Here is a 56,990-nt window from a genome sequence, read left to right as displayed (position 1 = left end):
TTCCAGGAAATCGACGGATCGAAGTTGGCGCCCAGCCAGCCGATGTAGTCTTCCAGGCTGGTAGGTTTGCCGCGGTAGGCCGAGACGTTGCCCAGATCGTGCGGCTTGCCGAGCAGGCCGACATCCCAGGCCCACTGCGGATGGGTAAACGCCTGCAGCACGCGGCGCAGGGCGGCGTTAGGGCCGCTCATCCCCGAGTGGGCATCGCGATAACGGGCGCCCGGTACCGGCATGTCGACGGTAAACACCAGCGTTTTCACGCCGGCGGCCTTGGCGCGCTCCAGCGCATTGCGCATAAAGCCGCGATCTTTCAGCACGTAGAGCTGGAACCACATCGGCCGATCGATCGCCGGCGCCACCTCTTCGATCGGGCAGACCGACACGGTGGACAGCGTGAACGGAATGCCTTTTTTAGCCGCGGCGCGCGCGGCCTGCACTTCGCCGCGGCGGGCGTACATGCCGGTCAACCCCACCGGCCCCAGCGCCACCGGCATCGCCAGCTGCTCGCCGAACAGCGTGGTCTCCAGGCTGAGTTCGGACATATTGCGCAGCACGCGCTGGCGCAAGGCAATATCGGCCAGGTCTGCGGTATTGCGCTTCAGCGTATGCTCCGCGTAGGCCCCGCCGTCGATATAGTGAAACAGAAACGGCGGCAGTTTGGCCTGGGCGGCGGCCCGGTAGTCGGTTGACGCGGAGATGATCATAGTATTTACCTTCTTGTCTTGCTTGCGATAACGAGTGGTCAGTCAGAGCGTGAGGAGCGCCGCCATACCGGCCGCAATCCCGCCGTACGCCAGCATCGGCAGCACGGTCTTTCTGATGATTTTGCCTTCGGCGTTGCCGATCCCGAGGATCGAACACACCGCGATAATGTTGTTCAGGCACACCATGTTGCCCATGGCGCCGCCGACGGACTGCAAGGCCAGCGTCAGATTGACGTTAAGGCCGCTGCTTTGGGCGATCGACTGCTGAATGCCGCCGAAGGTCAGGTTCGAGACGGTATTGGAGCCGGAGAAGAACGAGCCCAGCGCGCCGAGGAACGAAGAGAACAGCAGCCAGCTCTCGCCGGTCAGCGCCGCCAGCGCTTTACCGATCAGGATCACCGGCGCGTTGTCGCCGCCCTGCATCATCAGATTGACCATCACCAGCGCGCCGAACAGGGCGATAAAGGGCCGCGCGATGCGCCCGCCGGCTTCGCTGAACATTTGCCGCACCTGGCCGCCATTCAGACGGAACAGCGGAATACACAGCAGCACCACCAGCAGGAACGGGATCAGCGCCGGGACATACAGCGTTTTGTAGCCGGCGGCGGCGGAGGTGCCCAGCACCTGCTGCAGTTCGACGATCAGCGCCCGGCTGATGCGCAGCTCCCCGAGCCAGCCGAGGCTTTCCTGCCACAGCGGCGCGGTGTTGTTGAGCAGCGCCTTCAGACCCAGCTGGTGGACGCGCGTCACTATCAGAATAGCAATCAGCAGCAGGGTCGGGGTCATGGCCTTGACCACCTGCGAGAACGGCACCGCCTGCCCAGTGCTTTGCGGGTTATCGCTGCGGGCGAGGCCGATGCCGCCGCGCGCCAGCAGCACCGACAGCGCCAGGCCGATCGCGCCGCCGACCAGCGCCGGGAATTCATAGTTCACCTGGGCCAGCAGCAGATAAGGCACGGTGCAGCTCAGCACGCTGAGCAGGATAAACGGCAGATTGCGGCGGATATCCTGCCAGGAAACGATAAAGCGCAGCGCCAGCAGCGGGATGACGAAGCCGGCGACAAAGTGGATCAGCGCGGTTTGTCGGCCGATCTCCAGCAGGCTGGCGTCCGACAGGCCGAGATTGGCGAAACCGAACCAGGTGGGAGTGCCCACGGCGCCGAAGGAGACCGGCACCGAGTTCATCACCAGCGTCAGCAGGGCGACGCGCAGCGGGTTGAAGCCCAGCCCGACCAGAATCGGCGCGGCGATGGCGGCCGGTGTGCCGAAGCCGCTTGCGCCCTCAATCATAAAGGCGAACGCCCAGCCGATAATCATCAACTGGGCCACGGGATTGGGGCTGATGGTTTCCAGCCAGCGGCGCACCACGTTTTCCGCGCCGCTTACCTGCATCAGTTTGTTGAGCAGGATGGCACCGGCGATGATGGTGATCGGCGTCAGCGCCGACACCAGCGCGGTGATGATATTGGCATGCAGCAGCCGCAACGAGGCATCGAACCACAGGAGCTGTACGGCATACACCACGGCGGCCGTCAGCGGCAGGGCGAGGTAAGAGGGCACGCCGTTCCTTTTGGTCATCATCCAGATCAGCAGGACGATGGGCACAATACTGAAAAACAAGGGCATAAGATCCTCAGGGTTATTATTTTTATCGGCAGAGATATGTAGCTGAAAGGTTAATTACCGCAACATTTTTATTCTAATCACAACGTTGGCGTCGATGCCACGCGGTAATTTTTTAACATTGGCGAACGATGCCGGCCGGGGGAAAATGGTGGGGGGCAGGGACTCAATTAACTGCTTTAAAATCAGATTGATAGGAATGTTTATTGTGTGATGAATGCGCAAGCTCACATTAATTAGGCGGAAATGTTCAATAGATTATGTCCAAAAATGCGGTAATCCCCGCGGCTTTTTACGGCCGAAGGGAAATAATCAGAGCGGAGAGCTCAAAAATAATGGCTGATATTTTGGTAGGAACCGATGATATGTTCGATCAGCAGACGGGTTTTTAACGGCAGATTGCGGGTGTAAGGGTAGACGGCGTAAATGCCCAATACCTTGCCGCAGTGGCCGGCCAGGATCTCCGTCAGTCTGCCGTCCTGCAAATCTTCATACACCATGCAGCGCGGCACCATGGCGATGCCGTGGCCGCCGATCACCGCTTTGCGGATCGCTCGCGCATTGTTGGCCGACAGGTTGCCGTTAACCTGCAGCTCGTAGATTTCGCTGTGCCCCGGCCGCTTCATCAGCCAGTTGGCGGTGCCGCTTTCCTGATAGGTGTAGGTCAAACAGTTGTGGCCGAGCAGGTCTTCGGCGCTGCGCGGTGCCGGGTGATTCTCCAGATACCCCGGCGAGCAGACGATCACCCAGCGGGAATCGAAAATCGGCCGGGCAATCAGGCTCGAATCCGGCATGGTGCCGGTACGGATCGCCAGATCGATACCTTCTTCCACCAGATCGACAAAGCGGTTTTCCAGCCGCATCTCGACCTTCAGGCTGGGGTGCAGAGCGCAAAATTCCGCCACGCTCTCGCTCAGCAGCAGCTCGCCTGAAATGGTCGGCACCGACATGCGAATGGTGCCGGTCAGCTCTTCGCTCTTTTCGCTGACGGCGTACAGCGCCTCCTGCACTTTGGCACCGATCTCCTTGGCCTGCTGATAGAGTGCCTGGCCGCTTTCGGTCAGCGTCAGGCTGCGGGTAGTGCGGTACAGCAGCCTGGCCCCCAGCGATTTTTCCAGCCGCCCGATGCGTTTACTGACCACCGAACTGGTGATGCCGGCGCTCTCCGCGGCCTTGCTGAATGAGCCGCAGTCGACAATCAGGGCAAACAGAATCAGGTCGTTGGCGTATTCGTGGGTGGCGAGCATGGGCATCCTGTAGAGTGAGGGTCCTTTTGCACCAGTGTAAATCCGGCACGGCAGGAAGCAATCTTTTCAGCGTGTTGCACGTCGCCGCTATCTGGTCGGATCTGTATTTTTCTTGGTTAACTATCCATTTTATTGAGAATTATCCTTTCTTGTTTTTCTTGCTACAACAGGTATTGGTCTAATTTTCTGGTTTTTAGTTTAAATTAAATTGGAATATTCCATGATTAGGCGATTACTTATTCCGCTAATTTCGTGGTGCAATGTCAATAATTGTATTGATCTGCTTGTTTGAGATGGCTATGCTTTTTCCAGAAACGTTCTCGTTGTTATTAATTAAATGGTTTTCAAATGTATTGAAGAATTGCTCTGTCTGCCGACAGAGTAATGGGTAGTGTGTTTATATTTTAATGTATAAGGATATTGTAATGAAAAAAATTAATCTGTCAGAAGCGGAAAACATCGTCGGCGGTACTTTTGTTTGTACCAAAGAGTTTGCCTGGGTAGGCAGCGGCAGCAACAGAACCTGCCAGTTGGTGAAGACCTGTGCGAATAAATTCGGCGGCGTACAGAAATTCTATTACCCTGCGCCGGTGGCGAGCTGCCCTTCTAACCCAACCACGCCAAGCTGATGCGGGTTGACCCCCTGCGTTTAGATTAGCGGTGGGCAGGCGGGCTGCGTTCGCGTTGTCCCGCCTGATACCGGGCAAAAAAGTCGTCTTTAAACTCTCATAGTTTACGGTGTTAACTCTTTTTCGCGTATTCACTCTGTTGGGTGAGTATTTTTTTTTGCAGGATGCGTCCGTTATGTATAAACGTCCCTTGCTTTTTATCAGCTACACGCTTGTTATTATTTTCGCCTCTTCTTTTGCGACCGCATTTTATTTTCAGCACTACGTCATGAGAGCGCCGGAAGCGGAAAGCCTGAGCGTTATTTCCCCGGAAAAAGTCGAACAAAGCCCGTTGCAAGACGACAATACCATTGTCGAAATCTTCTCTTACGCCTGCCACTATTGCGAAGTCAATGAAGGCGGCGTAGCCGAGCTGGAAAAAAAACTACCGGCCGGCGCTAAATTGGTGCGCTTGCATCTCAGCGACGACGAACAGACCGGCATGGCGGCCTTTGCGCCCCTGTTCGCCACGCTGACGGTCATGGGGATCGAGGCGCAGCAACGTCCCGCCGCCTACCGTGCCATTATCAAAGAAAACCTCAACCTGGCGGACGAAAAGCAACTCAGTGCCTGGCTGACCGCTAACGGCATCGACGAAGCCGCCTACCAGCTGGCCAGAAATTCAGAGCGAGTCAAGGCGCTGTTGGCGTATATGACGGCAGTGAGCCGCTATTACCAGGTCAACGCAACCCCCAGTTTTATCGTCAATCGCAAATGGCTGGCGCTGCAAGACCGCGAGTTCTCCGCTTTCAGTCAGCAACTGCTGTCGCTGTTGCAGCACGATAAGCCGCTGGCTCCCTGATGCGCCTGCTCGCGGTCCGGGGATATTTGGCCTGGCGTAATGGCCTGGACACCATGGCGCGTTTCTCGGCTGCCGGTGCCGGGATGGGGAATCGTCTGGCATGCGTTCTTCTGCGGCGTGTGGATTATCGGCTGTGGCTGGAGGCGTGCCGGTTATTGAGGGGGCGCCGGCCGCAACGCCGTTTTCGCCACCGACATGCGGTCGCAGTGGCGAATCGCCAAAGCCTGTTGGGCGAAGGCCGCCTGGATTTCACCTGGCTGATGCAGCGGCGGCGGTGGCTGGATATCGCGGCGGTCTACGCCCGCAATACGGCGCTAATGAACCATTTGGCACGCTGCTCCGCACAGCTCGACCGGGTCGTGGAACCACTGCATCGCGCAGGCGTGCCGGTACTGTTGGCGCCGATGCATACGGTCTCCGACGTGTTGGCGACGCTGGTCGGTGCGGGCGTTTATCCAGGGCGGGCGACGGTGATCGTTTCCGGCGATGCGCAGGAGTTCGTGCAGCGGGCGCCGGCGGGAGAATGGCGGCAGCGGCTCGACTATTGCTCGATTCACGACGATCCGCGCCACATCGCCGGCACTTTGGCGCAGGCGATGCTGGAGGCGGCGGAGCATCGGCGCAACATCATTCTCTTCCCGGACATCACGCCGGATTACACCCTGAACAGCAAGCAGGATGCTACGGCCAAGCTGGCTTGCCGCCTGTTCGACAGGCCGGCGCATCTGCACAGTGGCATCGTTAGGCTGGCCCGGGCGTTGCAGGCGCAGGTGGTGTTCTATTCGCTTTATTTCGATCGCGGCATCCGCATTCACATCGAAGAACCGGTCACGGCAGATCGGGTCAGCCGCGCCATGCCGGCGATCGTCGAGCGCACCCTCAGGCGGCATGCCGATGACTGGCTGCTATGGCATTCGCACTCTTTATTTTTTATCAACGAATAAGTCAGGGATATCACTACGTATGGAAAACACCCTTCCTACGCCGGTTTTGCAGAGCGAAATCAATGAGTGCGGGCTGGCCTGTATCGCCATGCTGGCGGAAACCCAGGGTGTTTGCGCACCGTTGACGGAACTGCGGGAGCGTTATCCCGCTTCGCAGCACGGCACTTCGTTGGCGACGCTGTGCGCTATTTTGGGGGAGCTGGCGCTACCTGCCTATCCGGTGGCATTCGAGCATCAGGATCTGGCGGCGCTGCCTTTACCGGCGATTCTGCATTACGGCGCGGGCCACTATGTGTTGCTGGCATATCGCCAGGGGGGGTACGTCTGCGTAATGAATCCGGCATTGGGGCAGCAACTGCTGCCGTACGCAGCCCTGAAAGCGGAAATCAGCGGTTATGCGCTGGTGCTGGATCGCGATGAGATACCGGCGGCCGCACCGGCCAGGCGCAGCGGTCGCCAAAGCGCTTTCGCCAGCTTAAGCCTGAAGGATACCGCCGGCATCGCCGGCATTTATCGCCTGGCGGCGATGACGTTTTTTATCTCGCTGACGCTGTTCATTATGCCGATGATGGTCGCCAGCGCGATCAACCAGGTGTTCGCCATGGCCGGCGAGGTCGCGTTCCCCTATGCCTACTATCTATTGGCGTTCGTGGCGTCCACGGCGTTGGCGTTGGTTGCTCGCATCTTAACCGAACGCTTCATCAAAAATTTCGTGTTGCTGCACGGTGCCGCCGGGTTTTCTCGGCTGCTGGAAAATTCGCTGAACTTCTTCAGCAAGCGCGCGCCCGGCGAGATCTTCAGCCGTTTCACCAGTTGGCAGATGGCCGCCGGTCAGAAAATCGAACTGGACAACGGCCTGCGCACCGACTGGATTATCGGCGCCATCGCGCTGGCGGTGATGTGCTACCTGAGCCCGATGCTGGCGCTGGTGCCGGTTGTCGGCATGCTGCTGATGGGGGCGGTCAGCGTGTGGGCCATCTACCGCGATCGCCACTACACCCAGCAGTTGCAGGTGCGAGGCGCGGTGCAAAATGACTTCATCCTGGAGACCATCCAGGGGTTTTCGACCATCAAATCCGCCGGCCTGGCCGGCCAGCGGCAGGAAGGGTTCGCCGAACATGCCCGTTCGCTGTTCCAGTGCCTGCAACAGCAGAAGATCTACGAGCAGGTAAAGGGCAGCATTTACCAGCTGATCGGCAGCCTGGAAATGGTGTTGTTCATGCTGTTGGCATTGCCGCTGCTCAAAGGGGGCGAGCTCAGCCTGGGGGCATTCTTCGCCTACAGCTTTCTGCGCGAAATCTTCACCTCCTACAGCAGCAAGCTATTTTTTGCCGTCCTGCAGAAAAACCAGCTGCACGTCATCGATGAACGCGCGCGGGATCTGTTTCCTGCGGCATCGGCGCGCACGGCGCCTGACGACGAGAGCGTGAACTTGTTTGCTTCACGCTTGGAGTACCGGGCGGTGAGCTTTGCTTACGACGCCGGCCAGCCGGTTTTACACGGCTTGTCGCTGACGCTTGGGCGGGGTGAGCGCATCGCCATCTGCGGTGGTTCCGGCGCGGGCAAGAGCACCTTGCTGAAAGTGCTCGCCGGGCTGCTGACGCCACAGCAGGGGGAACTGGCGCTGGATGGGCGCGTGCTGTCAAACGCTGCCGTACAACGGCTGTTCTTCCTGCAAAGCCAGGAGGACATCCTGTTTAATGCCTCGGTGTTGCAAAACATCACGCTGTTCGAACCGTCGGCACCGGGCCAGCAGCGGCAAGTGGAACAGGTGCTGCGCAGTTTGGATCTGGCGAGCGCGGTGGCGCAGTTGCCGGGAGGCGTCAACGCTCTGGTTCGGGAGAGCCATGCCGGGCTGTCGCTGGGGCAACGACAGCGTTTGTTGCTGGCGCGCGCCATGTACAGCCGTTGCCCGGTATTGGTGCTGGATGAACCGACGGCGAATTTGGATGAAAAGACTGCGGCGGCGGTGATGTCGGCGCTGATGACGCATTGCAGTGAAAGCGGTAAGACCCTGGTGACGGTTACCCATAATCCGCGGCTGCTGCCGCTGTTCGATCGGGTTTTGCGCATGTCGCAGGGGCGGTTAATGGCTGAAACCGCCGTCGACGCCAGGGTGAACGCTTGTGCTGAGGTGGGGTGACGTGATCAGCCGGAAGCGAATGGCATTGGCGGCGCTGGTGTTGGCGCTGTTGCTCGGCGGGCTGCCTCTGTTGAATCGCGCCCCCGCACCTGAAGCGCCGCAAACGGCGCGCGTCGCGCGCGGTGACATCGAAAAAAGCGTGTTGGCGACCGGCATCCTGAAACCGGCTCGGCAGGTGAACGTTGGCGCGCAGGTCAACGGGCAATTGAAAAAACTGTATGTCAAACAGGGGGACAGAGTGACCCAGGGGCAGCTGTTGGCCGAGATAGATCCGACGCTGCAGCTTAACGAACTGCGCAAGTCGCAGGCCGAATTGCGCAGCGCGCAGGCGCAAAAACTGGCGAGCCAGGCGCAGCTGAAGCAGTACCAGCTGGAGCTGGCGCGGCAAAGGGCGCTGGCGCGAGACCGCGCCGGCGTGGCCAGCGATTTGGAAAAAGCGCAGGCGCAGCGCGACGCACAACTGGCGCAGTTGAAAGTGAACGAGTCGCAGATCGTCCAGGCCGAAGTGGCGCAGGAAACCGCCAGGGCCAATCTGGCTTTTACCCGTATTACCGCCCCTATCGACGGCGAGGTGCTGGGCATTGTCACCCAGGAAGGGCAGACCATCGTCTCGTCGCAAAGCGCGCCGACCATTTTGGTGATGGCCGACGTGGATACCATGATGGTGCACACCCGCATATCGGAAAATGACATCTTGCAGGTGAAGACGGGGCAGCCGCTGTGGTTTTACGTCGCCGCCGATCCCAGCCGCCGATATGAGGGGGCCATGGGTGCGATACAGCAGGCGCCGGCGGAAGCGCTGGAAACCGACCCGCTGGGCAGGAACTCCAGCCAGCAAACGGCGGCGGTGTATTACAACGGCGTGTTTGCCGTCGCCAACGGCGAACGCCGATTGCGCACCTCGATGACGGCGCAGGTATTTATCATTACCGAACGCGCGCAGGGCGTGGTGCGGGTGCCGATGGCGGCGCTGGGCGCGGCGTTGGATGACGGGGGGTATCAGGTCAGGGTGCGGGAAGGCGAGCAGACGGTGGCGCGCCGCGTGCGTATCGGTATCCGCGATCGCCGCTATGCCGAAGTGCTGGAAGGGCTGAGCGCAGGGGAACAGGTGCTGTTGGAACCGCAGCCTGAGGTGGAGGAAGATCATGCGGCTTAACACCGATCCCATCATCGTGTTGCATAACGTCTCACGTGAGTTTCAGGCCGGAGAGCAGAAAATCGCGGTCCTCAGGCGTATTTCTCTGAACATTCAGCGGGGGGAAATGGTCGCCATCGTCGGCGCCTCCGGCTCCGGAAAATCGACGTTGATGAACATCATCGGTTGCCTGGACAAACCGTCTCAGGGGGACGTGCACATCAACGGGGTGGCCGTTGGGCACGCCGACGGCGAGCGCCTGGCGCAGCTTCGCAGCCGGCATATCGGCTTTATTTTCCAGCGTTATCATCTGATGCCCTATCTCACCGCCGGCGAGAATGTGGCGATCCCGGCGCTGTATACCGCCATGCCGGCCGCAGAGCGCCGCCTGCGGGCAGCGCATCTGTTGGCCCGGCTCGGGTTGGCGCAGCGCGGCGGTTATCGTCCGGCGCAGCTTTCCGGTGGGCAACAGCAGCGGGTCAGTATTGCCCGTGCGCTGATGAACGGCGCGGAAATCATTTTGGCCGATGAACCGACCGGCGCGCTGGACAGTGCCAGCGGTCAGGCGCTGATGGCCATTCTGCATGAACTTAACGCCATCGGGCATACCGTCGTCATCGTGACGCACGATCGGCGGATCGCCGAACAGGCGCAGCGGATCATTGAGATTGGCGACGGCGAGATCGTGGCGGATTGTCGCCAGGACGCTCCCCGGTGCAGTTCTACGCCCGAACGCCCGTTGGCGCCGGTGGTGCCGCTGAAACGCATGGGGGCATGGGCGGCGCTGAAAGAGGCCGTCGGTATGGCCTGGCGGGCATTGTTAGGGCATCGGATCCGCGCATTGCTATCGATGCTCGGCATTATCATCGGCATTGCGGCGGTGGTTTCCGCCATCGCCATCGGGGAAGGCACGCGGCGTAATATCCTTAAGGAAATCAGCCAGCTTGGCAGCAGCGCGTTGGAGATTCGCCCTGGATTGGGCTGGGAAAAGACGCGCCCCGATTTTGCGCGCTCGCTGAGCGAGCGGGATGTCGCGCTGTTGGCGACGTTGCCTTACGTCGATAGCGTTTCGCCGGTGATCGGCACTCAGTTGCCGGCCGTGCGCGAAGGTAAACAGGTGCCGCTCGCCGTGATGGGGGTCGGCGCAGGTTACTTCCGCACGCAGGGCATTCGGCTGCTTTCCGGCGGCATGTTTACCGCTCAGGATCTGAGTGAACGTGCATCGGTAGCGGTGATTGATCCCTTGCTGAAACAGGCGCTGTTCCCTGCCCGGCAAGATCCGCTGGGTGCGCTCTTGTCGATCGCGGGCGTACCTTATCGGATCATTGGCGTCGCTCAGCGCCGCGGCGCCCAATATGCCGGTTCCCAACCGCTTGTCTGGTTGCCCTACACCTCCCTGATCGGCCGTATTGCCGGCGATGTGCCGCTGGAGTCGATCGTAATGCGAGTGAATGAAAACGTGGCGCTGGAGTCGGCCAAACGCGATGCAACGCAGCGTTTGATTCTGGAGCATGGCCGGCGGGATTTCTTCATGCTGACCGACGATCAACTGACGCAGTCCATTCAGCGCGCTTCAGATTCCATGCAACTGCTGATTACCGCAATCGCGGCGATTTCGCTGCTGGTGGGCGGGGTAGGGGTGATGAACATCATGTTGGTGTCGGTGACGGAACGAACCCACGAGATCGGTATTCGAATGGCGGTGGGCGCCGGTGAAACAGACATTATGCGGCAGTTCTTGATTGAGGCGGTGGTGATCTGCAGCCTGGGGGGCGTATTGGGGATCGCCTGCGCCGCGCTGATTAAAGGGGTGTTGAGCGGATTGGCGCCGCAGGTGACGATGATCTTCACCTGGCCACCGCTGCTGCTGGCCTGCGGATTCTCGGCGTTGATCGGCGTGGGGTTCGGATTCTTTCCGGCCCGCACCGCCGCGCGCCTGCAGCCGGTAGAGGCGCTGGCGCGAGAATGAGCCGATTCCTCTTTGCCGGGCTGGTGATGCTGTCGCTGAGCGCTTGCGGATGGCGGCCGATCGACGCCACATCGCCATCGCCGTTGCCGCAGCAGTGGCGCGTGGTGGAAGAGCGCTCCGGTTTGTTGCGGGCGGGCGTCGCCTGGTGGGAAAACTTTAATGACCCACAGCTTTCCGCGCTGATCGATGGCGTACTGATCGCGAATCAGGATCTGGCATTGGCCGGATTGCAGTGGCGTGAGGCTCTGTTGGACGCCGGATTGGCGGAAGGCAATGTGACGCCGGATCTGGCCGCCAGCCTGAGCGGCCGCAATACCGGGGCGCTGCGCGGTGCCGCCCGGCCGCAAGAAAGCTACCGTGCGGGGCTATCCCTGAGCTATGAACTGGATTTATGGGGCAAATTGGCGCGCATTCGCGAACAGGCCGAGTGGCTGGCCGCCGCCTCGGAGTTGGACCGGCGCAATACTGCGTTGACCTTGATCGGGGCTACCGCTCGCGGGTATTGGCAGATCGCTGATTTGAATCAGCAGATCACCCATCAGCAACAGGCGGTGACGATCGCGCGTGAGACCTTGCGGCTGCTGGCGGCCCGCCACACCGCAGGCGACGTGGGCCGATTCGAGCTGTTGCAGGCCGAGCAAAGTCTGTTGGCGCGGGAAAACCAATTGCATGAGCTCGCGCGACTGCGGGAAGACGCACGTAATTCGCTGGCGCTGTTGTTCGGACAATCGCCGCTGTTGCGTTATAGCGAACGGCGCACGTTGCCGCTTGAAGAGGTCGCCGTTGTACAGCGCCAGCCGGCGGCGGTGATTGCGCGGCGGCCGGATATTCAGGCCGCAGAGCGCCGACTGAGAGCGGCGTTGGCCGGTGGGGAGGTCACCAGATTGAGCTTCTATCCGACGCTGAGCCTGGAGGCCGGGCTGGAGGCCGGCAGCGGGCTTTTTCGTCAGTGGTTCAGTGAACCTTCGCGCTCGCTGGGGGCAATGTTGACGCTGCCGTTCATCGAATGGCGCAAGATGCGCTTGTCCAGCGACAAAGCGGCAGTGCAGGCACAGCGTGCGGAGATTCAGTTTCGCGACGCGGTTCACCGTGCGTTGGCCGATGTGGACAACGCCATGCGGCAACGGCTGGAGGCGCAGCGGCAAATTGATAACCAACGCAGGCATCTGGCGATGAGCCGACAGGCGGTGGTGCTGGCGCAACGTCAATATCTGGCCGGTTCCGTTGCGCTGCAAACGCTACTGGATGCGCAAGACGCGGTGTTGACCGGCGAGAATTCGCTGTCCGCACTGCAATACCGCTACCTGAACGCCACGATGCAGCTCTGGCTGGCGCTGGGCGGCAACGAGGCTTTCGCATCGGGGCAAGGAGAATAAGTATGGAGAAAAGAAGACGAGTAGTGGTTACCGGCTACGGTGCCGTGACCGCATTGGGAACCAATGCCCAGCAAAACTGGCAGGCTATCATGGCCAACCGTCTGGCGTATCGCTATCACGATAAATCGGCGGCAGGGATCCACGCGCGCTTTTTTGCTTTGTTGGATGCCGAGCCGCCGCTGGAGGGCATTGCCGCTCGGATGCGACGCCGGCTGCCCAGATTTGCCAGACTGGCGCTTGCTGCCGCCACGGAAGCGATAGCCATGGCGTTTTCTTCATCCTCCGTGGGGCCGGCACACTTTTATACGTCGCTGGAGTGCGGGGCGATTATCGGCAGTGGTTGGGGCGGCCAGGATGAAATCATGCAAAACAATGCCGACTATCTGCAATCCGGATTGGGGCAGCTGTTTGGTTGTTTCCACGCGATGCCCAATATCGCGACCGCCATATGCAGCCAGCAGTGGTTGCTGCGGGGGTATCAAGGTTCGCCGGCGGCGGCCTGCGCGACCGGCGGCATCGCTATCGGCGATGCGTTTGAGGCGATTCGCTGCGGTCGTGCTTCCATGATGTTGGCCGGCGCGTCGGAATCGTTGAGCGGTAACGGTGCAATCTGGAATATCGATGCGTTGCGTTTGCTGAGCCGGGAACAAAAGGATATCGCCAAAGCCAGTTGCCCGTTCAGCCGGGAGCGCAGCGGCTTCGTCCTGGCGGAAGGGGCCGCCGTGTTATGTCTGGAAGAGCGAGAGGCGGCGTTGGCGCGAGGTGCGAAGATACTGGGGGAGATCAAAGGATACGGCAATTTTTCAGACGCTTTTGATCTTACCTCCCCGGCGGAGGATCAGCAGGCGAAAGTGAAAACCATACGACGGGCTTTAGAGCAGGCGGGGCTCGACAGTCACAACATCGACTATATCAACGCACATGGCACGTCTACGCCGCAAAATGATGTGAACGAAACCGAGGCGATCAAGGCAGCGCTGGGGCGAGATGCTTATCGCACGCCGATTTCCAGCACGAAATCCTATACCGGGCACCTGCTCGGCGCTTCGGGCAGCTTTGAGGCGATCGTCTGCCTGCAGGCATTACAGCAGCAAATTATGCCGGCAACCTGCCATTTGCACACGGCCGACCCCGAATGCGACCTTGATTATATTCGCGAAGGGCATCGGCACGGTCGTCTGCGCAATATCATGAGCCTGAGCTTCGGTTTCGGCGGTGCCAATGCGGCACTGGTATTTGGCGGTCACCATGAATAACGGCAGGCGTATGGAAAAGTATCATCGGATATATGAGACGATTTGCGGCATGTTGTGTGAAGCCCGAGGGATGGAGAGCACGCGGCTGTCGGCAGATATGCCACTGCAGCAACTTGGGCTGGATAGCCTGGACTATATGGAGCTGATGCTGGGGGTTCGGCGTGAATTCGGCATTACGCTCACGGCGGAAATGCTTATCGAGCACCCTGAGTTGACCCTCGGCGAGTTGTGCCACGTGATAGTCAGCCAATAATTTCATCCCCCCAGCGAGCGTTTGCCAAGATCAAGCTTGGGGGGGGATTGCTCCTATTTTACCTCCTCTCCCCCTCATTTCATCCCATTATCGGTAGCTATAAATATTAAAACTTATTCGTCAGGTTAATACGGATTAATGGTGAGGGTTTTTGTTCGCCTCTTGCCGGTGAGGTTAATCAGATAACGCTAATTTAAGAGTATTCTTTGTTTTGCCGATTAAATTACCACTGCAACCAGACATTGTGCGTAATAGTGACAATGCATGCTAAGGCGAATAGGGAGGGAAACGGTTTCTTTATTTGTAGCCGAATAGGAAGTGGGTCGCACCTATTAACGTTGGCAGAGCACTAGGGTGAGAATAACGTCTATCCGCTGTTTGCGTTCGGTAAATCCGCTATACTCCGCGCTGGATGCAGGAACCTATCCATAAGCCAGGGGCTGCCCTGAGTGTCCATTGTGGTGATGTAAAAGGAAAATGCCAGCCACACTTTTCCGATCAAAGTAATGAGGTTGTATGTCTAATCGTAAACATCTGACGCCTTCCGAAGTGGAGAGACTGCTTGAGGTCACGCTGCATGGAAAGAATCCAGAACGCGATTATTGTTTGATTTATATGTGTTTTATTCATGGGTGCCGCGCCAGTGAAATAGGGGGGTGGCGTTTGTCGGATATCGACCTGGAAGGTGGAAATATCTATGTGCACCGGTTGAAGAATGGTTTTTCCACCGTGCATCCGCTCTATCTGCGCGAAAGGCAGTGTCTGCGGCGCTGGTTGGACAAACGTCGGCGGCACCGTTGGGCCGATCGGGAGTGGTTGTTCCTTTCCAATCGCGGCGGCCGCCTGTCGCGTCAACGTATCTACGGGTTGATTCGTCATTACAGCCAGGCTGCGAAATTGGAGGTCAACGCCCACCCGCATATGCTGCGGCACGGTTGCGGATTTGCATTGGCAGACCGCGGTGTAGACACCCGTTTAATACAGGATTACCTCGGGCACCGAAATATCCAGAATACGGTGATTTATACCGCCAGTAATGCGCAGCGATTTAAGGAAATTTGGTAAGCGTGATTTAAGTTGATAATGTGAAGGAGTCACTTTGAACTAAACTGAAACATACTGTAAGGACGCGTAAAAACAATGTCAATATTCCCATGCCTTCTTTCTTGATTAAAGGTTAATTTGATTTAAAAACAGCTAGTTAGATTCTGTTTTCATGCCGCACGCCGCCTCTGGTTCTAAGTAAAATCCTAATCAAAGATCCGCAATTTTAAATCACATGGCTAGCGCCTAAGTTTTTTAGTCTGATTTGATAATCTCACGGCGTAAAGTTGGTTTTAAATCCTAATAAACTGTCTTCTTTTGGTTTTAAAAACCAAAGGAGTCACTTTAGTTCAAAATGAATCGTTTGGGTGAATAACCCTGAGGCCATTAATCAGCCTGGCTAAGGGCACTTCCCATTCATGGAACTAAATAAAAGGAATGACATTAAGGATATGTCGGAAATAAACCCATGCATACTTTGCATAATTTTAAGGAAAGTAGGATGAAAAAGAATCTGTTGGCTCTTGCTGTATTGACCGCATCTGCATTTACCACTTCTGCGTTCGCGGCTGATGGTGCGCTGAATATCACCGGCACCATTACCGATCAGTCTTGCACCGTCGATCCGGATTCCCAGAACAAACAGGTCGCGCTGGGCAAGATTGCCAAAGACGCCTTCACCCTCTCTAAAACGGCCGGCGCCAAAGCCTTCAACCTGGTGCTGAAAAACTGCCCGGCCACTGTCACTGGCGCCACCGTGCGTTTTGACGGTACGCAGGTTCAGGGGCAGTCCGGCTTGCTGCAACTGACCGGCGCCGGTACCGCTGACGTTGCGAAAGGCATTGGCGTGCAGCTGCTGGACGATGCCAGCAACGTGCTCAATATCGGCAACGATTCCCGCGTGTACACGCTGGAAGAGAACAAAGACAACTCCCTGGGCTTTGTCGCGCGCTATTTCGCTTATGACAACGTGACCGTTGGTAGCGCAAATGCCACGGCCAACTTCACCATCGTTTATCAGTAAGGCCATGCCGTTACGGCGGCGAAATAGTTAAAAAAATGAGCCAGAGGGCGTGTTCTCTGGCTCTTTATTCATCGGTGATGGAAACGGGAAGAGAAGATAATGAAAGCTGGATATTTTGCGCTGACGGCGGCGTTGTTGTTGACGCTTTGGACCCCGGTTGAGGCCGGCGTGGTGGTGGGGGGAACGCGCCTCATCTACGACGGTGGCAAAAAAGAGTCTGCTCTGAATATCAACAATCCGGATGCGGTGCCTTATCTGATCCAATCCTGGGTCGATGCGCAAGAGGGCGATAGCGCCAAAGCGCCTTTTATTATCACGCCGCCGCTATTTCGCCTGGACGGCGGCCAGAATAACCTGCTGCGCGTGGTGCGTGCGGGCGGCAATTTACCGACGGACAGAGAGTCGCTGTATTGGCTGAATGTGAAGGCCATCCCTTCAGTGGAAAAGAAAGAAAACACGCTGCAAATTGCGATCAAGACCCGCATCAAGCTGATTTATCGCCCGCAGGGGCTCGGCGGCAACCTGGAAGAGGCAGCCGGTAAAGTGACGTGGCGGCGCAGCGGCGATCGTTTGCAGGTGACCAACCCTTCTCCCTACTACCTCACCTTTTTCAATTTGAAGCTGAATGGCCGCGCCATTACCGGCAACACCATGGTAGCGCCGCAGGCGAGCGCCAGTTTCCCGTTGCCGACGGCGAGTGGCGCAGGTGGCAGTCTGAGCTGGCAAATCATCAACGACTATGGCGGCACCGGCCAGACCTTTACCAGCACGTTATAAGGTGTTTTTTTGCTCTGGGGCAGCGCTGGAGCGGGTGTTCGGCTTACCTGACGTTTAGTCGGGCCGAGCCAATCGGGACAGGGAGTTAAAAGGATGAATAACCCGAATTGCATTGGTTTACCAGGAGCGCGATCGGTTTTGGCCGGCCTGATATCTTGTCAGGTGGCACTGCTGAGTCCGAGCGGCGTGGTGTACGCGCGCGATTATTTCAACCCGGCGTTGCTGGAGATTGATAACCCGGCGCTGCGCGGCGCCGATCTCTCCGTGTTTGAAGAGAACAGCAGCCAGGCGCCTGGGCGTTACCGAGTCGATCTTTATCTGAACGGCGAACAGATCGACAGCCTTGACGTCGAGTTCCGGCTTTTGCCGGGAGCTGGCGGTAAGCAAACGCTGCAACCCTGTTTCAGCACGGAAAAGTTGGCTGAATTAGGGGTGCGGGTTGCCATGTTCCCGGCGATGGTGCCCGGAGATAGCTGCGTCAACCTGGCGCAGGCTATTCCGCAGGCCTCTGCGGTATTCCTGTTCAATCAGTTGAGGCTGAATTTGAGCATCCCGCAGGCGGCGCTGCGCCTGAATGCGCGCGACTATGTTTCCCCGGATAAATGGGACTCCGGCATACCGGCGCTGTTGGTCAATTACAACTTCAGCGGTGCCAATAGCCAGATGAGCGACAGCGAACGGCAGAACAACAATAACTATTACCTCAATCTGCGTTCGGGCATCAACTGGGGCGCCTGGCGCCTGCGTAACTATTCCATCTGGAACCATTACACCGGTGGTTCTTCTTCCTGGCGCTCAATCAATACCTACCTGCAGCGCGATATCGTGGCGTTGCAAAGCCGCCTGACCCTGGGGGACAGCACAACGCCCAGCGATGTGTTCGATAGCGTGCAGTTCCGCGGCGGGCAGTTGGCCTCTGAGGACGACATCCTGCCTGACAGCATGAAAGGGTACTCGCCGGTGGTACGCGGGATCGCGCGCACGAATGCACAAATCGTCATCAGGCAAAACGGCTACGTGATTTATCAAAGCTATGTGCCGCCGGGGGCATTTGAAATTACCGATCTGTATCCCACGGGCGGCAGCGGCGACTTGAATGTGAACGTGCGCGAGGCTGATGGCCAGGAGCAGCATTTTGTCGTGCCGTACGCCGTGGTGCCGGTATTGCAGCGCGAAGGGCGTTTTAAATACAGCCTTACCAGCGGGAAATACCGTTCATATGGCGGTGGCGTTGACGAGCGCCCGTTCAGCCAGGCGACCGGGATCTACGGTCTGCCGTGGGGGGCCACGTTGTATGGCGGCGTGCAGGCGGCCAGTAAATATCAGTCTCTGGCGCTAGGTTGGGGGCAGAACCTGGGGGCGGTGGGGGCGCTGTCTGCCGATGTCACCCAAGCCTGGACCAAGCAGCAAACTCGGCCGAAGGAGCAGGGGCAATCATGGCGTCTGCGTTACGGCAAGAACTTCATTGAAACCGGCACCAACTTCAGTCTGGCTAGCTACCGTTATTCCACGCGCGGTTTTTATAGCCTGCAAGAGGCGCTGGAGAGCTACGGCGGCAACAGCGCTATCTATAACGATCACAAGAAGAGTCGCGCCGAGCTGACGATGAGCCAAAGCCTGTGGGAGCGGGGGGGAACGCTGTCGCTCAGCCTGTTTAACGAAGACTACTGGGATGACAACCGTCGTTCACAGTCCATCAGCCTCAGTTACAACAACAGCTGGGAAGCCGTCAGTTACGGGCTGAATTACACCTTCAATCAGAACGGCTACGACAGTAACGGCAATCGCAGCAGTATTCGTGACCATATCGTGGCTTTCAACGTCAGCGTGCCGCTCAGCAAATGGCTGCCGGGCAGCTACGCCACCTACAGCATGAACACCAGCCGCAATGGTGCCACCAGCAACAATCTTGGGTTAAGCGGTACCGCCCTGGCGGGCAACAACCTGAACTACAGCATCAGCCAGGGCTATACCGGCAGGGGCGTGGGGGCGAACGGCAATCTTCAGGCGGACTATAAAGGCGCCCTCGCCGAGTGGAACCTCGGTTATGGCTACGATCGTCATCGCCAGCAGGTGAACTACGGCGTGCAGGGCGGCGTTCTGGTGCACCAAAATGGCGTCACGCTGTCGCAGCCGCTGGGCGATACGGTGGCGCTGGTGCAGGCGCCAGGCGCCTCAGGAGTTAATGTTCTGAACCAAACCGGGGTCAGCACCGACTGGCGTGGCTATGCGGTCGTGCCTTACCTGACGCCTTATCGGCGCAACATCGTTGGGCTGGACGGTGAATCTTTCGCCGAGGATGTCGACATGACGCTGAGCAGCCAAACGGTCATCCCAACCCGCGGCGCCGTGGTGCGCGCCAGCTTCAACCCGGATGTCGGGGCCCGCGTCTTGCTGACCTTGCTGACACGCAGTGGCAATCCGGTGCCATTCGGCGCCACCGTCAGCAATCTCAATAGCCCTTCAGACAATGCCGGCATCGTCGGCGACGGTGGCCAGGTTTATCTGGCTGGCCTGGCGGAGAGCGGGCGGCTGCAGGTTAAGTGGGGCAATGACGCGACTCAGCAATGTCAGGCCAACTATCAATTGGCTAATCAGCCCGAGAGCGGTGGGATTCGTCTCGTTAACGGGCAGTGTTTATAAGGTGTATATGATGGCGACAGGAATATCGATTCAACGAGGGATCATCGTCGGCGGGCTATTAGCGTGCGCAGCGTTGAGTACGCAACAGGCACAGGCGGCTTTCGGGCAGTGCGTCCCTATTTCGGGGACTCACGGGTTTTCATTCCTTTTTTCCCCGGTTTTAACCGACCCGTCGCAAAACGTAGTGGGGCGGATTATTAAGAATGCTGACGGTGGTAACTGGAACCTGTCCGGATCTTATCGGGTGAAATGCGAATGTCAGACGCGTACGGCTTCTTATGTTACCGCCAAAATGCTGCTGAGCGAGCCGGTATTCAGCAGCGGGGGATTAACGTATTACGCGTTGAATGAATACCTGGGCGTTGCCAGCGAAGTTTTCGTGGCCGGGTATCGCAATGAGTTTATTGCCGCACCGTTCGCCAATGAGTCTAACTTTAAGACCGATATGGATGGCGATGACGAATCCTGTGCCAGCACGCCATACAACAGCGGCGCTCGCGGGCGAATCCATCTGTATTTCCGCCGCCCTTTCGTTGGTGTGACGACGATCCCCAACACCCGCCTGGTGGACACCTATGTCTCGGTGGCGAGTGGCGTGAAAAGTGATGTACCGGTCTCAACGATATCAATGAGCGGCACCGTCACCGTGCCGCAGAGTTGTGAAATCAGCCCGCAAACGGTCACGGTCAATTTTGGCGATATCTTGACGTCGAATATCCAAACCAAGGGGGCTATGCCGCCCGGTTTTACTCCAGAGGAGAGAACGTTGACGCTGGCCTGCCGCAATATTTCCGCCGGCGTCAAGGTCAGCCTGTCATTCCGCGGCGAGGCCGACGGCAGTATGCCCGAGGCGCTGAAGACCACCAATCGAGATATTGGCGTGATGATTAAGGATATGCAGGGCAATGTTATTCGGCCTCAGAGCGGGCGCTTGCCGATCGATAACTTCCAATATCCCAACCAGAGTGGCAGTTCAAGAATCAGCGTCTATCCGATCAACACCACCGGAAGCCCCCCTGCCGTGGGGCAGTTCAATGCAACGGCGACCATTCAGGCAGAAATCCAATAAACGGATATTTCAACGGTAGCGGACCGAACCGGTCCCTACGCTTAACGAGAAGGAACAGATGATGGGGAAGGTTCTTGGCGATATCGGCTGCAAATTGGCCTTGGCAGGCCTGTTTCTCTTGGCGATTCCATCGGCGCAAGCGGTATCAAAAATAGTCATTACCGGCAATATCAAAGCGGCGCCCTGCGAAATCGACGGAGCGAACGGCACGGTTTCAGTCAATTTGGGGGATGATATTTCTGCCGCTACGTTGGCGACTTCCGGCGCATTCAGCCCCTGGGTGGAGTTTCCTTTAACGTTAAAAAACTGCCCGAGCACCACCACCTCGGCCGTGGCGACCTTCAGCGGCGCGGTGGCTGATGAAAGCGCCAGTTTATACAAAAGCACCGGCAGCTCTCGCCGGGTACAAATTGAATTGCAAAACAGCCAGGGAACAAACCTGGGCAATGGCAAGAGTATGACCCAGCCTGTGAATAGGGCGACGAATGAAGCGAAATTCAATTTGCGAGCGCGGGCATACAGCACCAATGGCGGTTCTGCGCCGGGTTCTATAGAGGGTGTTCTGCAGGTCACTTTTGTTTATCAGTAGGATAAAGAGACCGGCAGCGATGGAATGCTAACGACAGAGTTAAGGTGATGATATGAATATTAATTATCGCTATGGAACGACCTTGGCGGCCGGCAATGAAGCGACGGGGGCCGTAGCCATCATGGAACCCTGCCCCATCACGGCACTGGGGATGAAAAACCGATTGATCGAATCCTGCGGTTTACTGCCCGGCAACGTCAGGCAGGTGGCGAATCTTGCCGAACTGCGGGCATTACTCACTCAGCGTGCGCATCGTTTACTGGTGATGGACTTGTGCGGTCAGTCAGAGTCGGTATTAGAGGGGTTCAGATTGATAGCAGAAGTACGCGAAAGCTCGCCGGACACGGCAATAATCGTTTGTACGGCTTTGGACGAACCCAGGTTGTTACGGCAGCTGATCGCATCCGGCATCCGCGGCCTGATGTTGAAGCAGGAACCGGCCATTGCGCTGACTCACTGTGTCCAACAGGTTTTGACGGGCTGCTGCAGCTTCAGCCACCGAGTACGCCAGCGGCAATTGCACGAGGCTACCGCCGACAAACCCCTGACGGCGAAGGAGCTGGATGTGTTGACCCAGCTGTTTTCCGGTAAAAGCGTGACCAGCGTGGCGCTAACGATGTGTCGTGATATTCGCACCGTCAGCACACATAAGCGCAATGCGATGCTGAAGTTGGGGTTTCACAGCGATGGGGAATTGTACCTTCAGGGGAAATGGATGGCCGCACAAGGCCCATCCTTTGCGCACTAGGCGAACGTACGATGTCTCTCGGGCAGGCAAGCATAGGAGTAGATTATGCATTCATGGCGTCAGCAACCGCTGAACATAGCGTTAATGGACAGGTGTCCCTTGACGCTGGAGGGGCTGGCAAGTTTTTTAAAAACGCTACCCACCCAGGGAAAAATCGTCGTAAAGGAAACCAGCGTACGCGCGGTAGCTGATAGCGTGGTCTATCAGCAGGCCGAGGTGCTGATTACCGAGCTGGGCGGTGAGGGCGAAACGGTTGCTCAGGGCAGAGAAACGTTGCTGGCTCTGTGCACGCAGCGGCCCACATTGCGGGTGATAGTCTATACCCGCTGCCAGAATGCAGAAGAAGTGGGGCGCTTGTTGAACCAGCCCAATATCAGCATCGTCGCCAGAGATGACGCCTTGCCGCTCGTGGCGGAGTTCTTTAATCGCGTATTGCTTGGGGAACGTGTGCTGAGCCCGCAGATAGGGGCTGTACTGGCACCCGGTGCGAACGAAGAGGAGGCGGCTACGCAAAAACTGACTCGCTGTGAGAGCGACGTTTTGGCCTTTTTGTTCAACGGTATGAGCCTGCGGCAAATCGCCGAGTTGCAGCGCCGCAGCATCAAGACGATCAGCGCGCACAAATGCAGCGCCATGCGAAAACTGCAGGTGAAAAATGATAGCGAACTGTTTTCCTTGCACGGCAATATTACGCGGCAATTTGGCGGGAAGTGGTCAAAGGACACCTAACCTTCAATGAAACGGTATGCGCCGCTGAAAACGAAACCTGAGGAAGGGTGTTCCTGCATACGATGCTTGAAAAGCAGCTCGGCGTTGAAATATCGCTGAACCAGGCTGGCGCTGAAGTGCCGGGCTGCATTTTTATATCCGCTATTTTTACTGTACGGGGTGCGCGGTTTAAAAAAGGATGAGTTCCTGCGTTTTATTCTTTCGTGAACTTAAATGATGATTGTGCGGAATCGCTCGACGTTGGTCGCGGTATAGATCACCGTATTCTGGATATTTTTGTGGCCTAAATAATCCTGAATCAAACGGGTATCGACACCGTTGTCGGCCAGGGCGTAACCGCAGGAGTGTCGCAGCATGTGGGGGTGCACCTGGACGCTGATGCCGGCCAGTTCTCCATACATTCTCATAAGCCGATACAGCTGCTGGCGCGAGATTTGCCCGCCGTGGCGCGAAAGGAACAACCATGGGGAATCTGCATCAGGATAGTGCGCACGTTGGGTTAACCAGTTTAACAGGGCCTGCCGTTCTCGTGGTTGAATAGGATGTTGAACGGAAAACCCGTTTTTCAGTCGGGATATATGGATCCGGTTAGAGGTAAGATCAATATCCTGCAGGCATAGTGCACGCAGTTCGCTAACCCGCAAACCATGAATAAAACACATTAATAGTAAACAACGATCTCTGATGCTATTTTTCCCCTCGTGCACAGCGGCGATCAGCTGTTCCATTTCAATCTGGCTAAGAAATTTCCTTTTTTTCATTTTTCCTTCCTGCGATCGTGTTGATGATTTTTATCATGAAGTTTTATTAAAGCATTGGAACATAATGGGCGGCAAAGGAAATAAATAATTTCATTTGTGAATGGATAGGTGTTTTTTATATTTTAAATAATCTTATTTTTTATATGAATGTATTTTGTCTTTTTATCTGTTTATTCGGTTTTTTAGCTGATTATTGAATCAGAGAACATTGAGCGTCATTGACGCATTATGCCGTGAGCTGACCGCAGTCTGACGGCGATGAGCAGAACCTCTCTCTCTGCCCTGTGCTTGATAAACATTGATGATAATTAGTCTTGATATCATTCTTTCTCTGAATACAATGCCTGCTAGATTGCGACTTCAGAGGTTTCTCATGGAACTGTTACGGGTGGTTTATCACCAGTATCGTTGGCCATTTCTGGCGGTCATGGCGTTGACCATGGCCAGTGCCGGCTTAGGCATCGGTATCATTGCTTTTATCAATCAATACCTGATGGATGCCGGCGGCAATGCAGTGGCCGTGCTGCCGATGTTTCTTGCACTGTTGGCATTGTTGATAGCGGTCACGCTGGGATCGCAATTGGCGCTGACCACATTGGGCCATTATTTCGTCTATCGTCTGCGCGGGCAGTTAGTGAAGCGCATTTTGGATACTGACATTGAGCGCCTGGAACAGCTGGGCAGCGCTTCACTGCTGGCGAGTTTGTCCAGCGATATCCGCAATATCACCGTCGCCTTCGTGCGTCTGCCTGAACTGGTGCAAGGGGTGATCTTAACGCTGGGAGCGGCGGCCTATCTGGGGTGGCTGTCGCCGAAAATGCTGGCGGTCACGGCAGTATGGGTCGCGGTGACCGTCGTGGGCAGTGGCTGCCTGGTATCACGGGTTTATCGTCATATGGCCAGTTTGCGAGAGTCGGAAGAACGTCTCTATCATCGTTATGAATCGGTGATTGACGGCCGTAAGGAGCTGACGTTGAACCGCAAGCGTGCGCAGGCGCTGTATGAACAAGCCTATCAGCCCGACGCGCAAGCTTATCGTTATCATATCATTCGCGCCGATACCTTCCATTTGAGTGCGCTCAACTGGTCAAACATCATGATGTTGGGGGCGATCGGGCTGGTGTTCTTTATGGCCAACAGTCTGGGATGGGCAGATTCGACGGTGGCCGCCACCTATTCATTGACGCTGCTGTTCTTGCGCACGCCGTTACTTCAGGCGGTCGGAGCGTTTCCGACGCTGGTCAGCGCTGAAGTCGCCTTTAACAAGCTGAAGACGCTGCGCCTGGCCGAGTATCAACCTGCGTTCCCTGCCGCCGTTGCCCGCACTTGGCAGACGCTGGAATTGCGCGACCTGGTTTTTCATTATGCAGACACGGAACATCAGCCCGGTTTTGCCGTCGGGCCACTCAATCTGACCTTGCGGCGCGGCGAGCTGATCTTTCTGATCGGCGGCAACGGCAGCGGCAAATCAACGCTGGCGATGCTGCTGACCGGTTTATATCGGCCGGTTAGCGGGCAGATCATTCTGGATGGTGTAGTTCAGACCGCAGCGGATATGCCGGACTATCGCCGGCTGTTTTCAGCGATTTTCACCGATTTCCATCAATTCGATCGCTTGCAAGGGCCGGAGGGAGATAAACCCGATGCGCAGCTGGTGGCCGATTGGCTTGAGCGGCTGAATATGAAAAGCAAATTGCAGTTCGACGGCGACAGGGTGACCAATCCCCAATTGTCACAGGGGCAACGTAAACGCCTGGCTTTGTTGCTGGCGGTGGCGGAACAACGCGATATCTTGCTGCTGGATGAATGGGCGGCGGATCAGGATCCGCAATTCCGGCGTATTTTCTATCGCGAACTGCTGCCGGAGCTGCGCGCGCTGGGCAAAACGGTATTTGCCATCAGCCACGACGATCACTATTTCGAACATGCCGATCGGTTGCTTGAGATGCGCTCAGGCCATTTACGGGAGCTGACCGGCAGCGAGCGCGAACATGCCAGCCGGGATTCAGTTAGCAGAATCGGTTAGCTCACGCCGGCCCTGGCGAGATAAAAAGGGGCCGGTGCTTCTTCTCGTATGATTTCAGCATGCCACTTCATTTTCCTTCTCGCCTTCAGCGCTGTCTGTTGCCGATTTGGCTTATGACCAGTCAATTAATTGATTGTTTAATTATTTACCGGTGGTTTAATTTTAACCATTAAAGATATGGCACACTGCTTGCTCGTTTGCCTATCAATACAGGCTGTCGTCTGCCGATAACAGTGATATCCGTGATGCCGTTCTCACGGATACTGCCAAACAGGTATAGAAGTAGCAGCAGTTTTTTAAAATTCCATAGCAACAAACGATTTTATCGATCGTTAAAATAGATCGATAATGTATATTTGAACGGTTTAATCTATTGGTTAGGGGCGTTGTGGTGAGCAAGGATGGAGTAAATATCAAGCGTAAGACATGGCTGTGCGTGTTTATCGGTTGTGGGCTGTTCTGGCTGCTAACCGCCGCCGTGATTTACTGGTTACTGGTGAAGTAGGTTAAGCAGGAAGGCAATTCGTGAACAAGAAGCAGGCTAAAAACCGTGAGGGCGCTCCGCGTCGCGCGCAGTCCAAAATTCCGCCTTCGTGGGTGTTGAGCGATGAGCAGCGCGCCTTTATCGACGACATGTGGCAGGATACCGCCCCCGAGCCGAAACCGCCCCTCGCTCAGCGGCGTTAACTGATCACGCGGCTGCGGCCGGCCAGCGCGCCGAACAGCATTTGCAAGACGGTCAGGCATAACAGAACGATCAGCGGCAAACGCCAGCCACCCGTGATATCGTGCAGCAAACCGAATAACGTGGGCCCCAGCGCCGCCAGCAGATAGCCGACGGATTGCGCCATGCCCGACAGCAGTGTCGCCTGATGATGATGTTGACTGCGCAATCCAAAGAACGACAGCGCCAGCACCAGCGAGCTTCCCGCCCCCAACCCGGCAAGCGTCAGCCACACCAGTGAACTGGCAGGTTGCACCAATAAGCCCCCGACACCGACAAAGATCAGCAGGGAACTGCCCAGCGCTATCGCCCGCTGATCGCGTGCGCGCGGTAAAATCACCACCATGACAAAGTTAGCGACGATAGCCACCACCTGATAAACGAAAAGCTCGAAGCCTGCCTGTTCGGCGGAGGTGCCGTGGCTGGCGGCAAAGGCGCTGAACCAGCCGATGATGGTGTAGAAGGCGATCGATTGCAGCCCCATGAACATTGCCACTTGCCAACCCAGCGCGCTGCCCCAGGGAGAGCGATAGCATTGTGGCTCCGCCGGCTGCGGTTCTTTGGTGGCAGGAGTGGCAGGGCGTCGCAGCTGCGGCAGCCAGACCAGCAGCGCCAGCAGCGCGGGTAATCCCCAGCACAGCAACGAGAACCGCCAGCCGAGGCCGGCCAGGGAAGCCAGTGGCACCGCCAGGCCGGAGGCGACGGCGGCGACCAATGACATCACCGCCGCATAGGCGGCGATCATCGCGGCCGCGCGATGAGGGAAATCTCTTTTCACCAGCGTCGGCAGCACCACGTTGGCGAAGGCGATGGCGGCGCCGATCAGGATGCTGCCGAGCCACAGCATGGCATCTTGCGGCAGGGAACGCAGCGCGATACCGCACACCAGCAGCGCGAGGGCGAGGCCCAGGGTGCGCTCGATGCCGATGCGTTTCGCCAGCGCCGGAGTCAATGGCGAGAGAACGGCGAACAGGATCAGCGGCAACGAGTTGATCAGGCCGGCGGCGGTGGCGGACAACGCCAGCTGTTGCTGGATCTGTTCCAGCAGTGGGCCAACGCTGGTCAGGGCGGCGCGCAGGTTGGCCGCGATCAGCATGATACCGACGATCAGCAGGACAGGGCGGTGTAAACGGCGACGCGGGGTCGCGGTGGACGTTGGGGATGAAGCGGGTTGCGGCATGGGTTCCTCGCACCAGGGCATGCAGTCAATCAGTGCTGCATGGCGTGATGCGTTGATTGACGTTAACGCTTACGTACCGACAAATTGGCGGTATCCGATCGCAAGTGTAGGGAAGATGGCTCACGCTGACAAGGGGACCGGCCGGCAGGATGATGGCGGTTAACCCCTGCCGGCCGCAGGATAATTGCCATTATGTGATCCTGGTCACTGAGTGAACTAAAAGTCATGGCGCGGGGCGCGCCATGCGCCGCTTTCGCTTTCCTCACCGCCGGCTCCGTGGCCCCCCGGCGTTCGCGCCCGTCATGGCATTTCACTTTTCCCCCTTTCCGCTTTTTGGCTTTTCGATCCGTTTCGATTCGAAAGGTTTTTGGGCGGTTTTTTTGCTAAAACGGGGCTGTAAGCCCGATCACAATTTCATTGCTTTCGCTTTGCTGTAATGCCAGCGCAGTAGAGCGAAAGCCATCTTCTCCCCGGCGATGCCGGAAACCTGAGGACCGCAGCTCATGCCAGTGAATACCGCAAAGCGACGTGAACACATCATCGATCTGTTATGCGAGCACGGCAGCGTGCGCGTGGAGCAGCTCAGCAAACAGTTTGCGGTATCCACGGTGACGATCCGCAACGATCTGCGCTTTCTGGAACGAAAAGGGTGTGCGCTGCGCGCTTACGGCGGCGCGATGCTCAACCAGCAATTCGCTTTCGATCGGCCGCTGCGGGACAAGGGGCGGTTGAATCGCGACGTCAAAACGCTGATCGCCAACGCGGCGGCCGGCTATGTGCGCGACGGCGATGCGCTGATCCTCGATTCCGGTTCCACCACCGCGCAGATCGTGCCGTTCCTGAAGGGGCGGCGCGATCTGGTGGTGATGACCAATGCGCTGAACATTGCCTACGAGCTTTCGGGAAACGACGGGGTGGAAGTCATGGTGCTGGGGGGCAGCGTGCGCCGCAACTCTTACTCGCTCTACGGTCCGGCTGCCGAGCAGCAATTGCGCCAGTACCGCTTCGACAAGCTGTTTTTGGGCGTCGACGGGTTCGATCTGAGCGCCGGCATCACCACGCCTCATCCCGGTGAGGCGCACCTCAATCGCGTGATGTGCGAGGTGGCGCGCGAGATTATCGCGGTGGCGGATGCCAGCAAATTCGGTCGCAAGAGCTTTTGCATGATTCGCGAAGCCGGACAAATCCATCGGCTGATCACCGACAGCCGTCTTCCGGACGATTACGAGCGGGCGTTAACCGAGCTGGGCGTGGAGGTCATCATCGCCGATCGGTAGCAGGGCGCCTGCATGGGGGCTTCATGCAGCAGTTGTTACAGCTTGTCGAGCAGCACAAGGCCGGTATGCCGGTCGGGATCTTTTCCGTCTGTTCCGCCCATCCCTGGGTGCTGAAGGCCGCGCTGCGGCAGGCCAAAGCGCGCGGCACGCCGGTATTGGTAGAGGCGACGTCCAACCAGGTCAATCAGTTCGGCGGCTATACCGGCCAAACGGCGGCCCAGTTCCGCGATGCGCTGTGGCGCCTGGCGGATGAGGTTGGCCTGGCGCGCGAGAGAGTGTGGCTGGGCGGCGATCATCTGGGGCCCAACGCCTGGCAAGATCGCCCGGCTCAGGAGGCGATGGCGCTGGCGGAAACCTTGATCGACGATTACGTTCGCGCCGGATTTCGCAAAATTCACCTCGATTGTTCCATGTCGTGCGCCGGCGATCCTACGCCTCTGGGGGATGCTGCGGTCGCCGAGCGTGCGGCGCGCCTGTGCGCGGTGGCGGAGCGGGCCTGGGCGCAGAGCGGCGGGGAAGCGCCGGTTTATGTGATCGGCACCGAAGTGCCGGTGCCGGGCGGCGCGCAGGAGGCGCTGGCGGGTCTGCAGGTCACCACGCCGCAGGCGGTGGCGCAAACGCTGGAAACACACCGTATCGCCTGGCAAAAGGCCGAGCTGAACGATGCCTGGCAGCGAACCATCGCGCTGGTGGTGCAGCCGGGCGTCGAGTTCGATCATCACAGCGTTGAGCATTACCAACCGCAGCGCGCCGACGCATTGAGCCATTTCATCGAACGGCAGCCGGGCATGATCTATGAAGCGCACTCCACGGACTATCAGCCGCCGCAGGCCTATCGCCAGCTGGTGCGCGATCACTTCGCCATTCTGAAAGTGGGGCCGGCGCTGACCTTCGCGCTGCGCGAAGCGCTGTTCGCCCTCGATCGCATCGAGCGTGAATGGCTGGGGGAACGTCAGTCGGCGCAGCTGTGCGCCACGCTGGAACAGGTGATGCGCGAGCAGCCGCAGCAGTGGAGCCGCTATTACCACGGCACGCCGCACCAGCAGTATCTCGATCGCCACTACAGCCTGAGCGATCGGGTGCGTTACTACTGGCCGCAGCCGCAGGTGCAGCAGGCGGTCGACGGCCTGCTGGACAACCTGCGTCGCAGCCCGGCGCCGCTGGCGCTGCTCAGCCAGTACCTGCCGGATCAGGCACGGGCGTTGAACGCCGGCGAATTGAGCGTCGATCCGCTGGAGTGGGTGCTGCATAAAGTGACGCAGGTGCTCGACGATTACCACGCCGCCTGCTACCCGGAGGGCCGCTAGCATGCCGAACATTTTAATGACCCGCATCGACAATCGCCTGGTGCACGGCCAGGTGGGCGTGACCTGGACCAACACCCTCGGCGCCAACCTGGTGGTGGTGGCCAACGACGAGGCCGCCGCCGATCCGGTGCAGCAGAACCTGATGGACATGGTGGTGGCGGAAGGGGTGCAGACCCGCTATTTCACGCTGCAGAAAACCATCGACGTGATCCACAAGGCGGCGGATCGGCAGAAGATTTTTCTGGTGTGCAAAACGCCGCAGGACGTGTTGACGCTGGTGCGCGGCGGGGTACCGATCCGTTTCGTCAACGTCGGCAATATGCACTTCGCCGAGGGGAAGCGGCAGGTGCACAAAACGGTGTCGCTGGACGACGGCGACGTGGCCGCGTTCCGCGCGCTGGCGGCGCTGGGCGTGGAGTGCGAGGTGCGCCGGGTGCCGGATGAGGCGGGCGAGGCAATCGGCAAACTGCTCTTTTGAGCCAGGGGGAAGCATGTTGACGGATGCGTTATTGATTGCGCTGTTGGCCGGGCTGGCGGGGGTTGATCTGTTCGACGGCCTGACCCACTTCCACCGGCCGGTGGTGATGGGGCCGCTGGTGGGGCTGATTTTGGGCGATGTCTACACCGGGTTGCTGGTGGGCGGCACGCTGGAGCTGGTATGGATGGGAATGGTGCCGCTGGCGGGCGCCCAACCGCCGAACGTGGTGATCGGCGGGGTGATCGGCACCGCGTTCGCCATTCTGACCAAGGCCGATCCTAAAGTGGCGATCGGCGTGGCGGTGCCGTTCTCGATTGCGGTGCAGGGCTGCATCACGCTGCTGTTTACGCTGTTCTCACCGATGATGCACCGCTGCGATCGCATGGTGAAAGAGCTGAACTGGCGCGGCATCGAACGGGTGAACTACCTCGGCATCAGCATCCTGTTCATCTTCTATTTCGTGGTGGCGTTCCTGCCGATTTACTTCGGTGCCGATGCGGCCAGCGTCATGGTACAGAAGGCGCCGGGCTGGCTGCTGGACGGGCTGGCGGTAGCGGGCGGCATGATGCCGGCGATCGGCTTCTCGCTGCTGATGAAGGTGATGATGAAAAAAACCTACGTGGCCTATTTTATCCTCGGCTTCATCTCGGTCACGTTTCTCAAGCTGCCGATCCTGGCGGTGGCGCTGGGCGCCCTGGCGATCGCCCTGATCGACTTCTTCAACACGCAACGCGGCGCGGCAGAGGCGACGGCTCGGCCCGCTCCGCAGGAGGACGCCGAAGATGGCATTTAACGATTCAGACGATCTGCTGGCGCAAAAGGCCGAGCAACGCATGGCGCAGGCGCTGGCCACCAGCCAGGTGGAACAGGACGATTACCTGGACAGCCAGCCCGCCGACGCGCTGACGCGCGGCGACATCAACCGCATGGCCTGGCGTTCACTGCTGCTGCAGGCGTCGTTCAACTACGAACGCATGCAGGCCGGCGGCTGGCTGTATCAACTGATCCCCGGGCTGCGCAAGATCCACCGCAACCCGCAGGATCTGGCCAACTCGATGAAGATGCACATGGAATTTATCAACGTGCACCCGTTCGACGTCACCTTCCTGTCCGGCCTGGTGCTGGCGATGGAGCAGAACAAGGAGAAGATCTCCACCATTCGCGCGGTGAAAGTGGCGCTGATGGGGCCGCTCGGCGGCATCGGCGACGCGCTGTTTTGGCTGACGCTGCTGCCGATTTGCGCCGGGATAGGCGCTTCGCTGGCGCTGGAGGGCAGCCTGTTCGGGCCGATCGTCTTCCTGCTGCTGTTCAACCTGTTCCACTTCGGCCTGCGTTTCGGGCTGGCGCACTACGGCTATCAGGCCGGCACCAGCGCATTGGCGCTGTTGAAGACCCACACCCGGCGCATTTCTCACGCCGCGTCGATCGTCGGCATGACGGTGATCGGCGCACTGGTGGCCTCGTATGTGCACCTGTCCACGCCGCTGGTCATGCATGCCGGCAAGGCCAGCGTGGCGTTGCAGACCGACGTGCTGGACAAGTTGATGCCCAACCTGTTGCCGCTGTGTTTCACGCTGCTCATTTTCTTCCTGATGAAGCGCGGGTTCTCGCCGGTGAAGCTGATTGGCGTCACCGTCGCGATCGGCGTAGCGGGCAAATTTATCGGCATTTTGTGAGGAGCGGGCTATGCCAGGCATTGTGATTACCGGCCACGGCGGCTTCGCCACCGGGCTGTTGCAGGCAGTGGAGCAGGTGGTGGGGCCGCAACCGCACTGCGCGGCGGTCGATTTCCCCGAACAGATGAGCACCGCGCAGCTCAACGACGCCTTGCGCTCAGCGCTGGCGGCGGTGGCGCAGCCGGACGGCGTGGTGTTTCTCACCGACATGCTCGGCGGCTCGCCGTTCCGCAGCGCCTGCGAACTGGCGGATGCGCAGGGCGATTGCGAAGTGCTGACCGGCGTCAATATGCAGCTGGCGGCGGAAATGATGCTGGAGCGCGACGGGCTGAGCCTGGATGAGTTTCGCGAGGTGGCGCTGGCGTGCGGCAAACGCGGCCTGACCAGCCTGTGGCATGAGCGCCGCCGGGTGACATGCGAAGACGTGCAGACCGACGGCATCTGAACGAACGCCGTCGGTCTGCGGGTTAGGCCGGCAGCGGGCTCAGCGCCAGGCGCGCCGGTTGATCTTCGCTGCGGCTGAAGCGCCAGCAGGTCTGGTGGTACTTCGCCACGCTGTTGCGGTGCGCCACGCTGATCAGCGTCACGTCCGGCAGTTCATCCACCAGCAGGCAGTACATCAACTGTTCGGTGTCGTCGTCCAGCGCGCTGGTGGCTTCGTCGAGGAACAGGATGCTCGGGCGAATCAACAGGGCGCGGGCGAAAGCCAGCCGCTGTTGCTCGCCCGGCGACAGACGATGGCTCCAGTTGGCGGAGGTATCCAGCCAGCGCTGCAGGTGCTTCAGGCGGCAGTTTTCCAGCACTCGCATCAGCTGCGGATCGCTGTATTCCGACGCCAGGCTCGGGTAGCTCAACGCTTCGCGCAGCGTGCCGATCGGAATGTAGCTGCGCTGCGGCAGGAACAGCGTGTTGGCGTTGGCCGCCACTCCGATGGCGCCCGCGCCGTAAGGCCAGATACCCGCGATGGCGCGCAGCAGCGTTGACTTGCCGCAGCCGGAAGGCCCGACGATCAGCAGGCGGTCGCCGCGTTGCAGCGTCATCTCGGCGCCGGTCAGCAGCGGCTGGCCGTCGGGCAAGTGCAGGCTGAGGTTGTTCAGCGTCAACGGATGGGCCGTCTCTTCCCGCAGTTGAATGCCGCGCGGTTGATGATGCACCTGATCGACGGCGGCGTTGAAACCGGCCAGACGGTTGACGCAGGCTTTCCAGGTCGCCAGATCGCTGAAGGCGTCGATAAACCACGACAGCGCCCCCTGCACCTGCCCGAAGGCCGAGGAAATCTGCATCAGGCCCCCCATCTGGATGGCGCCGGAGAAGTAGCGCGGCGCCGCCACCAGCATAGGAAACACGATGGCGAACTGGCTGTAGAAATTGGTGGCGATGTTCAGCCGCCGGGTGATGCGCATGATTGCCCACCAGTTGCTGCGAATGGTGTCAAAACGCTCGCCCAATTGCTGCGCTTCGCGCGGTTCGCCGTGGTAAAGCGCGATGGCGTCGTTATTTTCGCGGATGCGGATCAGGCCGAAACGGAAGTTCGCCTCGTACCGTTCCTGGTTGAAGCCCAGCATGACCAGCGGTTTGCCGACCCACCAGATCAATAGCGATCCCAGCACCGCATACAGCAGCGCGAACCACACCATATAACCGGGCAAGGTGACGGCGTGCTGGCCGAGCGCGAAGGTCATCGGCCCGCTGACGTGCCATAAAATGTCGATAAAGGAAAACAGCGTGACCAGGCTGGAGAGCAGCCCGAGCGACAGCGACAGGGTATATTGGGTCAATACGTTGAGATCTTCGGCGATACGCTGATCGGGGTTATCGACGATCTGCTGCTGCTCGGTGTGGTAATACGCCTGGTGCGCCAGCCATTTTGCCATGAACTTTTCCGTCATCCAGCGCCGCCAGCGCATCTGCAGCCCCTGAGTCAGGTAGATCTTGTACACCGCCAGCACGATGAAGATCAGCGCCAGATAGGTAAAGCGCCACAGCTGCGCCTTGAACACCGGGTAGTTTTTGTTCTGCAACGCATCGTAGAACACCTGGTTCCACTGGTTGATCAACACGCTGATATAGACCAGGCCGAGCGACAGGACGATGATGGCGATCAACATTGCCCAGGCGCGCCAGCGCTCCTCCGATACCCAAAAGGGTTTGATCAGTTGCCAAACGGCGTGTTTCTGCAAGGGGGTTGCGTTCATAGCGACTCGTTAATTGCGGCATTTCGTTCAGCATGGGCCGCGGGCCGGTAACAAACAAACTGCGACTGTAAGCAGGTTTGACCCCGCTAACCGTTTGAAATAAGGCGGTTGAATCGTCAGCGGCGCGCAGGCGGGCGCAATTGCGGCATACACTCCGGCGTCAGGCGGTTATACTGGCGCCGAATTTTTGCGGAAAGGATAAACGATGAAGGCTTGGTTTCCCCTGTTGCTGACCTGCGGCGTTTTTGCCAGCGCCCGCGCCTGGGCGCACATCGACGAACCGGACATCGCGGCCGACTGCCAAAAGGTGGCGAGCTACGCCGAACTGGGAAAAAAGGCCTACCAGCGGCAGGATTACGCCAAAGCCGCCGACATCTTTCGCGATCAGGCAGCCTGGAGCGAGTTTTGCGGCCTGAGTGAGCAGGCCGTCGCCACGGCTTATAACAACGTGGCGCTGTCGCTGATGCGCGCCGGTGAATTGCTCAAGGCGCAGGCCTATCTGGCGCTGGCGCCGCACGATGACAAATCGCGGCACAACATGAGCCTGGTGCGCCAACGTCTGGCGCAGCGGCCGCAGCCGCAGGGGCCGGGCGGCGTGTATTGGCAATACGCCGGGCGTGGCGTGTGGAGCGAAGTGGTGGTAAAGCCGCAGGGCGAGCGCTGGCTGATCGATTTTTCCGGCTACGCCATGCCGCAGATGGGGCTGTATTACGGGCCGAACATGGGGGATTTCACCGCCGAACTGCCGATCAGGCACGGCAAAGCTGTTTATCATCAGCATGACTCGGAAAGCGCGCAGGTCTGCGACGTCACGCTGGAGTTTGGCGAGCAAGCGCTGGAGATGCATACGCGGGGGGATTGCGGATTCGGTCACAACGTGCGGGCGGAAGGGCGGTTCGTGCGGGTCGAATGACCCGCCCCGGCAGCCGGGGCGAGAAAGGTTTGTTACGCCAGCGCGGCGGCGCCCAGCAGGTTTTTCCAGGCTTCCACGTTACCCAGATAGTTGCCGGCCGGCAGCAGATGCAGGCGGCCTTCGCCGTCCTGCAACGCAAAGGTCGGGAAGCCCTGGCCTTGCACTTTGGCCAGCAGCGCCCGGCTTTCCGCGATGTGTTGCGCGGTTGGCGCGCCGCTGTTGAAGCGCATTTCGGCGATGAACGCCGCAGAAGGCAACCCCAGCTCTTTCGCCAATGCTTCCAGCACCGGCGTGTCGGCGATGCGTCGGCCTTCCTGATAGTGCGCCTGCTGAATGCGGTGCAGCATGTCCAGCCCGCGTCCCGCCAGCTTTTCCGCCGCCAGGATAGCGGTGATCGGCGGCTCGGAATCCATCACTGCCGTGGTGTCGCGCAGCAGGCCGTTGAAATAGGCTTCGCCGAAAGGCTGGCCCGTCATCTCGGCGATACGTTTGTCGTGCGGAATGACGTAGTTGCGCCATTCGTCGGTGATCTGACGGCGGTTGTTGCCGGTCATCATGCCGCCGGCGTGCGGCACGACCTTCAGCCCGGGGAGGCTCTGAGCCGCTTTCACCAGCGGCGCGGCGCCGTAGCACCAGCCGCACAGCGGATCGAAAATGTAATGCAGAGTGGTTTCGGTCATCTTTACTCCTCGCCTGGCGCGCGGCAGCTCACCGCGGCGCCAGGGCTGGTTCAATCACGCACGGGCGCTTATTGCGGCCACTTCATCTCGCCTTTCAGCACTTTCGCACTCAGTTCCAGGCTCGACTCGTCTTTCAGCGTCGGATAGTGCTTTTTCATCGCTTCAATCAGCGCGGCGGAATCCTTGGCTTTCGGCAGCTCGGCTTCCAGCGTGGTCAGGTATTTCTGGGTAAAGTGCACCGATGCCAGCGTTTGCGCTGCGCCCGGCAGGAAGTGGCCCGGCACGACGACCTGCGGCTTCAGCGCTTCGATGTTTTTCAGCGTCTGCTGCCAGTGCTGGCGCGATTCTACGCTCTGGTTGTCGGCGATCCACGGATGGATGTTGTCACCGGCGACCGCAACGCCGCCCACTACCGCTTTCAGCGCCGGGATCCACACGAAGGTGCGATCGGGAGTCGGGCCGTTCAGGCCTTTCACTTCCACTTTCTGGCCGTCGATAGTGAAGCTGTCACCCTGCAGCGGTTGCGGCACGATCACGGTTTTCGGCGCGTTGTCTTTCAGGATCGGGCCCCAGTAGGCGACTTTACCGTCTTTAGTGGCGTTGATGTCCTTGATGGTGCCTGGCGAAGCGATGATTTTCGCCTCCGGGAAGGCCGCCTTAATCACGTCCAGACCGAAATAGAAATCCGGGTCTGAGTGGCTGATATAAACGGTGGTCAGTTTCTTGCCGGTCGCCTTGATCTTTTTCACCAGCGCTTCGGCATCGTTACGCTGGAACTGAGCGTCGATCAACGCCACTTCATGTTTGCCGCTGATGATTTCAGAAGACACCGGGAACACGCTTTTCTCGCCCGGGTTATACACTTCCATGGTGAGAGTATCGGCAGCGGTGGCGTAGGCGCTGAGGGTGGCGACGCCGGTGAAGGCCAGAGTTAACAGTGATTTCTTAAACATGGGCAGAGGTCCTTAGGTATCGGTTAATGTTGTAATGATGTTAGGTTGCATAAAGCGATAGAAAAACCGGATAATGAGCAATTATTCGTTGCATAAATCGGACTAATCATGGATCGCATTACCGCCGCTGAGGTTTTTGTCACCATCGTCGATCGCGGCAGCATGATCGCCGCCGCGGAAACGCTGGAGATGTCGCGCGCGATGGTGACGCGCTATCTGGCGCAAATGGAGCAATGGGCCGGGGCGCGTTTGCTGCATCGCACTACCCGTAAGCTTAGTCTGACCGACGCCGGGGAGCGTACTTTGGAACGCTGCCGGCAAATGCTGGCGCTGGCGGGGGAGATCGACCTGGTGGAGGAAGGGCAGAGCGATGAGCTGCGCGGCCTGCTGCGCATCACCTGTTCGCAGTCGCTCGGGCAAACGGCGCTGGTGGGGGCCGTCGCTCAGTATTTGAAGCGTCACCCGCAGGTGGCGGTCGATCTGCAGATGAACAACCGGGCGGTGAACCTGGTGGAAGAGCGCATCGATCTGGCGCTGCGCATCACCAACGAGCTGGATCCCAACCTGATCGCCCGCCCGCTGTCCACCTGCGCATCGGTGGTGTGCGCCGCGCCGGCGTATCTGGCGGCGCACGGCACGCCGCGGCAGCCGCAGGATCTGGCGTTGCACAACTGCCTGACCTACTCCTATTTCGGCAAAAGCCTGTGGCACTTCGATGCCCAGGGCGTGAAATCGGCGGTGGCGGTCAGTGGTAACCTGAGCGCCAACGAGTCGGTGGTGCTGATGGCCGGTACGGTACAGGGCGCAGGCATTTCCCTGCAGCCCTATTATTCGGCGGCGCCGCTGCTGGCCAGCGGCGAACTGGTCGAACTGCTGCCGGACTACCGGCCACAGGCGATGGGCATCTACGGCATCTACACCTCACGCCGCCAGATGCCCGCCACCTTGCGCACCATGCTGGATTTTCTGGTGGAATGGTTCGCTACCGATCCGCAGTGGCAGGCGACGCTGCGCTGATGCTCCGGCAATATGCCGTTACCGCCTGACGGCGGCGGCCAGCCGGGCGGCAAAGGTGGCCGCCTGCTGATGAAGGTGGTCAATAAAGGCGGTGACCAGCGCTGAAGAAGGGCGGTGCAGTGGCCGGATCAGGCTGACGGTGAACGGCACGTCGATGCTGAACGGCCGCACGTGCACGCCGCTGCCGGCATAGTCGAGCGCCGTCAGCGGGTTGACGATCGATACCCCCACGCCGGCCTTCACCATGGCGCACACCGACGCCGCGCTGTGCGTTTCCATCACCATGCGGCGCTCGACGCCCTGTTCGCCGAACAACGCATCCAGCAGGTGACGATAGCTGTCGGTGCTCGACAGGCTGATAAAGTTTTGCCCGGCAAAGTCCTGCGGCGTCAGTTGGTCTTTCACCAGCAGCGGGTGGCCCGTCGGCAGCACGCACACTTCGTTCAACGTCATCAACGTCACCCGCTCGGTGCCTGCCGGCGTCAGGGTGGTTTCCGTCAGCCCGAGATCGTGGCGCTGGGCCGACAGCCACTCTTCCAGCAGCGGTGACTCTTGCGGGATGACGCTGAAGCTGACTTCCGGATAACGTTCGATAAAGGGCTGGCACACCGCCGGCAACAGCGATTGGGAAAATACCGGCAGGCACAGGATCGACAGCTGCGCCTGCTGAAACTGGCGAATGCCGGCGGCGGCGTTGACGATGCGATCGAGGCCGTAATAGGAGCGCTGCACCTCTTCGAACAGCCGTAGGCCCTGCACCGTGGGGGACAAGCGACCGCGTACGCGGTCGAACAGCTGCAGCCGGATCAGCTTCTCAAAGCGCGCCAGCTCGCGGCTGACGGTCGGTTGCGAGGTTTGCAGCAGGGCCGCCGCCTCGGTCAGGTTGCCGGTGGTCATCACCGCCCGAAAGATTTCGATCTGCCGCAAAGAGATGCTGTGCATGGCGAGGCCGCTCGATTAAGGGGAAAGCCATATCATAAATGAATAGACTACGGCTAAATAGATATTTTCCACCCGATTCAGCGTGCGGCACTATGGCTTTATCTGCCGTCATTTTCGAATTGGGAATATCGCCATGCCACGCCCGTTGCACGACACCTCCACCGCGTTGAACGCCGCTAACCTGTTGGTTTTGCCGCAGCGTTTCGGCTGCCCGGTCTGGGCCTATGATGCGGACATCATCAGCCAGCGCATCGCTCAGCTACGCCATTTCGACACTATCCGTTTCGCGCAGAAGGCCTGTTCGAACATTCATATTTTGCGCTTGATGCGCGAGCAGGGCGTGAAGGTGGATTCGGTGTCGCTGGGCGAGATCGAGCGGGCGTTGCAGGCCGGTTTTCAGCCGGGCGGCGAACCGAGCGAGATCGTGTTTACCGCGGACGTGTTGGATCACGCCACGCTGGCGCGCGTCAGCGAATTGAAGATCCCGGTCAACGCCGGTTCCATCGACATGCTGGAGCAGCTCGGCCAGGTTTCCGCAGGGCATCCGGTGTGGCTGCGCATTAACCCGGGGTTTGGCCACGGCCACAGCCAGAAAACCAACACCGGCGGCGAGAACAGCAAGCACGGTATCTGGTATGCCGACCTGCCGCAGGCGGTGGAGAAGATCCGCCGCTACGGCCTGAAGCTGATCGGCGTGCATATGCACATCGGTTCCGGCGTCGATTACCAGCATCTGGAGCGCGTCTGCGATGCAATGGTGCAGCAGGTGATCGATCTTGGTCATGACATCAGCGCCATTTCCGCCGGCGGCGGCCTGTCTATCCCGTATCAGTACGGCGAAGAGGCGATCGATACCGAACACTATTTCGGTTTGTGGAACCGGGCGCGTGAACGCATCGCCGCACATCTGGGGCACCCGGTGCAGCTGGAGATCGAACCGGGGCGTTTCCTGATGGCGGAAGCCGGCGTCTTGGTGGCCGAGGTGCGGGCGGTAAAAGACATGGGCAGCCGCCACTTCGTGCTGGTGGACGCCGGTTTTAACGATCTGATGCGCCCGGCAATGTACGGCAGCTATCACCATATTTCGCTGTTGCCTGCCGATGGGCGCGATACCTCAGGGCAACCGCTGCGCGAAACGGTGATCGCCGGGCCGCTGTGCGAATCCGGCGACGTGTTCACCCAGCAGGCGGGCGGCGGCGTGGAAACCCGCGCACTGCCGCCGGTCCAGATCGGCGATTATCTGGTGTTCCACGACACCGGCGCCTACGGCGCATCGATGTCCTCCAATTACAACAGCCGTCCGCTGTTGCCTGAAGTGCTGTTCGAAAACGGCGAGCCGCGCCTGATCCGCCGCCGCCAAACCATCGAAGAACTGATCGCGCTGGAGCTTATCTAATAAGCGGGCGGGCGTGCTGCACCCGCTTTACAGCGTCATGCGGCGGTGCTGGCCATTGGGCAATTGCACATCCAGCGACAGCGTGCCGCCCATCGCCTCGATATAGCGTTTGAGCGATGACAGTTTGATTTCGCTACCGCGCTTTTCCAAATTGGCGACGGAGGGTTGGCTGATGCCGAGCCGCTTCGCCAATTCAACCTGAGAGACCGCCAGTTCTTCCCTCAGCATCGCCAGCCGCAGCTCGAAAATTTCCTTGTCCGCTTTTTGCCTGGCGGCGGCAACGACGGCGGGATCGAGCTTGTCGATCAGTTGGGATAAAGGTTTGGCCATCTGCACTACCTCCGGGTTGCCAGATAATGTGAAAATTCCATGGCGGCGATGGGCAACATGCGCTGGTAAAAGCGTTTGTCGCCGGTTTTATCGCCGCCGCACAGCAATACTGCTTACCGCTGTGGGTCAAAGGCGAAAAACACCCTGAAAGGGCGCCCGCGATGTTGAATGCGCAGCTCCTTCAACTGCCGGACCGCGTCGGAAAAATGCAGCGTATCGGCATGCGGCCGTGCCAATTGCGGGCCGAACGTCTGTAATTTGAAGATCGCCGCCAGGATGCTTGTTTGCTGGGCGTTGTTCAGCGCTAAAAACCAGTCGTCGAACCGTTCGACGGTCACCACTTGCCACATGACGTGCTCCGAATATAGCGTTTATGCTATATAGTGTAAAGGTTATTGTTTGTTCAATATGCACGAACGCTGGGAGCGGAAAAAATTCAAAAGCGGGAAATGCGGCGGGCTGCGCAATCTGAGCGCATGGGTGACGGCTCACCCATGCGGCGGCGTGAATTACGGCTGTTCGTGCGCGTTGTTGAGGGTGGCGACCGAGTGGCGGCGCACCAGCGTCGGGCTGAACATGTTGGTGATTTCCGGCAGCGGTTGGCGATTGGCCAAGGCCAGGGCCAGTTCCGCCGCCTGGGTGGCCATCGCCACGATCGGGTAGCGAATGGTGGTCAGGCGCGGCCGCAAATAGCGTGAAATCAGCACGTCGTCGAAACCGATCAGCGAAATTTGCCCCGGCACGTCGACGCTGTTGTCGCTCAGCACCGACAGCGCGCCGGCGGCCATCGGATCGTTGTAGCAGGTCACGGCGGAGAACGAACGGCCGCGGCCGAGCAATTCGGTCATCGCCTGTTCGCCGCCGATCTCGTCCGGTTCGCCGTAGGCGATCAGCTTTTCATCCACCGCGATGCCGTGTTCCTGCAGCGCGTCGAGATAGCCCTGCAGGCGATCGGTGGCGTCGGAAATCTGGTGGGTGGAGCAGATGATGGCGATGCGCTGATGCCCTTGCTGGATCAGATGACGGGTCGCCAGCCAGGCGCCGTAGCGATCGTCGAGCGCCACGCAGCGCGTTTCAAAACCCGGCAGTGTGCGGTTGATCAGCACCATGCCCGGGATCTGTTGCATCCAGCCGCAAAGCTCCTGATCGCTCAGCCTTTTGGCGTGCACCACCAACGCCTCGCAGCGGTGACGCACCAGCTGTTCAATCGCCTGACGCTCTTTTTCGGCGTCGTGGTAACCGTTGCCAATCAGCAGAAAATTATGGGTGGCGTAGGCCACCTGCTCGACCGCTTTGACCATCGCCCCGAAGAAGGGATCGGAAACGTCGGAGACGATCAGGCCCAGCGTTTCGGTGGATTGCTGCGCCAGCGCCCTTGCGTTGGCGTTGGGGTGATACTGCAGCTGTTCCATGGCGGCCAGCACCGCAGTGCGCGACCCTTCGCTGGCCTTGGGGGAATGGTTTATCACGCGGGATACCGTGGCCACGGAAACACCCGCCAGCCTGGCAACATCCTTTATCGTAGCCATATCAATCAACACATCCTGGGTAATCGCTTACATCCCCCAGTTTTGCGGAAAAAAACCGGGGCTGCAAGCGGTCTCGTGCGCAACTTGTGGCGGCCGTTGCAGAATCTTTTCGCGGCTGCGCGCATAATCGTCAGCCACCGAACGATAGCGCAATTTGTACGTTGGCTCAGGCGGCGGGCTGAGGTAACGTCTGTGCATTCCGATTTGCGCCGAGAACGCCATGTCCATTAAACGCTATCCGCAGCTCGCCCATTGGGGCGCCTATACCGCCGTGGTTGAAGACGGCCGGCTTATCCGCTGTGAACCCTTTGCCGACGATCCCGATCCTTCGCCGTTGCTCGATTCCATCGTACCGATGGTTTACTCCGACAAACGCATCCGCAAACCGGCGGTGCGCCGCTCGTGGCTGCAAAAGCGCGAGGGCAGTGACCGTACGCTGCGCGGCAGGGAAGATTTCGTCGAAGTGGACTGGGAGCTGGCGCTCGATTTGGTGGCGCAGGAGAATCGCCGGGTGCGCGATCGCTACGGCGCCTCCGGGCTGTTTACCGGCTCTTATGGCTGGTCGTCGGCCGGGCGTTTGCATCATGCGCGTTCGCTGGTGCGGCGGTTCTATTTCAGCGGCGGCGGAGGGGTCGATCAGCAGGGCAACTACAGCTGGGGCGCGGCGCAGTTTTTCCTGCCGTATGTGATCGGCACTTTCTCGCCGTTGACCGGGCGCGTCACCAGTTGGCCGAGCGTGGTGGAGCATTGCGAGCTGTTTGTGGCGTTTGGCGGGCTGGCGCTGAAAAACGCCCAGGTCTCTTCCGGCGGCGCGGCGGAGCATGCGCTCAAGCCCTGGCTGCAAAAGCTGGCGCAAAAGGGCACGCCGGTTGTCAACATCAGCCCGATGCGCGACGACTGCCCTGGGTTCGTCAACGCGGAGTGGATCCCGATCCGGCCGAATACCGACGTGGCGCTGATGCTGGCGCTGGCTTACGAAATCCAGCAGCTGGGGGCGCAGGACGAAGCCTTCCTGCACAGCCACTGCGTGGGTTATCAACAGCTGGCGGATTACCTGAACGGCGTGAGCGACGGTGTGGCGAAAACGCCGGCCTGGGCCAGCGCCATTACCGGCATTCCGGCGGCGCGCATCGCGCGGCTGGCGCGGCAGCTGATCGGCGTGCGCAGTTTTATCACCTGTTCCTACTCCGTGCAGCGCGCGCACCGCGGCGAGCAACCCTATTGGATGATGATCGCGCTGTCGTCGATGCTGGGCCAGGTCGGGCTGCCGGGCGGCGGTTTCTCGTTCGGCCATGGCTCGATGAACGGCGTCGGCAACCCGCGCGTGGACACCCCCGCGCCGACCCTGCCGGTAGGGGAGAATCCGGCCGGGCTGGCGATCCCGGTGGCGCGCATCTGCGACATGCTGCTGCACCCCGGCGAAACCTATCAATTTTGCGGCGAGACGCGCCAGTACCCGGATATCCACCTGGTGCACTGGGCCGGCGGCAACCCGTTCCATCATCACCAACAGTTGAATCGGCTGGTGGAGGGCTGGCAGAAGCCGGATACGGTGATCGTACAAGATATCTGGTGGACGGCGGCGGCCAAAATGGCGGATATCGTGTTGCCGGTCACCAGTTCGTTGGAGCGCAACGACATCGGCGGCTCCTCGCGCGATCGCTACGTGCTGGCGATGCATCAGGCGATTGCGCCGCAGCATCAGGCGCGCAACGATTTCGATATCTTCGCCGATCTGGCGGAACGTCTCGGTTATCGCGAGCGCTTTACCGAAAACCGCGACGAACGGGCCTGGATCGAAGAGATCTATCGGCAATGCGGCACAGCGCAGCGGCGTGCCGGCGTCGCCTGGCCCGAGTTTGAGGATTTTTGGCGCCGGGGCTATGTCGAACTGCCCGCGCCGGCCAAGGAGTTCGTCTTTTTTGACGCGTTCCGCGCCGATCCAGAGGCTAATCCGCTGCAAACGCCCAGCGGTAAGATCGAACTGTTCAGCGAGCGGATCGCCGGTTACCGCTACGCCGATTTCGCTCCGCATCCGCAGTGGCGGCCGCCGGTGGAGTGGCTGGGCGCGCCGCAGGCCAAAACCTGGCCGCTGCATCTGATCTCCATCCAACCGAGCGATCGTCTGCACAGCCAGATGGATCCGGCGCCGCTGGCGCAGGGCAATAAGACCGCCGGGCGCGAAACCCTGTATATGCATCCGGAGGACGCGGCGCTGCGCGGCGTGGCAGACGGTGCCGAAGTGCTGGTCAGCAACGCGCGCGGCAGCTGCCTGGCGGGGGCGTCGCTCACCGACGGCGTGACGCGCGGCGTGGTGTTGATGGCGACCGGCGCCTGGTTCGAGCCGGGTTTCGACACGCGGCGCCGGCCGGTCGAGCAGGCGGGCAACCCGAACGTGCTGACGCTGGATATCGGCACCTCGCCGCTGACGCAGGGGCCGAACGCCATGAGCTGCCTGGTGGAGGTCAGCGCGCGATGAATGACGATTTCACGTCGGGATAACCGGCTCGCCGTCGTTGCCATATTTATTTTTTCGCCGCTGCGGGAAGGTTTAAGTTTCATTGAGTTATTACAGCAGATCGCGGGAAATTTACAGCTGGTTGCATTTGGAGCAGAACTCTTGCGATTCGCCGGTAGTTTCCTGCACGGCATCTCTCTAGAGTAGGTGATCCCAGAGGTATTGATTGGTGAGAAATCAGCATACTCTGTATGTTGAAGCCATTTTCAATTGCACCAACCTACGCGGATGCGTAGGTTTTTTTTTGCCTGCCATATAGTATTCTTTTCCCTACAACGATTTACGCCTCCATGGCCAAGGGAGAAGGGCATGATCTTTTCACTGCTGCGCGCGCTGTTTCGCCTGCTGTTTCGGGTACGGGTCGAAGGGGACGTCCAGCACTTCGAGCGGCAAAAACTGCTGATTACGCCGAATCACGTCTCTTTCCTCGACGGCGTGCTGCTCGCGTTGTTCCTGCCGATAAAACCGGTATTTGCGGTTTACGCCAGCATCGGCGAGAGCTGGTTTATGCGCTGGCTGCGGCCCTATATCGATTTCGTCTCGCTCGATCCCACCAAGCCGATGGCCATCAAGCAGCTGGTGCGCATGGTCGAGCAGGGGCGGCCATGCGTGGTGTTCCCGGAAGGGCGCATCACCGTGACCGGCGCGCTGATGAAAATCTACGACGGCGCGGCGTTTATCGCCGCCAAATCGGGCGCCACCGTGGTGCCGGTGCGGATCGACGGCCCCGAATTCAGCCCGTTCGGCCGCATGGCCGGGGTATTCAAGATCCGCTGGTTCCCGCGAATCAGCATCCGCATCTTGCCGCCGACCACGTTGCCGATGCCGGAAGCGCCGCGCGCGCGTGAACGCCGGGCGTTGGCGGGCGATCGGCTGATGCAGATCATGATGCGGGCGCGGATGGATACGCGTGAACCGCAGACGCTGTTCCATGCCTTGCTGGCGGCGCAGCACCGCTACGGTCGCCGCAAGCCCTGTATCGAAGACATCGCTTTCAAAGAAGACAGTTACCAGACGTTAATCAAGAAATCGCTGGGCGTCAGCCGCATTTTGCAGCGCTTTACCGCAGAAGGGGAACACGTCGGGCTGTTGTTGCCGAACGCTACCATCACCGCGGCGGCGATCTTCGGCGCTTCGCTGCGTAACCGCATCCCGGCGATGCTCAACTACACCGCCGGCGCCAACGGCCTGAACAGCGCGATGCTCGCCGCCGGCATCAAGACCATCGTCACCTCGCGCCAGTTTCTGGAAAAGGGTAAGCTGACCCACTTGCCGGAGCAGGTGCCGCAGGCTAACTGGGTGTATCTGGAAGATCTGAAAGACACCGTCACGCTGGCGGACAAACTGTGGATCCTGCGGCACTTGCTGCAGCCGCAGCGTGCGGCGTTGCCGCAACGCCCGGAGGACGCGGCGCTGATCCTGTTCACTTCCGGTTCTGAAGGCCATCCCAAGGGCGTGGTGCATTCGCACGCCAGCCTGCTGGCCAACGTAGAACAAATTCGCACCATCGCCGACTTCACGCCGCGCGACCGCTTCATGTCGTCGCTGCCGCTGTTTCATTCGTTCGGCCTGACGGTGGGGCTGCTCACGCCGCTGATCACCGGCAGCCGTATTTTCCTCTACCCCAGCCCGCTGCACTATCGCGTGGTGCCGGAGCTGGTGTATGACCGCAACTGTACGGTGCTGTTCGGCACGGCGACCTTCCTCAACAACTATGCGCGCTTCGCGCATCCGTATGATTTTGCCCGCCTGCGCTACGTGGTGGCCGGCGCGGAGAAACTGGCGGACAGCACCAAACAGATCTACCAGGACAAATACGGCATCCGCATTCTGGAAGGCTATGGCGTGACCGAGTGCGCGCCGGTGGTCTCCATTAACGTGCCGCTGGCGACGAAAGTAGGCACCGTTGGCCGCATCATGCCGCAGATGGAGGCGCGCCTGATCGCGGTGCCGGGTATCGATAACGGCGGCCGCCTGCAGCTGAAGGGGCCGAATATCATGAAAGGCTATCTGCGGGTTGAACACCCCGGTGAGCTGGAGCCGCCGGCGGCGGAAGATGCGAACGGCGTGCTGCAGCCGGGCTGGTACGACACCGGCGATATCGTCAGCCTGGATGAGCAGGGCTACTGCACCATTCGCGGGCGCGTGAAGCGTTTTGCCAAGCTGGCGGGGGAGATGGTATCGCTGGAGAGCGTCGAGCTGCTGGCGCAGCGGCTGTCGCCGGAAAAACTGCATGCCGCTACGGCCAAAAGCGACAGCAGCAAAGGCGAGGCGCTGGTGCTGTTCACCACCGATCCCGCTATCACCCGCGAAGCATTGCTGCGGGTGGCGCGTGAGCTGGGCAGCCCGGAGCTGGCGGTACCGCGCGATATTCGCCTGCTGAAAACGCTGCCGGTGCTCGGCAGCGGCAAACCTGATTTCGTCACCCTGCGTCATATGGCCGAACAGCCGGAGAGTGCCTGATGAATCCTTCGAACGAATCCCCTTTGCTGTCACGCGGCATGATTGCCGTCATCAGCGCGCAGTTCCTCTCGGCGTTCGGCGACAATGCGCTGCTGTTCGCCACGCTGGCGTTGATCAAGCAGCAGCTGTATCCGGACTGGAGCCAGCCGATCCTGCAGATGGCCTTCGTCGCCACCTACATCATTCTGGCGCCATTCGTCGGCCAGGTGGCCGACAGCTTCGCCAAAGGGCGGGTGATGATGTTCGCCAACGCCCTGAAGTTGGCGGGAGCGTTGGTGATCTGCTTTGGGTTCAACCCGTTTCTCGGTTACAGCCTGGTCGGCGTAGGGGCCGCAGCGTATTCGCCGGCCAAATACGGCATTCTGGGCGAGATCACCAGCGGCGAGAAGCTGGTCAAGGCTAACGGCCTGATGGAGGCCTCGACCATCGCCGCCATTCTGACCGGTTCGGTGGCCGGCGGTATTTTGGCGGACTGGCATGTGGTGGCGGCGCTGGCGGCCTGTGCCTTGGTTTACGCGGTGGCGGTGGTCGCCAACCTGTCTATTCCGCGTCTGGCGGCGGCGCGCCCCGGCGCATCGTGGCGGCCGCGCGCCATGACGCACAGCTTCTTCACTGCCTGCGTCACGCTATGGCGCGATGGGCAGACGCGTTTCTCCTTGATCGGCACCAGCCTGTTCTGGGGGGCCGGCGTGACGCTGCGTTTTTTGCTGGTGCTGTGGGTGCCGGTGGCGCTCGGCATCGCCGATAACGCCACGCCGACGCTGCTGAACGCCATGGTGGCCGTCGGTATCGTGGTGGGGGCCGGCGCTGCCGCGCGCTTCGTCACGCTAAAAACGGTAAAACGCTGCATGCCGGCCGGGATCCTGATCGGCGTCGCGGTCGCGGTGTTCGCGCTGCAAACCACCATGCTCAATGCCTATGTCTTGTTGGCGATCATCGGCATGCTGGGGGGCTTCTTCGTGGTGCCGCTCAATGCGTTGCTGCAGGAGCGGGGCAAGCATTCGGTCGGCGCCGGCAATGCGATCGCGGTGCAAAACCTGGGTGAAAACGCCGCCATGTTGCTGATGCTGGCGCTGTATTCGCTGGTGGTGAAGCTGGGCGTGCCGGTGGTGGGCGTCGGCGTAGGGTTTGGCGTGGTGTTTGCGCTGGCGATTAGCGCGCTGTGGTGGTCGCAGCGGCGGTAAAAAACGGGGCGCAGCCTGGCTGCGCCCCGGTTGTATTAAGGTGCCGGAATGGTAAACCGGGTATGGATCTCTTCCAGCGCCTGCAGCACGTCCTCATCCAATACCACATCGAGGCTGTCGAGGTTGATTTTCAACTGCTCCAGCGTGGTGGCGCCCAGCAGGGTGCTGGCGACGAACGGCTGTTGACGCACGAAGGCCAAGGCCATCTGCGAAGGGTCCAGCCCGTGTTTTTTGGCCAGCGCCACGTACTCGGCGATCGCCAGCTGGGTTTGCTGCCCTGAATAACGGTTGAAGCGGGTGAACAGCGTATTGCGCGCACCGGCCGGTTTAGCGCCGTTGAGGTATTTGCCGCTCAGAGTACCGAACGCCAGGCTGGAATAGGCCAGCAGTTCCACCCCTTCGTGCTGGCTGATCTCGGCCAAGCCAATCTCAAAGCTGCGGTTCAGCAGGCTGTACGGGTTTTGAATCGACACGATGCGCGGCAGCTCGTGTTTCTCCGCCAACTGCAGGTAGCGCATCACGCCCCAGGGCGTTTCATTGGAAACCCCGATATAGCGAATCTTGCCGGCGCGCACCTGCTCGGTCAGCGCCTCCAGCGTTTCCAGCAGCGTAACCGTAGCTTTGTCATCGGTGTATTGATAGTTGAGTTTGCCAAAGCAGTTGGTGGCGCGCTGCGGCCAGTGCAATTGGTAAAGATCGAGATAATCGGTGTTCAGCCGCTTGAGGCTGGCGTCCAGCGCGGCGCGGATGTTTTTGCGATCGAGCGCCTGCTGCGGGCGGATGCTGCTGTCGGTGCCGCGCACCGGGCCCGAAACTTTGCTGGCCAGGACGATTTTTTCGCGATTGCCGCGTGCCTTGATCCAACTGCCGATATAGCTCTCGGTCAGGCCCTGGGTTTCCGGGCGGGGCGGCACCGGGTACAGTTCGGCGGTGTCTATCAGGTTCACGCCTGCGGCCAATGCATAGTCCAGTTGCGCATGGGCGTCGGCTTCGCTGTTCTGTTCGCCAAAGGTCATGGTGCCCAGTCCCAGTACGCTCACTTCTAAAGAACTGTGGGGAATACGGTGGTATTGCATTAACGGCCTTCCTTTCTTGTTAGCGCTGACGGGCCGCGCGGCCCGGTGAAACAGGAGCCCAATGTCAGAAGACGGCGCAAAGTCCGTCGGGCGGCGATGTCGCCTTTCCTGACTATAACCAAGCGGTGAAGATGGGGGAAGCGGATTCCGTGCGGACACGAATGGGGCTATCGCGCTTGAACGAACGATAGCCGGCGGGCGGTGATTAGCGTTCGATAACCTGGGAAACCTGATCGCCGTTGATCTGGCGGTGGTTGCCTTTCTCGTCTTTATAGCTGATGAGGCCAGTATCTTTGTCGATCTCCGGTTTGCCTTGCGTCAGGATCATGTTGCCGTCTTTGGTCGCCATCACGTAGTCGCTGGAACATCCCGCCAGGCCGGCCACCATCACCAGCGCAGATACAGCCATTACCCACTTTTTCATCCTGCGGATCCTCGATTATGCAGAAAACGTTGTGATTTCAAGATTAGCAAACTCTCGGCGAAGGGCGTCTCAGATAAGTCTTTATCTGATAAGAAAAAGTGAAATGAGAGGTCAACGAAGCGATGGAAGCCGCCGATGGCGGCTTCCGGGTAGGGTTATTCCGGCGAGCGGTTTTTCTTGCCGCGCATCAGATTGAGTGCTTCTACTGACATCGAGAAGAACATGGCGAAGTAGATGTAGCCTTTCGGTACGTGCACCTGGAAACTTTCCAGCATCAGCGTGAAGCCCACCAGGATCAGGAACGCCAGCGCCAGCATTTTCACCGACGGATGGCGGTTGACGAACTCGCCGATCGGCCGGGCGGCGAACATCATCACGCCGACGGCGATCACTACTGCCGCCATCATAATGAACAGATGGTCGGAAAGGCCCACGGCGGTAATCACCGAGTCAAGACTGAAGATAATATCCAGCAGCATGATTTGCACGATCGCGCCGAAGAAGCTGTGCACCCTGGTGTGGTGCTCTTCTTCTGAACCTTCGATGGTTTCGTGGATCTCTTTGCTGGCTTTCCAGATCAGGAACAGGCCCCCCAGCAGCAGGATCAGATCGCGGGCGGAAACGGTGTGATCCAGCACGCTGAACAGCGGATGCGTCAGGCGGATCACCCAGGCGATAGAGGCCAACAGCGCCAGGCGCATCAGCATGGCAGCGGCCAACCCGAGCCGGCGAGCTTTGTTCTGTTGCGCTTTGGGCAGCTTGGCCACCACCAGCGACAGAAAAATGATGTTATCAATACCCAGTACGATCTCAAGAATGGTTAGCGTGCCTAACGCTAACCAGGCATTGGGATCCATAATCCATTCGAACATTGCCCGGCACACCTTAATACTTAATAAATGCAAAGCGTGAATTATACGCGTTTATCGTGGCGCTGACAGGACTAGCTAAACCAGAGTTAAACGAAATCGCTTAGATTGAGAAATGTCTTGCCAGCAGCGCGCCGGTAAAACTCTTTTTCAGATAGAAACCGCGCGGCAGCGTCATGATAGGTTGCCCCTGTTCGCCGATGGCTTCGGTGAGTGCCTTGCTGTTGGCCGCTTTGGGGCGCAGCTGCAGCACTTCGCCGTGGCGCGCGGTGATGCGTTCTACGTGGCCGAGTACGATCAGATCCATCAACTCTTCCCAATCGCGGCGCAGCATCTCTTCTTCTGCGGCGCTCGGGCTCCACAGCAGCGGCGAGCCGATGCGGCGTTCGGCCAGCGGGATCTGCCGTTCGCCTTCTACCGGTATCCACAAGACGCGCGCCAACTTGTGGCGAACGTGGCTGCTGGCCCAGGTGACGCCGCTATTGCCGGTGAGCGGGGCGACGCAGACGAAAGTGGTTTCCAGCGGTTTACCGACGGCGTCGACAGGAATGGTTTTCAACTCGATGCCCAGTTCGGGAAAGTCCTGCTCCGGTTTGCTGCCGGCCATGGCACCGAGATACAGCTCCAGCAGCATGCCCACCCAACCTTTGTCGCGTTTCAGATCCTTGGGGATCGGCAACTGCGCGCGGGCGGCCAGTTCGCCAAACCGGAAGCCGGCCAGCGCCTGGGCGCGCTCAAACAGCTGCCGTTCATTTTCCGGCGGGGGCGGCAAAGGGGATAAAAACGCCATAAATCAAGCCTGTCGAATTTGGTTGAAAAACGTACTGCGATTATACACGGCGAACGATAGCTGCCATCGCCTGGGGAAAAGAATAATAGTAGCATGATTTTACATGACTTTTTTCCTTTCATTGCGCGGGTGCCAATGTACTGGCAGGGCTTGTTCACCTGAAGCCACCGACAATAAACAGGATCTTACACCTATTTATCCACAGATTTATGGGATAACCCAAATTTTTGCCGATCACTGGTTCAATTTACAGCCTTGACTCGGGCGGATTTTTACGAATTTGTCCGTTTTGTGCGTAACTTGCCCGGATAATCTGTGGATAAAAACGGCGTTGATGGATCTTTCGCCAGGGTAAGATCCTTACCGTGCATAGATCACATTTTTGACCTGTACATAACGGTGGTGTGTTATTTAACTGTTTGTTTTTAAATTTAATATTTATTTATTAGGGTGAAGGGGGATTTTGGGGTTTAAGAGTTTTACCGGCTTATCCCTCGAGTTCTGCACACACCTATCCACAGAAAAAGTGAATAAAACCGGTCTGAAAGGCTGGGGTATGTTTATAACTTTGCCTATATCTGTGAGTTATCCCAATGTTATCCGGCGCTGCAGCGCCGTAAAGCAGTGGTTTACCGCCTGTAGCTTGTGTGAAACAATCAGGACATCTATGCGAATTTAAGCTTATCGAGGTAGTCCGGTGATCGATGATGATGGCTACCGCCCGAATGTTGGTATCGTAATCTGTAATCGTCAGGGGCAGGTCTTATGGGCCCGCCGTTACGGTCAGCACTCCTGGCAGTTTCCCCAAGGGGGGATTAACCCTGGCGAAACTGCGGAGCAGGCGATGTACCGTGAGCTGTTCGAAGAAGTGGGGCTGAGTAAAAAGGATGTGCGTATCCTGGCTTCGACCCGCAACTGGTTGCGCTATAAATTGCCGAAACGTTTGGTGCGTTGGGACACAAAGCCGGTTTGTATCGGCCAAAAGCAAAAATGGTTTTTGTTGCAGCTACTGTGCAATGACGCTGATATCAACATGCAGCGCAGCAGCACGCCGGAGTTTGACGGTTGGCGCTGGGTGAGCTTCTGGTATCCGGTGCGCCAGGTGGTGTCGTTCAAACGCGACGTCTACCGCCGGGTGATGAAAGAATTCGCCGTGACCGTGATGCCGATGCAAGAACAGGCGGCGCCGCGGCAGCAGGCCCCCGCTTATCGCCGAAAGAGAGGTTAAGTTAAGCAGACTATGCTCACGCGCTTGCGAGAAATTGTAGAGAAGGTGGCCGCGGCGGCCAGTCTGACGGATGCGCTGGATCTGCTGGTCAATGAAACCTGTCTGGCGATGGACACCGAAGTATGCTCCATCTACCTGGCGGACAACGATCGTCGCTGCTACTACCTGATGGCCACGCGCGGGCTGAAAAAGCCGCGCGGGCGCACTATCGCATTGGCGTTTGACGAAGGCGTCGTCGGGTTGGTCGGCCGCCGGGCCGAGCCTATCAACCTGGCTGATGCGCAAAGCCACCCCAGCTTCAAATATGTGCCGCAGGTGAAAGAGGATCGCTTCCGATCCTTCCTCGGCGTACCTATCATTCATCGGCGCCAGCTGTTGGGCGTGCTGGTGGTGCAGCAGCGCGAGCTGCGTCAGTTCGACGAAAGCGAAGAGTCGTTTATGGTGACCCTGGCCACGCAGATGGCCGGGATCCTTTCGCAGTCGCAGCTCAACGCCATTTTCGGCCAGTATCGCCAAACGCGCGTGCGCGCGCTGGCGGCTTCGCCCGGCGTGGCGGTGGCGGAAGGGTGGCAGGACAGCAGCCAGCCCTCGCTCGATCAGGTTTATCGCGCGTCGACGCTGGATACCGCCAGCGAGCGCGAGCGCCTGACGCTGGCGCTGGAAGAAGCCGGCGCGGAATTCCGTCGTTTCAGCAAGCGTTTTTCCGCCAGCTCGCAAAAAGAGAGCGCGGCGATCTTCGATCTTTACTCTCACCTGTTAAATGACGCCCGCCTGAAGCGCGAACTGTTCGCTGAAATCGACAACGGGTCGGTGGCGGAGTGGGCGGTGAAGCAGGTGATAGAGGCCTTTGCCGAGCAGTTCGCCAAACTGCAGGATACCTACATGCGCGAGCGCGGCAGCGACCTGCGCGCGCTGGGCCAGCGCCTGTTGTTCCACCTCGACGACACCACCCAGGGCGCCACCCAGTGGCCGGCGCGTTTCGTGCTGGTGGCGGATGAACTGACCGCAACATTGCTGGCCGAAGTGCCGCAGGATCGCCTGGTCGGCGTGGTGGTGCGCGACGGCGCCGCCAACTCGCATGCGGCGATTCTGGTGCGTGCGATGGGGGTGCCGACGGTGATGGGCGCCGATATCCAACCTTCTCTGCTCAGCCAGCGGCTGCTGATCGTCGACGGTTATCGCGGTGAACTGCTGGTCGATCCTGAACCAGTGCTGGTGCAGGAATATCAACGGCTGATCAGCGAAGAGCTGGAGCTGAGCAAGCTGGCGGAAGACGACGTCGAACAGCCGGCGCAGTTGAAAAGCGGTGAACGCATTCAGGTGATGCTGAACGCCGGCCTCAGCCCGGAACACGAACAGCTGTTGGGCGGCCGGGTAGATGGCGTGGGGCTGTACCGCACCGAAATCCCGTTCATGTTGCAAAGCGGTTTCCCCTCCGAAGAGGAGCAGGTTGCGCAGTATCAAGGCATGCTGCAGCTTTACCCGAGCAAACCGGTCACGCTGCGCACGCTGGACATCGGCGCTGACAAGCAGCTGCCCTATATGCCGATCAGCGAAGAGAACCCCTGCCTGGGCTGGCGCGGCATCCGCATCACTCTGGATCAGCCGGAGATCTTTTTGATTCAGGTGCGCGCCATGCTGCGCGCCAACGCCGGCACCGGCAACCTGGGTATTCTGCTGCCGATGGTCACCAGCCTGGAAGAGGTCGACGAGGCCAAACGCCTGATTGACCGGGCCGGACGCGAGGTGGAAGAGGTGCTCGGCTATGCGATCCCGAAACCGAAAATCGGCGTGATGCTGGAGGTGCCGTCGATGATTTTCCTGATCCCGCATTTGGCCGGGCGCGTCGATTTCATCTCGGTCGGTACCAACGACTTGACCCAGTACCTGCTGGCGGTGGATCGCAACAATACTCGCGTCGCCTCGCTGTATGACAGCCTGCATCCCGCGATGCTGCAGGTGCTGAAATTGATCGCCGATCAGGGGAAAGCGGCCGGGTTGCAGCTTGGCCTGTGCGGTGAGCTGGCCGGCGATCCCATGGGCGCGCTGTTGCTGGTGGGCATGGGGTATCGCAATCTGAGCATGAACGGCCGTAGCGTGGCGCGCATCAAATACCTGCTGCGGCATATCGAACTGTCCGACGCTGAGGTGCTGGCGCGCCGGGTATTGAACACCCAGATGACCACTGAAGTGCGCCATCTGGTGGCGGCGTTCATGGAACGGCGTGGCATGGGCGGGTTGATCCGCGGGGGCCGCTAGCCGCCGCGCGGTGTGATTTTTTACAGAACTTTTCCCGCTCCGCCGGACCGGACTGCGTTAAGCCTATGTTATGATGCGCAACCTCAGCGCGGCGCATGCTCGTCGCCTTGCACACCGCAGCGGCCAACGCTGCCGTTAGCAAGGCGGGACAACCTTCGTCGCCGCTTGGCACCTGCCGCCCCCGCATGGGGAAAAATAACAGACATGTTGTGGTGATAGATGAGCAATAGCTATCTGGCGTTTCCTAAATTTGATCCGGTCATTTTCTCCATTGGCCCGGTTTCTCTGCATTGGTACGGCCTGATGTACCTGGTCGGCTTCGTTTTTGCCATGTGGCTGGCGGTGCGCCGCGCCAACAAGCCGGGCAGCGGCTGGACCAAAGACGAAGTTGAAAACCTGCTCTACGCCGGTTTCCTGGGCGTATTCGTCGGCGGCCGCGTAGGCTATGTGCTGTTCTATAACCTGCCGCTGTTCCTGGATAACCCGCTCTATCTGTTCAAGGTCTGGGATGGCGGCATGTCGTTCCACGGCGGCTTGATGGGGGTGATTCTGGTGATGTTCTGGTTCGCTCGCCGCACCAAACGCACCTTCTTCCAGGTTTCCGATTTTATCGCGCCACTGATTCCGTTCGGCCTGGGCGCCGGCCGCCTCGGCAACTTCATCAACGGTGAACTGTGGGGCCGCGTGACTACCGATACCCCTTGGGCGATGCTGTTCCCAAGTTCGCGCAGCGAAGACGTGGCCCTCGCCGCCGCCGATCCTTCTCTGCTGCCGCTGCTGAATCAGTACGGCGTACTGCCGCGCCACCCGTCCCAGCTGTATGAACTGCTGCTGGAAGGCGTGGTGCTGTTTATCATTCTGAACCTGTTCATCCGCAAGCCGCGGCCGATGGGCGCCGTATCGGGCCTGTTCCTGATCGGTTATGGCGCATTCCGCATCATCGTTGAAGCGTTCCGCCAGCCGGATGCGCAGCTCGGCCTGTTCGACGGCGTGATCAGCATGGGGCAGATCCTGTCCATCCCGATGGTGGTGGCCGGTGTTATTATGATGATTTGGGCGTACCGTCGTCGCCCGCAGCAACAACTGTCGTGAGGGACAAATGAAACAGTATCTGGATTTGATGAACAAGGTGCTCGCCGAGGGCACCCCTAAAGCCGACCGTACCGGCACTGGCACGCTGTCGATTTTCGGCCACCAGATGCGTTTCAACTTGCAGGAAGGTTTCCCGTTGGTGACCACCAAGAAATGTCACCTGCGTTCGATCATTCATGAGCTGTTATGGTTCCTGAACGGCGATACCAACATCGCCTACCTGCGTGACAACAAGGTCACCATTTGGGACGAGTGGGCCGATGAAAACGGCGATCTCGGCCCGGTGTACGGCAAACAGTGGCGCGCCTGGGGCGCCGCGGACGGCCGCCAGATCGATCAGCTGAGCAACGTCCTCCAACAGCTGAAGCAGGATCCGGATTCGCGCCGCATCATCGTTTCCGCCTGGAACGTCGGCGAGCTGGATCAGATGGCGTTGGCGCCGTGCCACGCGTTCTTCCAGTTCTATGTGGCGGACGGCAAGCTCTCTTGCCAGCTGTACCAGCGTTCCTGCGACGTCTTCCTCGGCCTACCGTTCAACATCGCCAGTTACGCGCTGTTGGTGCACATGATGGCGCAGCAGTGCGATCTGGACGTAGGCGATTTCGTCTGGACCGGCGGCGATACCCACCTGTACAGCAACCACATGGAACAGACTCAGCTGCAGCTGACGCGTGAACCGCGTCCGTTGCCGAAACTGGTGATCAAACGCAAACCGGCTTCGCTGTTCGATTACCGTTTCGAAGACTTCGAGATCGAAGGTTACGATCCGCATCCGGCCATCAAGGCGCCGGTCGCGATCTGACCTTAACCGCATCACATCAGGGGCGCAGCGATGAACTGCACCCCAAATGTTGGACACATCTGACATTTGGAGGTGCAGCTTTATGAAGTATTCACTGCAAGACAAACTCAATGCCGTCCGGTATTACCTTGCCGGGCTTGGCAGCCAACGGCAGACCG

At 59.3% G+C, this 56,990-nt stretch carries 52 protein-coding genes and 1 pseudogene (1 of these 53 running past the window's edge); 37 read left to right on the top strand and 16 right to left on the bottom strand.

The annotated features are described in order from the left end of the window. From lldD to M6G53_RS09640, 3 genes are all read right to left on the bottom strand, one after another. A protein-coding gene (gene lldD, locus M6G53_RS09650; RefSeq protein WP_253330823.1) for an FMN-dependent L-lactate dehydrogenase LldD crosses the window boundary here: on the bottom strand, positions 1-704 show its 5' portion. The gene continues 436 nt to the left of window position 1, outside the view; 704 of the gene's 1,140 nt are visible here — the first part of the coding sequence; it begins with the start codon at positions 702-704; its stop codon lies beyond the left edge, outside the window. Between the two features lie 42 nt (positions 705-746). Further along, positions 747-2,330, bottom strand: coding sequence for an L-lactate permease (locus M6G53_RS09645; RefSeq protein WP_253330821.1), 1,584 nt, complete (start codon positions 2,328-2,330; stop codon positions 747-749). Positions 2,331-2,653: 323 nt separating this feature from the next. After that, positions 2,654-3,574, bottom strand: coding sequence for a LysR family transcriptional regulator (locus M6G53_RS09640; protein ID WP_253330820.1), 921 nt, complete (start codon positions 3,572-3,574; stop codon positions 2,654-2,656). Positions 3,575-3,999: 425 nt separating this feature from the next. Here M6G53_RS09640 and M6G53_RS09635 point away from each other — a divergent pair, with 425 nt between their 5' ends. The 17 genes from M6G53_RS09635 to M6G53_RS09555 all read left to right on the top strand — a co-directional run bounded on the left by M6G53_RS09635 (position 4,000) and on the right by M6G53_RS09555 (position 22,743). After that, positions 4,000-4,203 (top strand): DUF4762 family protein, encoded by a 204-nt coding sequence (locus M6G53_RS09635; protein WP_253330818.1) that lies wholly within the window; start codon positions 4,000-4,002, stop codon positions 4,201-4,203. A gap of 175 nt (positions 4,204-4,378) precedes the next feature. Continuing rightward, complete coding sequence (locus M6G53_RS09630) at positions 4,379-5,044, top strand: DsbA family protein (RefSeq protein WP_253330816.1); 666 nt, start codon at positions 4,379-4,381, stop codon at positions 5,042-5,044. Positions 5,045-5,250: 206 nt separating this feature from the next. Beyond that, on the top strand, positions 5,251-5,988 hold the full coding sequence (locus tag M6G53_RS09625; RefSeq protein WP_253330815.1) for a lysophospholipid acyltransferase family protein: 738 nt from the start codon (positions 5,251-5,253) through the stop codon (positions 5,986-5,988). Positions 5,989-6,007: 19 nt separating this feature from the next. After that, complete coding sequence (locus M6G53_RS09620) at positions 6,008-8,131, top strand: peptidase domain-containing ABC transporter (RefSeq protein WP_253330813.1); 2,124 nt, start codon at positions 6,008-6,010, stop codon at positions 8,129-8,131. Positions 8,132-8,150: 19 nt separating this feature from the next. After that, positions 8,151-9,287 carry an efflux RND transporter periplasmic adaptor subunit gene (locus tag M6G53_RS09615; RefSeq protein ID WP_253330947.1) on the top strand — a complete coding sequence of 379 codons (1,137 nt, stop codon included), beginning with the start codon at positions 8,151-8,153 and terminating at the stop codon, positions 9,285-9,287. After that, the gene (locus M6G53_RS09610) at positions 9,277-11,235 is read left to right on the top strand and encodes an ABC transporter permease (RefSeq protein ID WP_253330811.1); all 1,959 of its coding nucleotides are present in this window, start codon (positions 9,277-9,279) and stop codon (positions 11,233-11,235) included. The genes M6G53_RS09615 and M6G53_RS09610 overlap by 11 nt, the downstream gene beginning before the upstream one ends. Continuing rightward, the gene (locus M6G53_RS09605) at positions 11,232-12,611 is read left to right on the top strand and encodes an efflux transporter outer membrane subunit (protein ID WP_253330809.1); all 1,380 of its coding nucleotides are present in this window, start codon (positions 11,232-11,234) and stop codon (positions 12,609-12,611) included. The genes M6G53_RS09610 and M6G53_RS09605 overlap by 4 nt, the downstream gene beginning before the upstream one ends. 2 nt (positions 12,612-12,613) lie before the next feature. Then, positions 12,614-13,867, top strand: coding sequence for a beta-ketoacyl-[acyl-carrier-protein] synthase family protein (locus M6G53_RS09600; protein ID WP_253330805.1), 1,254 nt, complete (start codon positions 12,614-12,616; stop codon positions 13,865-13,867). After that, entirely contained in the window at positions 13,833-14,120 is a 288-nt protein-coding gene (locus tag M6G53_RS09595) for an acyl carrier protein (protein WP_436286519.1), read from the top strand. Before M6G53_RS09600 ends, M6G53_RS09595 begins: the two co-directional genes overlap by 35 nt. A 516-nt stretch (positions 14,121-14,636) precedes the next feature. Further along, positions 14,637-15,185: a tyrosine-type DNA invertase gene (locus tag M6G53_RS09590; protein ID WP_253330799.1), complete on the top strand. Its 549-nt coding sequence runs from the start codon at positions 14,637-14,639 to the stop codon at positions 15,183-15,185. Between the two features lie 481 nt (positions 15,186-15,666). Continuing rightward, positions 15,667-16,188, top strand: a complete 522-nt coding sequence (locus M6G53_RS09585; protein ID WP_253330795.1) for a fimbrial protein — start codon at positions 15,667-15,669, stop codon at positions 16,186-16,188. Positions 16,189-16,287: 99 nt separating this feature from the next. Further along, entirely contained in the window at positions 16,288-16,965 is a 678-nt protein-coding gene (locus tag M6G53_RS09580) for a fimbrial biogenesis chaperone (RefSeq protein WP_253330793.1), read from the top strand. A 93-nt stretch (positions 16,966-17,058) separates the two neighbouring features. After that, positions 17,059-19,608, top strand: a complete 2,550-nt coding sequence (locus tag M6G53_RS09575; RefSeq protein ID WP_253330790.1) for a fimbria/pilus outer membrane usher protein — start codon at positions 17,059-17,061, stop codon at positions 19,606-19,608. Between the two features lie 7 nt (positions 19,609-19,615). Continuing rightward, positions 19,616-20,677: a fimbrial protein gene (locus M6G53_RS09570; RefSeq protein WP_253330788.1), complete on the top strand. Its 1,062-nt coding sequence runs from the start codon at positions 19,616-19,618 to the stop codon at positions 20,675-20,677. A 58-nt stretch (positions 20,678-20,735) separates the two neighbouring features. Then, a complete protein-coding gene (locus M6G53_RS09565) occupies positions 20,736-21,266 on the top strand; it encodes a fimbrial protein (protein WP_253330787.1) in 531 nt (176 codons plus the stop codon). Positions 21,267-21,318: 52 nt separating this feature from the next. Next, a complete protein-coding gene (locus M6G53_RS09560; RefSeq protein ID WP_253330786.1) occupies positions 21,319-22,014 on the top strand; it encodes a LuxR C-terminal-related transcriptional regulator in 696 nt (231 codons plus the stop codon). 45 nt (positions 22,015-22,059) lie between these two features. Next, positions 22,060-22,743 carry a LuxR C-terminal-related transcriptional regulator gene (locus M6G53_RS09555; protein WP_253330784.1) on the top strand — a complete coding sequence of 228 codons (684 nt, stop codon included), beginning with the start codon at positions 22,060-22,062 and terminating at the stop codon, positions 22,741-22,743. Positions 22,744-22,952: 209 nt separating this feature from the next. On the opposite strand, the gene M6G53_RS09550 is transcribed toward M6G53_RS09555, so the two are convergent. Further along, a complete protein-coding gene (locus M6G53_RS09550) occupies positions 22,953-23,504 on the bottom strand; it encodes a tyrosine-type DNA invertase (RefSeq protein WP_253330781.1) in 552 nt (183 codons plus the stop codon). Positions 23,505-23,877: 373 nt separating this feature from the next. On the opposite strand from M6G53_RS09550, the gene M6G53_RS09545 reads away from it, so the two are divergent. The 3 genes from M6G53_RS09545 to M6G53_RS09535 all read left to right on the top strand — a co-directional run bounded on the left by M6G53_RS09545 (position 23,878) and on the right by M6G53_RS09535 (position 26,217). After that, positions 23,878-25,530 carry a multidrug ABC transporter permease/ATP-binding protein gene (locus M6G53_RS09545; RefSeq protein ID WP_253330779.1) on the top strand — a complete coding sequence of 551 codons (1,653 nt, stop codon included), beginning with the start codon at positions 23,878-23,880 and terminating at the stop codon, positions 25,528-25,530. Between the two features lie 388 nt (positions 25,531-25,918). Further along, positions 25,919-26,035 (top strand): YmiA family putative membrane protein, encoded by a 117-nt coding sequence (locus M6G53_RS09540; protein WP_253330777.1) that lies wholly within the window; start codon positions 25,919-25,921, stop codon positions 26,033-26,035. 20 nt (positions 26,036-26,055) lie between these two features. After that, positions 26,056-26,217: a YciX family protein gene (locus M6G53_RS09535; RefSeq protein WP_253330775.1), complete on the top strand. Its 162-nt coding sequence runs from the start codon at positions 26,056-26,058 to the stop codon at positions 26,215-26,217. On the opposite strand, the gene M6G53_RS09530 is transcribed toward M6G53_RS09535, so the two are convergent. Further along, positions 26,214-27,434, bottom strand: a complete 1,221-nt coding sequence (locus M6G53_RS09530) for a CynX/NimT family MFS transporter (protein ID WP_253330773.1) — start codon at positions 27,432-27,434, stop codon at positions 26,214-26,216. The genes M6G53_RS09535 and M6G53_RS09530 overlap by 4 nt on opposite strands. A 503-nt stretch (positions 27,435-27,937) precedes the next feature. Here M6G53_RS09530 and agaR point away from each other — a divergent pair. Genes agaR through agaF form a run of 6 tightly spaced genes read left to right on the top strand, consistent with a single transcriptional unit; the run spans position 27,938 to position 32,617 of the window. After that, complete coding sequence (gene agaR, locus M6G53_RS09525) at positions 27,938-28,711, top strand: transcriptional repressor AgaR (protein ID WP_004931804.1); 774 nt, start codon at positions 27,938-27,940, stop codon at positions 28,709-28,711. Between the two features lie 23 nt (positions 28,712-28,734). Further along, on the top strand, positions 28,735-30,018 hold the full coding sequence (locus M6G53_RS09520; protein WP_253330770.1) for a D-tagatose-bisphosphate aldolase, class II, non-catalytic subunit: 1,284 nt from the start codon (positions 28,735-28,737) through the stop codon (positions 30,016-30,018). 1 nt (position 30,019) lies between these two features. Then, positions 30,020-30,496, top strand: coding sequence for a PTS N-acetylgalactosamine transporter subunit IIB (gene agaV / locus M6G53_RS09515; protein WP_019455696.1), 477 nt, complete (start codon positions 30,020-30,022; stop codon positions 30,494-30,496). Between the two features lie 13 nt (positions 30,497-30,509). Then, entirely contained in the window at positions 30,510-31,289 is a 780-nt protein-coding gene (agaW, locus tag M6G53_RS09510) for a PTS N-acetylgalactosamine transporter subunit IIC (RefSeq protein ID WP_253330768.1), read from the top strand. Beyond that, a complete protein-coding gene (locus M6G53_RS09505; RefSeq protein WP_253330766.1) occupies positions 31,279-32,172 on the top strand; it encodes a PTS system mannose/fructose/sorbose family transporter subunit IID in 894 nt (297 codons plus the stop codon). The genes agaW and M6G53_RS09505 overlap by 11 nt, the downstream gene beginning before the upstream one ends. Before the next feature lie 10 nt (positions 32,173-32,182). Beyond that, a complete protein-coding gene (gene agaF / locus M6G53_RS09500) occupies positions 32,183-32,617 on the top strand; it encodes a PTS galactosamine/N-acetylgalactosamine transporter subunit IIA (RefSeq protein ID WP_253330764.1) in 435 nt (144 codons plus the stop codon). Between the two features lie 22 nt (positions 32,618-32,639). On the opposite strand, the gene M6G53_RS09495 is transcribed toward agaF, so the two are convergent. Beyond that, complete coding sequence (locus M6G53_RS09495) at positions 32,640-34,367, bottom strand: ABC transporter ATP-binding protein/permease (protein WP_253330762.1); 1,728 nt, start codon at positions 34,365-34,367, stop codon at positions 32,640-32,642. A gap of 205 nt (positions 34,368-34,572) precedes the next feature. Between M6G53_RS09495 and M6G53_RS09490 the strand changes: the two genes are divergently transcribed. Then, the gene (locus M6G53_RS09490; protein ID WP_253330760.1) at positions 34,573-35,280 is read left to right on the top strand and encodes a tetratricopeptide repeat protein; all 708 of its coding nucleotides are present in this window, start codon (positions 34,573-34,575) and stop codon (positions 35,278-35,280) included. Between the two features lie 32 nt (positions 35,281-35,312). Here M6G53_RS09490 and M6G53_RS09485 read toward each other — a convergent pair whose 3' ends face one another. Both M6G53_RS09485 and M6G53_RS09480 read right to left on the bottom strand, forming a co-directional pair. Continuing rightward, positions 35,313-35,960, bottom strand: coding sequence for a DsbA family protein (locus M6G53_RS09485; RefSeq protein WP_253330758.1), 648 nt, complete (start codon positions 35,958-35,960; stop codon positions 35,313-35,315). 68 nt (positions 35,961-36,028) lie between these two features. Further along, entirely contained in the window at positions 36,029-36,913 is an 885-nt protein-coding gene (locus M6G53_RS09480) for an MBL fold metallo-hydrolase (protein WP_039567352.1), read from the bottom strand. Positions 36,914-37,021: 108 nt separating this feature from the next. Between M6G53_RS09480 and M6G53_RS09475 the strand changes: the two genes are divergently transcribed. Beyond that, positions 37,022-37,930: a LysR family transcriptional regulator gene (locus tag M6G53_RS09475; RefSeq protein WP_253330756.1), complete on the top strand. Its 909-nt coding sequence runs from the start codon at positions 37,022-37,024 to the stop codon at positions 37,928-37,930. Between the two features lie 18 nt (positions 37,931-37,948). On the opposite strand, the gene M6G53_RS09470 is transcribed toward M6G53_RS09475, so the two are convergent. Further along, a complete protein-coding gene (locus tag M6G53_RS09470) occupies positions 37,949-38,872 on the bottom strand; it encodes a LysR family transcriptional regulator (RefSeq protein ID WP_253330754.1) in 924 nt (307 codons plus the stop codon). A 133-nt stretch (positions 38,873-39,005) separates the two neighbouring features. On the opposite strand from M6G53_RS09470, the gene lysA reads away from it, so the two are divergent. Further along, the gene (gene lysA, locus M6G53_RS09465; RefSeq protein WP_253330752.1) at positions 39,006-40,268 is read left to right on the top strand and encodes a diaminopimelate decarboxylase; all 1,263 of its coding nucleotides are present in this window, start codon (positions 39,006-39,008) and stop codon (positions 40,266-40,268) included. 27 nt (positions 40,269-40,295) lie between these two features. Here lysA and M6G53_RS09460 read toward each other — a convergent pair whose 3' ends face one another. The 3 genes and pseudogenes from M6G53_RS09460 to galR all read right to left on the bottom strand — a co-directional run bounded on the left by M6G53_RS09460 (position 40,296) and on the right by galR (position 42,127). After that, a complete protein-coding gene (locus M6G53_RS09460) occupies positions 40,296-40,598 on the bottom strand; it encodes a helix-turn-helix domain-containing protein (RefSeq protein WP_025304078.1) in 303 nt (100 codons plus the stop codon). Between the two features lie 5 nt (positions 40,599-40,603). Beyond that, positions 40,604-40,948 (bottom strand): annotated as a pseudogene (locus M6G53_RS09455) (type II toxin-antitoxin system RelE/ParE family toxin). Between the two features lie 159 nt (positions 40,949-41,107). Continuing rightward, on the bottom strand, positions 41,108-42,127 hold the full coding sequence (galR, locus tag M6G53_RS09450) for an HTH-type transcriptional regulator GalR (protein ID WP_123892512.1): 1,020 nt from the start codon (positions 42,125-42,127) through the stop codon (positions 41,108-41,110). 220 nt (positions 42,128-42,347) lie between these two features. On the opposite strand from galR, the gene M6G53_RS09445 reads away from it, so the two are divergent. The 4 genes from M6G53_RS09445 to lplT all read left to right on the top strand — a co-directional run bounded on the left by M6G53_RS09445 (position 42,348) and on the right by lplT (position 48,292). Continuing rightward, positions 42,348-44,606 carry a molybdopterin guanine dinucleotide-containing S/N-oxide reductase gene (locus M6G53_RS09445; protein ID WP_253330750.1) on the top strand — a complete coding sequence of 753 codons (2,259 nt, stop codon included), beginning with the start codon at positions 42,348-42,350 and terminating at the stop codon, positions 44,604-44,606. Further along, positions 44,607-44,792 (top strand): hypothetical protein, encoded by a 186-nt coding sequence (locus tag M6G53_RS09440; RefSeq protein WP_253330748.1) that lies wholly within the window; start codon positions 44,607-44,609, stop codon positions 44,790-44,792. A 162-nt stretch (positions 44,793-44,954) separates the two neighbouring features. Then, positions 44,955-47,108, top strand: a complete 2,154-nt coding sequence (aas, locus tag M6G53_RS09435; protein WP_253330746.1) for a bifunctional acyl-ACP--phospholipid O-acyltransferase/long-chain-fatty-acid--ACP ligase — start codon at positions 44,955-44,957, stop codon at positions 47,106-47,108. After that, positions 47,108-48,292 (top strand): lysophospholipid transporter LplT, encoded by a 1,185-nt coding sequence (lplT, locus tag M6G53_RS09430; RefSeq protein ID WP_253330744.1) that lies wholly within the window; start codon positions 47,108-47,110, stop codon positions 48,290-48,292. Before aas ends, lplT begins: the two co-directional genes overlap by 1 nt. Before the next feature lie 35 nt (positions 48,293-48,327). Here the strand turns inward: lplT and M6G53_RS09425 are convergent, their stop codons facing one another. The 4 genes from M6G53_RS09425 to mutH all read right to left on the bottom strand — a co-directional run bounded on the left by M6G53_RS09425 (position 48,328) and on the right by mutH (position 51,451). After that, entirely contained in the window at positions 48,328-49,368 is a 1,041-nt protein-coding gene (locus tag M6G53_RS09425; RefSeq protein WP_253330741.1) for an NADP(H)-dependent aldo-keto reductase, read from the bottom strand. Positions 49,369-49,573: 205 nt separating this feature from the next. Further along, positions 49,574-49,792 (bottom strand): YgdI/YgdR family lipoprotein, encoded by a 219-nt coding sequence (locus tag M6G53_RS09420; RefSeq protein WP_038878690.1) that lies wholly within the window; start codon positions 49,790-49,792, stop codon positions 49,574-49,576. A gap of 155 nt (positions 49,793-49,947) precedes the next feature. Further along, positions 49,948-50,664, bottom strand: coding sequence for a TerC family protein (locus tag M6G53_RS09415; RefSeq protein ID WP_253330739.1), 717 nt, complete (start codon positions 50,662-50,664; stop codon positions 49,948-49,950). Between the two features lie 100 nt (positions 50,665-50,764). Continuing rightward, the gene (gene mutH, locus M6G53_RS09410) at positions 50,765-51,451 is read right to left on the bottom strand and encodes a DNA mismatch repair endonuclease MutH (protein WP_253330737.1); all 687 of its coding nucleotides are present in this window, start codon (positions 51,449-51,451) and stop codon (positions 50,765-50,767) included. 697 nt (positions 51,452-52,148) lie between these two features. Here mutH and rppH point away from each other — a divergent pair. The 4 genes from rppH to thyA all read left to right on the top strand — a co-directional run bounded on the left by rppH (position 52,149) and on the right by thyA (position 56,832). Further along, a complete protein-coding gene (gene rppH / locus M6G53_RS09405; protein ID WP_253330735.1) occupies positions 52,149-52,679 on the top strand; it encodes an RNA pyrophosphohydrolase in 531 nt (176 codons plus the stop codon). 12 nt (positions 52,680-52,691) lie between these two features. Continuing rightward, positions 52,692-54,938 carry a phosphoenolpyruvate--protein phosphotransferase gene (gene ptsP / locus M6G53_RS09400; protein ID WP_253330733.1) on the top strand — a complete coding sequence of 749 codons (2,247 nt, stop codon included), beginning with the start codon at positions 52,692-52,694 and terminating at the stop codon, positions 54,936-54,938. 219 nt (positions 54,939-55,157) lie between these two features. Next, the gene (gene lgt, locus M6G53_RS09395) at positions 55,158-56,030 is read left to right on the top strand and encodes a prolipoprotein diacylglyceryl transferase (RefSeq protein ID WP_015378920.1); all 873 of its coding nucleotides are present in this window, start codon (positions 55,158-55,160) and stop codon (positions 56,028-56,030) included. A gap of 7 nt (positions 56,031-56,037) precedes the next feature. Beyond that, entirely contained in the window at positions 56,038-56,832 is a 795-nt protein-coding gene (thyA, locus tag M6G53_RS09390) for a thymidylate synthase (protein ID WP_046899044.1), read from the top strand. Positions 56,833-56,990: the final 158 nt, after the last annotated feature.

Origin of the sequence: Serratia nevei, from assembly GCF_024160145.1 — a bacterium.
GTDB lineage: Bacteria > Pseudomonadota > Gammaproteobacteria > Enterobacterales > Enterobacteriaceae > Serratia > Serratia nevei_A.
The sequence above is the reverse complement of the archived record's forward strand: the minus strand, read 5'-3'. Positions and strand labels throughout refer to the sequence as shown.

Excerpts from the sequence above, each read along its gene's own strand:
- M6G53_RS09645 (WP_253330821.1), bottom strand. The coding sequence starts at position 2,330 with ATGCCCTTGTTTTTCAGTATTGTGCCCATCGTCCTGCTGATCTGGATG.
- M6G53_RS09640 (WP_253330820.1), bottom strand. The coding sequence starts at position 3,574 with ATGCTCGCCACCCACGAATACGCCAACGACCTGATTCTGTTTGCCCTG.
- M6G53_RS09635 (WP_253330818.1), top strand. The coding sequence starts at position 4,000 with ATGAAAAAAATTAATCTGTCAGAAGCGGAAAACATCGTCGGCGGTACT.
- M6G53_RS09630 (WP_253330816.1), top strand. The coding sequence starts at position 4,379 with ATGTATAAACGTCCCTTGCTTTTTATCAGCTACACGCTTGTTATTATT.
- M6G53_RS09620 (WP_253330813.1), top strand. The coding sequence starts at position 6,008 with ATGGAAAACACCCTTCCTACGCCGGTTTTGCAGAGCGAAATCAATGAG.
- M6G53_RS09615 (WP_253330947.1), top strand. The coding sequence starts at position 8,151 with ATGGCATTGGCGGCGCTGGTGTTGGCGCTGTTGCTCGGCGGGCTGCCT.
- M6G53_RS09610 (WP_253330811.1), top strand. The coding sequence starts at position 9,277 with ATGCGGCTTAACACCGATCCCATCATCGTGTTGCATAACGTCTCACGT.
- M6G53_RS09605 (WP_253330809.1), top strand. The coding sequence starts at position 11,232 with ATGAGCCGATTCCTCTTTGCCGGGCTGGTGATGCTGTCGCTGAGCGCT.
- M6G53_RS09600 (WP_253330805.1), top strand. The coding sequence starts at position 12,614 with ATGGAGAAAAGAAGACGAGTAGTGGTTACCGGCTACGGTGCCGTGACC.
- M6G53_RS09595 (WP_436286519.1), top strand. The coding sequence starts at position 13,833 with ATGCGGCACTGGTATTTGGCGGTCACCATGAATAACGGCAGGCGTATG.
- M6G53_RS09590 (WP_253330799.1), top strand. The coding sequence starts at position 14,637 with ATGTCTAATCGTAAACATCTGACGCCTTCCGAAGTGGAGAGACTGCTT.
- M6G53_RS09585 (WP_253330795.1), top strand. The coding sequence starts at position 15,667 with ATGAAAAAGAATCTGTTGGCTCTTGCTGTATTGACCGCATCTGCATTT.
- M6G53_RS09580 (WP_253330793.1), top strand. The coding sequence starts at position 16,288 with ATGAAAGCTGGATATTTTGCGCTGACGGCGGCGTTGTTGTTGACGCTT.
- M6G53_RS09575 (WP_253330790.1), top strand. The coding sequence starts at position 17,059 with ATGAATAACCCGAATTGCATTGGTTTACCAGGAGCGCGATCGGTTTTG.
- M6G53_RS09570 (WP_253330788.1), top strand. The coding sequence starts at position 19,616 with ATGATGGCGACAGGAATATCGATTCAACGAGGGATCATCGTCGGCGGG.
- M6G53_RS09565 (WP_253330787.1), top strand. The coding sequence starts at position 20,736 with ATGATGGGGAAGGTTCTTGGCGATATCGGCTGCAAATTGGCCTTGGCA.
- M6G53_RS09560 (WP_253330786.1), top strand. The coding sequence starts at position 21,319 with ATGAATATTAATTATCGCTATGGAACGACCTTGGCGGCCGGCAATGAA.
- M6G53_RS09555 (WP_253330784.1), top strand. The coding sequence starts at position 22,060 with ATGCATTCATGGCGTCAGCAACCGCTGAACATAGCGTTAATGGACAGG.
- M6G53_RS09550 (WP_253330781.1), bottom strand. The coding sequence starts at position 23,504 with ATGAAAAAAAGGAAATTTCTTAGCCAGATTGAAATGGAACAGCTGATC.
- M6G53_RS09545 (WP_253330779.1), top strand. The coding sequence starts at position 23,878 with ATGGAACTGTTACGGGTGGTTTATCACCAGTATCGTTGGCCATTTCTG.
- M6G53_RS09530 (WP_253330773.1), bottom strand. The coding sequence starts at position 27,434 with ATGCCGCAACCCGCTTCATCCCCAACGTCCACCGCGACCCCGCGTCGC.
- agaR (WP_004931804.1), top strand. The coding sequence starts at position 27,938 with ATGCCAGTGAATACCGCAAAGCGACGTGAACACATCATCGATCTGTTA.
- M6G53_RS09520 (WP_253330770.1), top strand. The coding sequence starts at position 28,735 with ATGCAGCAGTTGTTACAGCTTGTCGAGCAGCACAAGGCCGGTATGCCG.
- agaV (WP_019455696.1), top strand. The coding sequence starts at position 30,020 with ATGCCGAACATTTTAATGACCCGCATCGACAATCGCCTGGTGCACGGC.
- agaW (WP_253330768.1), top strand. The coding sequence starts at position 30,510 with ATGTTGACGGATGCGTTATTGATTGCGCTGTTGGCCGGGCTGGCGGGG.
- M6G53_RS09505 (WP_253330766.1), top strand. The coding sequence starts at position 31,279 with ATGGCATTTAACGATTCAGACGATCTGCTGGCGCAAAAGGCCGAGCAA.
- agaF (WP_253330764.1), top strand. The coding sequence starts at position 32,183 with ATGCCAGGCATTGTGATTACCGGCCACGGCGGCTTCGCCACCGGGCTG.
- M6G53_RS09495 (WP_253330762.1), bottom strand. The coding sequence starts at position 34,367 with ATGAACGCAACCCCCTTGCAGAAACACGCCGTTTGGCAACTGATCAAA.
- M6G53_RS09490 (WP_253330760.1), top strand. The coding sequence starts at position 34,573 with ATGAAGGCTTGGTTTCCCCTGTTGCTGACCTGCGGCGTTTTTGCCAGC.
- M6G53_RS09485 (WP_253330758.1), bottom strand. The coding sequence starts at position 35,960 with ATGACCGAAACCACTCTGCATTACATTTTCGATCCGCTGTGCGGCTGG.
- M6G53_RS09480 (WP_039567352.1), bottom strand. The coding sequence starts at position 36,913 with ATGTTTAAGAAATCACTGTTAACTCTGGCCTTCACCGGCGTCGCCACC.
- M6G53_RS09475 (WP_253330756.1), top strand. The coding sequence starts at position 37,022 with ATGGATCGCATTACCGCCGCTGAGGTTTTTGTCACCATCGTCGATCGC.
- M6G53_RS09470 (WP_253330754.1), bottom strand. The coding sequence starts at position 38,872 with ATGCACAGCATCTCTTTGCGGCAGATCGAAATCTTTCGGGCGGTGATG.
- lysA (WP_253330752.1), top strand. The coding sequence starts at position 39,006 with ATGCCACGCCCGTTGCACGACACCTCCACCGCGTTGAACGCCGCTAAC.
- M6G53_RS09460 (WP_025304078.1), bottom strand. The coding sequence starts at position 40,598 with ATGGCCAAACCTTTATCCCAACTGATCGACAAGCTCGATCCCGCCGTC.
- galR (WP_123892512.1), bottom strand. The coding sequence starts at position 42,127 with ATGGCTACGATAAAGGATGTTGCCAGGCTGGCGGGTGTTTCCGTGGCC.
- M6G53_RS09445 (WP_253330750.1), top strand. The coding sequence starts at position 42,348 with ATGTCCATTAAACGCTATCCGCAGCTCGCCCATTGGGGCGCCTATACC.
- M6G53_RS09440 (WP_253330748.1), top strand. The coding sequence starts at position 44,607 with ATGACGATTTCACGTCGGGATAACCGGCTCGCCGTCGTTGCCATATTT.
- aas (WP_253330746.1), top strand. The coding sequence starts at position 44,955 with ATGATCTTTTCACTGCTGCGCGCGCTGTTTCGCCTGCTGTTTCGGGTA.
- lplT (WP_253330744.1), top strand. The coding sequence starts at position 47,108 with ATGAATCCTTCGAACGAATCCCCTTTGCTGTCACGCGGCATGATTGCC.
- M6G53_RS09425 (WP_253330741.1), bottom strand. The coding sequence starts at position 49,368 with ATGCAATACCACCGTATTCCCCACAGTTCTTTAGAAGTGAGCGTACTG.
- M6G53_RS09420 (WP_038878690.1), bottom strand. The coding sequence starts at position 49,792 with ATGAAAAAGTGGGTAATGGCTGTATCTGCGCTGGTGATGGTGGCCGGC.
- M6G53_RS09415 (WP_253330739.1), bottom strand. The coding sequence starts at position 50,664 with ATGTTCGAATGGATTATGGATCCCAATGCCTGGTTAGCGTTAGGCACG.
- mutH (WP_253330737.1), bottom strand. The coding sequence starts at position 51,451 with ATGGCGTTTTTATCCCCTTTGCCGCCCCCGCCGGAAAATGAACGGCAG.
- ptsP (WP_253330733.1), top strand. The coding sequence starts at position 52,692 with ATGCTCACGCGCTTGCGAGAAATTGTAGAGAAGGTGGCCGCGGCGGCC.
- lgt (WP_015378920.1), top strand. The coding sequence starts at position 55,158 with ATGAGCAATAGCTATCTGGCGTTTCCTAAATTTGATCCGGTCATTTTC.
- thyA (WP_046899044.1), top strand. The coding sequence starts at position 56,038 with ATGAAACAGTATCTGGATTTGATGAACAAGGTGCTCGCCGAGGGCACC.